48 protein-coding genes and 1 riboswitch (2 of these 49 cut by a window edge) are annotated in these 57,671 nt (G+C 64.3%); of the genes, 35 read left to right on the plus strand and 13 right to left on the minus strand.

Translation table 11 applies throughout. The features are described from left to right. Positions 1 to 813: the 5' portion of a symmetrical bis(5'-nucleosyl)-tetraphosphatase gene (locus J2W49_RS16945; protein ID WP_310318819.1), read on the minus strand. 60 nt of this gene lie to the left of the window's left edge; only the first 813 of its 873 coding nucleotides appear in the window; the start codon lies at positions 811 to 813; its stop codon lies beyond the left edge, outside the window. Positions 814 to 821: 8 nt separating this feature from the next. Between J2W49_RS16945 and J2W49_RS16950 the strand changes: the two genes are divergently transcribed. The 4 genes from J2W49_RS16950 (at position 822) to cbbX (ending at position 5,590) form a co-directional block, all read left to right on the plus strand. Further along, positions 822 to 2,132, plus strand: a complete 1,311-nt coding sequence (locus J2W49_RS16950; RefSeq protein WP_310319176.1) for a hemolysin family protein — start codon at positions 822 to 824, stop codon at positions 2,130 to 2,132. Positions 2,133 to 2,466: 334 nt separating this feature from the next. Then, a complete protein-coding gene (locus tag J2W49_RS16955; RefSeq protein WP_310318822.1) occupies positions 2,467 to 3,933 on the plus strand; it encodes a form I ribulose bisphosphate carboxylase large subunit in 1,467 nt (488 codons plus the stop codon). A 156-nt stretch (positions 3,934 to 4,089) separates the two neighbouring features. Continuing rightward, positions 4,090 to 4,527, plus strand: coding sequence for a ribulose bisphosphate carboxylase small subunit (locus J2W49_RS16960; protein WP_310318825.1), 438 nt, complete (start codon positions 4,090 to 4,092; stop codon positions 4,525 to 4,527). A gap of 112 nt (positions 4,528 to 4,639) precedes the next feature. Then, positions 4,640 to 5,590, plus strand: coding sequence for a CbbX protein (cbbX, locus tag J2W49_RS16965; RefSeq protein WP_310318827.1), 951 nt, complete (start codon positions 4,640 to 4,642; stop codon positions 5,588 to 5,590). Here the strand turns inward: cbbX and J2W49_RS16970 are convergent. Then, on the minus strand, positions 5,538 to 7,964 hold the full coding sequence (locus J2W49_RS16970) for an ATP-dependent DNA helicase (protein ID WP_310318829.1): 2,427 nt from the start codon (positions 7,962 to 7,964) through the stop codon (positions 5,538 to 5,540). The two genes, cbbX and J2W49_RS16970, sit on opposite strands and share 53 nt — an antisense overlap. Before the next feature lie 34 nt (positions 7,965 to 7,998). Between J2W49_RS16970 and J2W49_RS16975 the strand changes: the two genes are divergently transcribed. Beyond that, positions 7,999 to 8,841: a hypothetical protein gene (locus J2W49_RS16975; RefSeq protein WP_310318832.1), complete on the plus strand. Its 843-nt coding sequence runs from the start codon at positions 7,999 to 8,001 to the stop codon at positions 8,839 to 8,841. A gap of 148 nt (positions 8,842 to 8,989) precedes the next feature. Beyond that, complete coding sequence (locus J2W49_RS16980) at positions 8,990 to 9,538, plus strand: phosphatase PAP2 family protein (RefSeq protein WP_310318836.1); 549 nt, start codon at positions 8,990 to 8,992, stop codon at positions 9,536 to 9,538. Positions 9,539 to 9,713: 175 nt separating this feature from the next. On the opposite strand, the gene msrB is transcribed toward J2W49_RS16980, so the two are convergent. The 3 genes from msrB to J2W49_RS16995 all read right to left on the minus strand — a co-directional run bounded on the left by msrB (position 9,714) and on the right by J2W49_RS16995 (position 12,846). Next, the gene (gene msrB, locus J2W49_RS16985) at positions 9,714 to 10,115 is read right to left on the minus strand and encodes a peptide-methionine (R)-S-oxide reductase MsrB (protein WP_310318838.1); all 402 of its coding nucleotides are present in this window, start codon (positions 10,113 to 10,115) and stop codon (positions 9,714 to 9,716) included. 167 nt (positions 10,116 to 10,282) lie between these two features. Beyond that, positions 10,283 to 11,770: a protein adenylyltransferase SelO gene (locus J2W49_RS16990; RefSeq protein ID WP_310318841.1), complete on the minus strand. Its 1,488-nt coding sequence runs from the start codon at positions 11,768 to 11,770 to the stop codon at positions 10,283 to 10,285. A gap of 44 nt (positions 11,771 to 11,814) precedes the next feature. Continuing rightward, positions 11,815 to 12,846: an AraC family transcriptional regulator gene (locus J2W49_RS16995; RefSeq protein ID WP_310318844.1), complete on the minus strand. Its 1,032-nt coding sequence runs from the start codon at positions 12,844 to 12,846 to the stop codon at positions 11,815 to 11,817. A 168-nt stretch (positions 12,847 to 13,014) separates the two neighbouring features. Between J2W49_RS16995 and J2W49_RS17000 the strand changes: the two genes are divergently transcribed. The 25 genes from J2W49_RS17000 (at position 13,015) to J2W49_RS17120 (ending at position 42,541) form a co-directional block, all read left to right on the plus strand. Then, on the plus strand, positions 13,015 to 14,745 hold the full coding sequence (locus J2W49_RS17000; RefSeq protein ID WP_310318847.1) for a carboxylesterase/lipase family protein: 1,731 nt from the start codon (positions 13,015 to 13,017) through the stop codon (positions 14,743 to 14,745). A 140-nt stretch (positions 14,746 to 14,885) separates the two neighbouring features. Next, positions 14,886 to 16,529 (plus strand): 3-(methylthio)propionyl-CoA ligase, encoded by a 1,644-nt coding sequence (locus tag J2W49_RS17005; protein WP_310318849.1) that lies wholly within the window; start codon positions 14,886 to 14,888, stop codon positions 16,527 to 16,529. After that, positions 16,526 to 17,830: a branched-chain amino acid ABC transporter substrate-binding protein gene (locus tag J2W49_RS17010; RefSeq protein WP_310318852.1), complete on the plus strand. Its 1,305-nt coding sequence runs from the start codon at positions 16,526 to 16,528 to the stop codon at positions 17,828 to 17,830. Before J2W49_RS17005 ends, J2W49_RS17010 begins: the two co-directional genes overlap by 4 nt. A gap of 190 nt (positions 17,831 to 18,020) precedes the next feature. Next, positions 18,021 to 19,253, plus strand: a complete 1,233-nt coding sequence (locus tag J2W49_RS17015; RefSeq protein WP_310318856.1) for a branched-chain amino acid ABC transporter substrate-binding protein — start codon at positions 18,021 to 18,023, stop codon at positions 19,251 to 19,253. A gap of 272 nt (positions 19,254 to 19,525) precedes the next feature. Then, on the plus strand, positions 19,526 to 20,551 hold the full coding sequence (locus tag J2W49_RS17020; protein WP_310318859.1) for a branched-chain amino acid ABC transporter permease: 1,026 nt from the start codon (positions 19,526 to 19,528) through the stop codon (positions 20,549 to 20,551). A 185-nt stretch (positions 20,552 to 20,736) separates the two neighbouring features. Further along, the gene (locus tag J2W49_RS17025; RefSeq protein WP_310318863.1) at positions 20,737 to 22,050 is read left to right on the plus strand and encodes a branched-chain amino acid ABC transporter permease; all 1,314 of its coding nucleotides are present in this window, start codon (positions 20,737 to 20,739) and stop codon (positions 22,048 to 22,050) included. Then, on the plus strand, positions 22,047 to 22,862 hold the full coding sequence (locus J2W49_RS17030; RefSeq protein ID WP_310318866.1) for an ABC transporter ATP-binding protein: 816 nt from the start codon (positions 22,047 to 22,049) through the stop codon (positions 22,860 to 22,862). Before J2W49_RS17025 ends, J2W49_RS17030 begins: the two co-directional genes overlap by 4 nt. A 13-nt stretch (positions 22,863 to 22,875) precedes the next feature. Further along, entirely contained in the window at positions 22,876 to 23,571 is a 696-nt protein-coding gene (locus J2W49_RS17035; protein ID WP_310318869.1) for an ABC transporter ATP-binding protein, read from the plus strand. A 297-nt stretch (positions 23,572 to 23,868) separates the two neighbouring features. Next, positions 23,869 to 25,977 carry a 3-hydroxyacyl-CoA dehydrogenase NAD-binding domain-containing protein gene (locus tag J2W49_RS17040; RefSeq protein WP_310318872.1) on the plus strand — a complete coding sequence of 703 codons (2,109 nt, stop codon included), beginning with the start codon at positions 23,869 to 23,871 and terminating at the stop codon, positions 25,975 to 25,977. Between the two features lie 34 nt (positions 25,978 to 26,011). After that, the gene (locus tag J2W49_RS17045) at positions 26,012 to 27,187 is read left to right on the plus strand and encodes an acetyl-CoA C-acyltransferase (protein ID WP_310318873.1); all 1,176 of its coding nucleotides are present in this window, start codon (positions 26,012 to 26,014) and stop codon (positions 27,185 to 27,187) included. 145 nt (positions 27,188 to 27,332) lie between these two features. Further along, positions 27,333 to 28,517, plus strand: a complete 1,185-nt coding sequence (locus tag J2W49_RS17050) for a DUF7832 domain-containing protein (protein ID WP_310318875.1) — start codon at positions 27,333 to 27,335, stop codon at positions 28,515 to 28,517. Positions 28,518 to 28,631: 114 nt separating this feature from the next. Further along, complete coding sequence (locus J2W49_RS17055) at positions 28,632 to 30,458, plus strand: acyl-CoA dehydrogenase (RefSeq protein ID WP_310318878.1); 1,827 nt, start codon at positions 28,632 to 28,634, stop codon at positions 30,456 to 30,458. After that, positions 30,458 to 30,760, plus strand: a complete 303-nt coding sequence (locus J2W49_RS17060) for a Dabb family protein (protein ID WP_310318881.1) — start codon at positions 30,458 to 30,460, stop codon at positions 30,758 to 30,760. Before J2W49_RS17055 ends, J2W49_RS17060 begins: the two co-directional genes overlap by 1 nt. 241 nt (positions 30,761 to 31,001) lie before the next feature. After that, positions 31,002 to 31,793 (plus strand): SDR family oxidoreductase, encoded by a 792-nt coding sequence (locus tag J2W49_RS17065; RefSeq protein ID WP_310318884.1) that lies wholly within the window; start codon positions 31,002 to 31,004, stop codon positions 31,791 to 31,793. A gap of 175 nt (positions 31,794 to 31,968) precedes the next feature. Continuing rightward, positions 31,969 to 32,394: a PaaI family thioesterase gene (locus J2W49_RS17070; protein ID WP_310318887.1), complete on the plus strand. Its 426-nt coding sequence runs from the start codon at positions 31,969 to 31,971 to the stop codon at positions 32,392 to 32,394. Beyond that, positions 32,394 to 33,191, plus strand: a complete 798-nt coding sequence (locus tag J2W49_RS17075) for an SDR family NAD(P)-dependent oxidoreductase (RefSeq protein ID WP_310318889.1) — start codon at positions 32,394 to 32,396, stop codon at positions 33,189 to 33,191. The genes J2W49_RS17070 and J2W49_RS17075 overlap by 1 nt, the downstream gene beginning before the upstream one ends. Before the next feature lie 36 nt (positions 33,192 to 33,227). Further along, a complete protein-coding gene (locus J2W49_RS17080; protein ID WP_310318892.1) occupies positions 33,228 to 34,247 on the plus strand; it encodes an NADP-dependent oxidoreductase in 1,020 nt (339 codons plus the stop codon). A gap of 11 nt (positions 34,248 to 34,258) precedes the next feature. Then, complete coding sequence (locus J2W49_RS17085) at positions 34,259 to 35,026, plus strand: carbon-nitrogen hydrolase family protein (RefSeq protein ID WP_310318896.1); 768 nt, start codon at positions 34,259 to 34,261, stop codon at positions 35,024 to 35,026. Between the two features lie 54 nt (positions 35,027 to 35,080). Further along, positions 35,081 to 36,718 carry an isovaleryl-CoA dehydrogenase gene (locus J2W49_RS17090; RefSeq protein WP_405001044.1) on the plus strand — a complete coding sequence of 546 codons (1,638 nt, stop codon included), beginning with the start codon at positions 35,081 to 35,083 and terminating at the stop codon, positions 36,716 to 36,718. Between the two features lie 68 nt (positions 36,719 to 36,786). Further along, entirely contained in the window at positions 36,787 to 37,722 is a 936-nt protein-coding gene (locus J2W49_RS17095; RefSeq protein ID WP_310318899.1) for a glutathione S-transferase family protein, read from the plus strand. Then, positions 37,719 to 38,210, plus strand: a complete 492-nt coding sequence (locus J2W49_RS17100) for a GNAT family N-acetyltransferase (protein WP_310318901.1) — start codon at positions 37,719 to 37,721, stop codon at positions 38,208 to 38,210. Before J2W49_RS17095 ends, J2W49_RS17100 begins: the two co-directional genes overlap by 4 nt. A 145-nt stretch (positions 38,211 to 38,355) precedes the next feature. Then, on the plus strand, positions 38,356 to 39,261 hold the full coding sequence (locus J2W49_RS17105; RefSeq protein ID WP_310318904.1) for an SDR family oxidoreductase: 906 nt from the start codon (positions 38,356 to 38,358) through the stop codon (positions 39,259 to 39,261). Between the two features lie 16 nt (positions 39,262 to 39,277). Then, positions 39,278 to 39,814 (plus strand): methylated-DNA--[protein]-cysteine S-methyltransferase, encoded by a 537-nt coding sequence (locus J2W49_RS17110; RefSeq protein ID WP_310318907.1) that lies wholly within the window; start codon positions 39,278 to 39,280, stop codon positions 39,812 to 39,814. 133 nt (positions 39,815 to 39,947) lie between these two features. Further along, positions 39,948 to 41,159, plus strand: a complete 1,212-nt coding sequence (locus tag J2W49_RS17115) for a multidrug effflux MFS transporter (RefSeq protein ID WP_310318910.1) — start codon at positions 39,948 to 39,950, stop codon at positions 41,157 to 41,159. After that, complete coding sequence (locus J2W49_RS17120) at positions 41,156 to 42,541, plus strand: MFS transporter (RefSeq protein WP_310318913.1); 1,386 nt, start codon at positions 41,156 to 41,158, stop codon at positions 42,539 to 42,541. The genes J2W49_RS17115 and J2W49_RS17120 overlap by 4 nt, the downstream gene beginning before the upstream one ends. A 38-nt stretch (positions 42,542 to 42,579) precedes the next feature. Here the strand turns inward: J2W49_RS17120 and J2W49_RS17125 are convergent, their stop codons facing one another. From J2W49_RS17125 to J2W49_RS17155, 7 genes are all read right to left on the minus strand, one after another. After that, a complete protein-coding gene (locus J2W49_RS17125; protein WP_310318916.1) occupies positions 42,580 to 46,296 on the minus strand; it encodes a PAS domain S-box protein in 3,717 nt (1,238 codons plus the stop codon). After that, the gene (locus J2W49_RS17130; RefSeq protein WP_310318919.1) at positions 46,293 to 46,607 is read right to left on the minus strand and encodes a circadian clock KaiB family protein; all 315 of its coding nucleotides are present in this window, start codon (positions 46,605 to 46,607) and stop codon (positions 46,293 to 46,295) included. Before J2W49_RS17130 ends, J2W49_RS17125 begins: the two co-directional genes overlap by 4 nt. 309 nt (positions 46,608 to 46,916) lie before the next feature. Next, positions 46,917 to 47,363: a spore coat protein U domain-containing protein gene (locus tag J2W49_RS17135; protein WP_310318921.1), complete on the minus strand. Its 447-nt coding sequence runs from the start codon at positions 47,361 to 47,363 to the stop codon at positions 46,917 to 46,919. Next, complete coding sequence (locus J2W49_RS17140) at positions 47,360 to 49,774, minus strand: fimbria/pilus outer membrane usher protein (protein WP_310318924.1); 2,415 nt, start codon at positions 49,772 to 49,774, stop codon at positions 47,360 to 47,362. The genes J2W49_RS17135 and J2W49_RS17140 overlap by 4 nt, the downstream gene beginning before the upstream one ends. Further along, complete coding sequence (locus J2W49_RS17145) at positions 49,753 to 50,502, minus strand: fimbrial biogenesis chaperone (protein WP_310318927.1); 750 nt, start codon at positions 50,500 to 50,502, stop codon at positions 49,753 to 49,755. The genes J2W49_RS17140 and J2W49_RS17145 overlap by 22 nt, the downstream gene beginning before the upstream one ends. Positions 50,503 to 50,509: 7 nt before the next feature. Further along, positions 50,510 to 51,007, minus strand: coding sequence for a spore coat protein U domain-containing protein (locus J2W49_RS17150; RefSeq protein ID WP_310318930.1), 498 nt, complete (start codon positions 51,005 to 51,007; stop codon positions 50,510 to 50,512). A 147-nt stretch (positions 51,008 to 51,154) separates the two neighbouring features. Next, a riboswitch (cyclic di-GMP riboswitch) is annotated at positions 51,155 to 51,242 on the minus strand. Between the two features lie 150 nt (positions 51,243 to 51,392). Next, positions 51,393 to 52,316 carry a response regulator transcription factor gene (locus tag J2W49_RS17155; protein WP_310318933.1) on the minus strand — a complete coding sequence of 308 codons (924 nt, stop codon included), beginning with the start codon at positions 52,314 to 52,316 and terminating at the stop codon, positions 51,393 to 51,395. 873 nt (positions 52,317 to 53,189) lie between these two features. Here J2W49_RS17155 and J2W49_RS17160 point away from each other — a divergent pair. Then, on the plus strand, positions 53,190 to 55,634 hold the full coding sequence (locus J2W49_RS17160; RefSeq protein WP_310318936.1) for an AMP-binding protein: 2,445 nt from the start codon (positions 53,190 to 53,192) through the stop codon (positions 55,632 to 55,634). 149 nt (positions 55,635 to 55,783) lie between these two features. Here the strand turns inward: J2W49_RS17160 and J2W49_RS17165 are convergent, their stop codons facing one another. Next, the gene (locus J2W49_RS17165) at positions 55,784 to 56,581 is read right to left on the minus strand and encodes a sigma-70 family RNA polymerase sigma factor (protein ID WP_310318938.1); all 798 of its coding nucleotides are present in this window, start codon (positions 56,579 to 56,581) and stop codon (positions 55,784 to 55,786) included. Between the two features lie 96 nt (positions 56,582 to 56,677). Here J2W49_RS17165 and J2W49_RS17170 point away from each other — a divergent pair, with 96 nt between their 5' ends. The 3 genes from J2W49_RS17170 to J2W49_RS17180 all read left to right on the plus strand — a co-directional run. Continuing rightward, entirely contained in the window at positions 56,678 to 57,274 is a 597-nt protein-coding gene (locus tag J2W49_RS17170) for an ATP-dependent Clp protease proteolytic subunit (protein WP_310318941.1), read from the plus strand. A gap of 241 nt (positions 57,275 to 57,515) precedes the next feature. Beyond that, the gene (locus J2W49_RS17175; RefSeq protein ID WP_310318944.1) at positions 57,516 to 57,644 is read left to right on the plus strand and encodes a hypothetical protein; all 129 of its coding nucleotides are present in this window, start codon (positions 57,516 to 57,518) and stop codon (positions 57,642 to 57,644) included. Then, positions 57,644 to 57,671, plus strand: partial view of a mercuric reductase gene (locus tag J2W49_RS17180; protein WP_310318947.1) — the start only. The gene runs 1,373 nt beyond the window's last position; the window shows 28 of its 1,401 coding nt (coding positions 1–28); it begins with the start codon at positions 57,644 to 57,646; its stop codon lies off the right edge, out of view. The genes J2W49_RS17175 and J2W49_RS17180 overlap by 1 nt, the downstream gene beginning before the upstream one ends.

Genomic DNA, 57,671 nt, shown 5'->3' on the forward strand with positions numbered 1-57,671 from the left:
CTGTGCACAGGGAACGGCAATGCGTTCGCTGATCTGGCCAGGCGCCGAGATGCGCGCCGCGGTCAGACAGCCTCCCCACACACAGCCGGTGTCCAATGGAAGCACCCCTTCGGGCCCTGCACCCTGCAGCGTGGACCAGTGTCCAAAGGCCACCGACACCGCTTCGGTGCGGCGTCCCGGCACATTGAACCAGGGCATGAATCCCGGCGGCGCGGAACCTGCGTCGTCCTTGGTTTCAAACTCCATCACACCCTCTGCCGAGCAGAAGCGCAGGCGCGTCAGGGCGTTGACCACCACACGAAGACGATCGGTTCCGGCCAGCCCGTCCTGCCATTGCGCGGGCTCATTGCCGTACATGTGGTGCAGAAAGTCGGCCCAGTCCGGGTGGCGCAGCACGGTTTCCAGCTCGCCGGCCAGCTGCAAGGTCAGCGCGGCGTCCCATTGCGGCAGGACGCCCGCGTGCACCATCAGCCAGCCGTGCTCGTACAGCGCCATGGGGCGAGCCCGCAGCCAGTCGAGCAGTGCGAGGCGGTCGGGTGCGGCGAGGATGTCGCCCATGGTGTCACTGCGGTGCGGTTTGCGCACGCCCATGGCGGTGGCGAGCAGGTGCAGGTCGTGGTTGCCCAGCAGGCAATGCGCCGACCCTTCCAGTGCCATCATCCGCCGCAGCACAGCCAGCGATTGCGGCCCCCGGTTGACCAGATCACCCAGCAGGTACAGCGTGTCCCTGCTGCGCGAGAACCCGATCTTTTCCAACAGTTGCCCCAGAGCGCCGTCGCAGCCCTGCACGTCGCCGATCATGTAAAGTGCCATCCACAATTATGGACATCCTGCTCATTGCCTTTCTGACGTTTCTCAGCGGCGTTTTTTCAATGAGCGAAATCGCGCTGGTTTCCAGCCGCCGTGTGCGCCTTGGTGCCCTGGCGGATGCCGGGGACAAGGGGTCTGCTGCCGCACTGCGCCTGCTGGACAACCCCACCCATCTGTTCTCCACCATCCAGATGGGCAACACCACCATTGCCCTGCTCAACGGCATCGTGGGCGAGGGTGCTTTCGGCGCAGGTCTGGGCGACACCTTTGAAAGGTGGGGGCTCAGCGAAGGCGTGGCGAATGCGCTGGGTACGGTGGTGGTAGTGGTGGTGGTGACCTACATCACCATCGTGTTCGGTGAACTCGTGGCCAAGCGCATCGGCCAGAGCGCACCCGAAACGATCGCCCGCTGGGTGTCGCGCCCGCTGGTGCTGCTGGCGCTGGTGGCAAGGCCCTTCGTGGCGTTGCTGGCCATCTCCACCAACCTGGTGCTCAAGTTGCTGCGTGTTCCCATGGACGTGCGTCACGAGGTGACCGAAGCCGAGCTCGAGGCGCACCTGGAGCAGGGGGTGGACGCCGGCATCATCGAAGAACACGAGCACCAGATGGTGCGCAACGTGTTCCTGCTCGACGACCGGCAGCTCACCTCCATCATGATCCACCGATCCGAGATCGAGTGGCTGGACGCACAGGACTCGATCGACGTGGCGGTGCAGAAGGCGTGGACCACCGGTCATTCCTGGTACCCGGTGTGCCGCGATGGCTTGGACGATGTGGTGGGCGTGATCCATCTGCCACAGTTGCTGGCCTTGCAGGCCGATGGCGTGAACGAGCCGATCCGCCAGCATGCCCAGCCGGCGGTGTTCGTGCCCGAGACGCTCAGCGGCATGGAGCTTCTGGAACAGTTCCGCGAACGAGCCACGCGCATGGTGTTCGTGGTGGACGAGTACGGTGTGGTGCAGGGCTTGCTCACGCCACTGGACATGCTGGAGGCCATCACTGGCGAGCTTTCTCCGCACGCCGCGGTGGACGCCTGGGCCACTCAGCGCGAAGACGGTGCCTGGCTGGTGGACGGCGCCATGCCCGTGGCCGAACTCAAGTCGCGGCTGGGCATCGATGACCTGCCTGATGAAGACAAGGGACGGTACAACACCGTGGCCGGGTTGATGCAAACCGTGGCTGGCGACCTGCTGGACCAGAACCAGCATGTCGACTGTGCCGGCTGGCGCTTCACCGTGCTGGTGCTCGACGGGCGTCGCATCGACCAGGTGCTGATCGAGCCGAATCTGCAGGAAGCAGTGCCCGAAGACGTCGTCGCCTGAGGCGACGCTGGCATGGGCGCCCCTCGCCGCCAGGGGCAGGGGCCGCGAAGCGTTCGCCGTTCCGGCGCCAGCCGATGCAGGCCACCAGCGGCGACTGGCCCGCTGGCCATTGGCGGGCACATCCGCGCCAGTCTCGCGCCCTGCAGGTTGCGCCTGCATCAAACCCCGTCAACTGGGCCCAGCGCACGCCGCCAAGGCGCGCCGCAGCGTGACCAAGGCCCATCAATTCAGAGTTTCTTAACTGATATGGCATTAGTTTTGAATTTACCTTATCTGAATGCGTTTCTATAGTCCGCTCACACCCTGCTTCACACCCCAGCCCAGAGGAGACGACGTGACCGAAACCTGCAACGAAGGCATCATCACCGACGCCAAAAAGCGCTACAGCGCAGGCGTTCTCAAATACCGGCAGATGGGCTACTGGCAGCCCGACTACGAGATCAAGGAGACCGACACCCTGTGCCTCTTCCGCATCACTCCGCAAGACGGCGTGGACCCGGTGGAAGCGGCAGCGGCGGTGGCCGGTGAATCCAGCACGGCCACCTGGACGGTGGTGTGGACAGACCGCCTGACCGCCTGCGACAGCTACCGCGCCAAGGCGTACAAGGTTGAGCCGGTGCCGGGCCGTCCGGGCGAGTATTTCGCCTGGGTCGCCTACGACCTGATCCTCTTCGAGGAAGGCTCGATCGCCAACATGACGGCCAGCCTGATTGGCAACGTGTTCAGCTTCAAGCCGCTGAAGGCGGCGCGGCTGGAAGACATCCGCATTCCGGTGGCCTACGTGAAAACCTTCAAGGGCCCGCCGACCGGCCTGGTGGTCGAGCGCGAGCGCCTGGACAAGTTCGGCCGCCCGTTGCTGGGCGCCACCACCAAGCCCAAACTGGGGCTCAGTGGCCGCAACTACGGGCGCGTGGTGTACGAAGGCCTCAAGGGCGGTCTGGACTTCATGAAGGACGACGAGAACATCAACTCTCAGCCGTTCATGCACTGGCGCGATCGCTTTCTTTATGTGATGGACGCGGTGAACAAGGCGAGTGCGGCCACCGGTGAAGTGAAAGGCAGCTACCTCAACATCACCGCCGGCACGATGGAGGAGATGTACCGTCGCGCCGACTTCGCCAAGGAACTTGGCAGCGTGGTCGTGATGGTGGATCTGGTGATCGGCTGGACCGCGATCCAGAGCATGGCGGAATGGTGCCGTGCCAACGACGTGATCATGCACATGCACCGCGCCGGCCACGGCACCTACACACGGCAGAAGAACCACGGCGTGAGTTTTCGCGTGATCGCCAAGTGGCTGCGCCTGGCGGGCTGCGACCATTTGCACACCGGCACCGCGGTCGGCAAGCTCGAAGGCGATCCGATGACGGTGCAGGGCTACTACAACGTCTGCCGCGACAGCTACACCAGGACGGATCTGCAGCGCGGCCTGTTCTTTGACCAGGACTGGGCCGACCTGAAGAAGGTGATGCCGGTGGCGTCTGGTGGCATTCACGCTGGCCAGATGCACCAGCTGATCGATCTCTTCGGCGATGACGTGGTGCTGCAGTTTGGCGGAGGCACCATCGGCCACCCACAAGGCATCCAGGCCGGTGCCGTGGCCAACCGCGTGGCGCTGGAGAGCATGGTGAAGGCGCGCAACGAAGGCAGGAACATTCTTGAGGAAGGCCCGAGCATCCTGAAGAAAGCCGCCGAAGGCTGCAGCCCACTCAAGGCTGCGCTCGATACCTGGGGCGAGATCAGCTTTAACTACGCGCCAACTGACACGTCGGACTATGCCGTGTCCCCAACCGTTGCTTGAAGGGAAGCACCCCCTGCGCCGCTTCGCGACTTCCCCCTCTCTCGCCTTCGGCGGGAGGGGGACGGCACCTGGGACCGGCAAAGCCGGATCCGTGGTGCCCCTGGATGAGCGCTACCTCACGCCAACACCATTGCCCCATTTCTGGAGTTCCTCACCATGATGACCAACCCCACGGGCCGGCTGACGCAAGGCCAGTTCAGTTTTTTGCCCGACCTCACTGATGCCGAGATCGCCATGCAGATCGAATACGGCCTGAAAAAGGGCTACGCCTGGAGCGTGGAATACACCGACGACCCGCACCCGCGCAACACCTACTGGGAGATGTTCGGCCATCCGATGTTCGACCTGAAGGACGCCGCTGGCGTGATGCTCGAATTGAACACCTGCCGCAAGACGTTTCCCAACCACTACATCCGCATGATGGCCTTCGACTCGACTCGCAACACCGAGTCGATCGCGATGAGCTTCATCGTCAACCGACCCGCCAGGGAGCCGGGCTTCGCCCTGTCGCGCCAGGAGTCTGGTGGACGCACGATGCGCTACACGGTGCACAGCTACGCCACCGACATGCCTGAGTCTGAAAGGTATTCTTGAGGTCACCCCCGCGCGCCTGCGGCGCTCCCCCTCCAGGGGGCGATGCCAGCGGCCCGGCAAAGCCGGTTCCGCGGCATCTCTGGATGAAGACAACTCGCTCCGGAGACTTGCCATGAATGCACCGAGTTACCACATCCCAGGCGCAGTGCTTGACTTGGTCGCATCGGCTCCAGCGGCCGTGCCCGACACCGCCGCACGCACCATCAACGAGGTGCTGTCGCAGAGCCAGGTCGAGGCGGTCATGGACGAGCTGGATCGGGACCTCATTGGTCTGGCGCCGGTGAAGGCGCGCATCCGAGACATCGCGGCGCTGCTGGTGGTCGACAAGTTGCGACTCTACCTGGGCCTGCAGGCTCAAACGCCGTCGCTGCACATGAGCTTCACCGGCAATCCCGGCACCGGCAAGACCACGGTGGCCATGCGCATGGCGGAGATCCTGCATCGGCTGGGCTATGTGCGAAAGGGCCATGTGGTCAGCGTCACCCGCGATGATCTGGTGGGTCAGTACATCGGCCACACGGCGCCCAAGACGAAAGAGGTGCTCAAGAAGGCCATGGGTGGCGTGCTCTTCATCGACGAGGCCTACTACCTGTACCGGCCCGAGAACGAGCGCGACTATGGTCAGGAGGCGATCGAGATTCTGCTGCAGGTGATGGAGAACCAGCGCGACGATCTGGTGGTTATCGTGGCGGGCTACAAGGACCGCATGGATACCTTCTTCAAATCCAATCCCGGCCTGTCCTCGCGCATTGCGCACCACCTCGACTTTCCCGACTACAGCGAAGATGAGTTGCTGGCGATTGCCGATCGCATGCTGGGCACGATGAACTATCGCTTTGGCGAGGGCGCGCGCGAGGCGTTCGAGCGCTACCTGCAGCGCCGCATACCACTGCCGCACTTTGCGAATGCGCGCAGCGTGCGCAACGCGCTTGACCGCGCGCGGCTGCGACAGGCCAGCCGGCTGTTTGTCGACCGCGACCGCGAACTCACCCGGGAAGACCTCACCACCCTCATGCCTGCGGACATTCTGGCGAGCCGCTTGTTCGCTGAGGGTTCGGCCTGACGTCATCGCCAGACCGCGCGGCGATCGTCGCTGACTGGGGATCTGGATTTGGTTCAACATGCCACCACGCTGGCAGCAAGCGGCGCACCTCTGAGCGCGCGAAGCGATCGTCCAGCAACCACACCACACCGCGGTCTTCTTCGCTGCGGATCACGCGGCCGGCGGCCTGCACCACTTTTTGCAGCCCGGGGAACTGGTAGGCGTAGTCGTAGCCACGTCCGAACCGGTGCTGCAGGCGTTGGCGCAAATGTTCGTTGAACGGGTTTACCTGTGGCAGACCCAGTGTGGCGATGAAGGCGCCCACCAGCCGCCGACCAGGCAGATCGATGCCTTCACCAAAGGCCCCACCCAGCACCGCAAAGCCGATGCCTTGCCCGGCTTCGGTGAAGCGCGCGATGAAGGCATCCCGCTCCGGCTCGCCCATGGCGCGCGACTGCACCCAGACCGGCAGTGACGGAAAGAGCGACTGCAGCCGGGCCAGCACCTGTTGCAGGTAGTCGAAGCTGCTGAAGAAGGCGAGGTAATTCCCGGGCGCCTGCCGGTACTGAGTGGCGATGGCCGCCACCAGATCGTCGAGCGAGCCTGCGCGGTCGCGCCAGCGGGTGGAAATGTGTGGCGCCACGCGCACCGCGAGCTGCTCGGTGGCAAAAGGCGATGGCACGTCCAGCCGGGTGGTTTCCGTGGGCAGGCCGAGCAAGTCCACCACATAGTCCATGGGCGTGAGCGTGGCCGAGAACAGGGTCACCCCTTGTGCGGCGGCCCAGCGTGCGGCCAGCAGCGGGCCGGGCACCAGGTTGCGTATGGCGATCATGGGGCGGGGTTTGCGTGCCCGACCGGTGGGTGGCATGCGTGTGAGTTCCACCAGTGAGTGATCGGCAAACAGTTCGGCCACGCGCAGAAACCCCAGCACCTCGAACAGCCAGGCTTGCACCCGTGGATCCACCGGGTGGGCGGCTTCGTCGGCCTGGGCCAGGTGCTCGGTGAGGTCTGCGCTGTGCTGTTGCAGGGCGGTGACCCAGCCGTCGGGCAGCTCATCGAGCAGGGCGTGTTCAGCGCCAGAAGCGATGGCCACACTGCCCCAGGCACGGTGCAGCCGGTCAAGGGACGCACCCATCCCGGGCGGTGGGCTCTGGCGCAGGGCGGCCAGCGAGGCCGGGTGCAGTTCGGCCGAATACATCTGGCGTGCGCGCTCGATCAGGTTGTGCGCTTCGTCCACCAGCAGGCCGACCCTGCGGTTTTCGTCCACAGCCAGCGCCCAGGCGTGGGCATGGAGGTCGAAGAAGTGGTTGTAGTCGCCTACCACCACGTCGCTCCAGCGCAGCATTTCCTGGCCCAGGTAATAAGGGCACACCTGGTGCCGCAGGGCCACCTCGCGCAGGCTGGCCTGGTCGAGCCAGCCGGTGCGCGCTGCTTCTTGCCGGGCGGCGGGCAGGCGGTCATGGTAGCCACGAGCGAGCGGGCAGGACTCGCCATGGCAGGCCTTGTCGGGGTGCTCGCAGGCCTTGTCTCGCGCCACACGTTCGAGCACGCGCACCGTTGAGTCGGGGGTTGCCAGGCCCAGGCGGCGCAGGCTGTCAAGTGCCAGGCCTCGGCCCGTGGTTTTGGCGGTGAGGTACAGCAGCTGGTCGGTGTGTGCGGCCGGGGCTGCCTTGAGCGCGCCAAACAGCGTGGCCATGGTTTTACCGATACCGGTGGGTGCCTGCGCCAGCAGCGTGCGCGCCGCACCGTGGTGGCGGTACACCGCTGCCGCCAGCGGGCGCTGACCCTTCCTGAACGATGGGAAAGGGAAGGCCAGGGCGCGCAGGGCCGCGTCGCGCCGGCTGCGGTGCAGCGCCTCGCTGCGTGCCCAGGCGATGTAGCGTTCACACAGACCTTCGAAGTGAGCGCGCAGTTCGTCGGCCCGGTGGCGCTGCAGCAGGGGCGTCTCCACGCCGGTGTCAATGTGGAAATAGACCAGTGCGATGTCGAGTTCGGCCAGGCCAAGCTGGTTGCAGAGCATCCAGCCGTAGACGCGCGCCTGTGCCCAGTGCAGGGCCTGATGCGAGTGTTTGATGCGCGCCGGGTCGCCGCGATGGGTCTTGATCTCTTCGAGCCGCCCGGCCTCGCTGTCGAAGCCGTCGGCACGGCCCTGCACGCGCAAGCCCTGCCAGGTCGCCGACAAAGGCAGTTCACGCTGGTAGGCCGGGCCGCGCCGGGCAGCCACCGTGCTGTGGCCGGCCACGCCTTCCTGGCCGCTGGGCGACGCGGAGAAGCGCAGGTCCAGATCACCGGCGCGCGCGGCGAATTCGCACAGGGTGCGCACCGCCACTTCGCCCAGGGGCGCGTCAGAACCCTCGGGCATGGGCAGCAGTTCGTTGGTCGTTGCCACAGGCATGGTGCGTGGATGGTACTGGATATATAGTCAGCTCATGGACCCGACCGAGCCCACCCTGAACCGGCGCCACCACCAACGCCTGCGTGAGATTTATCGCTCCGCTGGGTGGCCTTGCCAGGACTCGCTGGAAGTGGAGCTGATTGCCGCCGGGCAGGTGGAGCGCCTGCGCTCTGCCGAAGGTCACGAGACCTTGCGCCTGACCGACGCCGGTATCCAGACGCTGGCGCAGGCCTTCGCCCGCAACCAGGCGGCGCGAAGCCCGCACGAAGCGCTGGTGGAACAGGTGGCGGTGGCCATGACACGGGCCGGGCGCCTGGCCTGGCGCGGGCTCGCCTTGCGCGTGCCGCTGCCCAGGTCGTTGTTGCAGGGCCTGCCGGCAGACGTCGCCATGGCCGCGGAGCCGCCCATCGCGTCCATGCAACTGCGTGCGTTCGACGACGAGACCGAGGCCCTCCAGGCACTGCCCGACCACGCATGGTGCATGGCCTGTCCCGACGTGTTCTCGATCCGGCGCAGTTCGGTCGAGGTCTACCTGGAGCCGGTGGTGCACGAGATCAAGGTCAGCCGAGCTGACCTGCTGGGCGATCTGAAAAAACCGGCCAAGCGTGCCGCCTACCTCGGCATGGCCGGGGCCTGCTGGTATGTGCTGGGGCTGGATGCGAAAGGGCGCCCGGTGGGTGGGCCTGACGACGTGCCGCCCGAATGCGGGGTGATGGTGGCCAGAGAGGGCCGGCTGGAAGTGCTGCGCGAGGCACCCCGCCGGGCCATGCCCCGTTTGCCACTGCACGTGTGGATGTCTTTGGCACAGGCCACCCCTGTGGTGGCCGCCCACGCTCTGCAGCAAGAGCACCTTGCCCCTTCAGCGGGCAACCCCTGAGCCGGCCATCGGCAGTCTGCGCGCGCCTGTCAACTGCCTGAAGGCGGGCCCAGGGGCATTCATGAGGTTTTCATCATCTGTCGTGTAGCATCCGCCCGGTTTCAACCTGTTTCGCTTTGTATCAACCTGCCGACGCCCGCCGCGAGCCATGCAAGCTTTGCCGACTTCGCCCGATTCAACCGAACTTCAGCCTGCCTGGCGTCGCTGGGACGTGCGCCTGTTTCGATGGATGGGGGCCGGACGCTCACCCTGCAAGCTGCTGGAGATGGCCAAGTGGCTGGCCCGCTGGAGCTGGGTGCCACTTGTGGTGGTGCTGGCCGACATGGCCATCGAGGACGTTCGGGACCGTGTGCTGGTGCTTCATGCCCTGATCACCGCCGGCATCGTCCAACTCGTCAGCAAACGGTTTGCGGCCCGCTGGGAACTGCCGCGACCCTTCGCCCTGGGCCTGTGTGCGAACCACCTCAATCACAGCCGACGCGCGGGCTTCCCCAGCACCCACGCCATGGTGATGGGCAGCCTGTTCGGCTTCATGCTGCCATTCGGTCCGCTGGATCTGGACATCGCACTCGTGGGCTCCATTGCGCTGCTGACGGGTTGGGCGCGCGTGTACGCCGGTGCACACTTTCCATCTGATGTGGCCGCAGGCCTGGGTCTGGGCGCTGTTCTTGGCCTGCTGGTGGCCTGGAGCACCTGAACGCCTTCCCCGCGTCAGCGGCGCAGGGGGTAGTACCGAAAAGTCTCCGGCGAGAAGTGCCTCGATCCAAGGCACCCATGGAACCGGCTTTGCCGGGCCATAGGGTGCGTCCCCCCTCCAAGCGGCGGAGCCGCGCCAGAGAGGGGGGAAGCCGCGTCAGCGGCGCAGGGGGGAGCTACTTTTTTTCCAGCGAAGCTGAGTTCATGCAGTAACGCAAACCGCTGGGCGCCGGGCCGTCCTCGAACACATGGCCGAGGTGCGCGCCGCACTGGCTGCACACGGTCTCCACCCGCACCATGCCATGGCTGCGGTCGGTGATCTCGGTGATGGCGCCAGGAATCGCCTTCCAGAAACTGGGCCAGCCGCAGCCGGCGTCGAACTTGGTGCCAGCATCGAACAGGTGGTTGCCGCAGCAGATGCAGTGGTAGCTGCCGTCCTCCCACACAGCCTCGTACTTGCCGGTGAACGGCCGCTCGGTATGGGCATGCCGCGTGACCTCAAAGGCCACAGGCTCGGCCCCCTTGGCAGCCAGAATCTCACGCCATTCGACATCGGTTTTCTTGACGGGGAAGTCCACGGTTTTTCCTTTCAAAAATTCATTGCATCACGACACAAGTCCGGAGCGAAATGTCTTACCAAGCAACACCAAGGATCCGGCTTTGCCGGTCCAAAGGTGTGCCCCCTTGAGGGGGTCGCGCGAAGCGCGGCGGGGGTGCTTTCCAAATACTGCGGCGGGGGTGTTTCTCAAGATGAACAACTGATCTCTATCTGACTGGCCCAGTCGGGCGGAAAAGCCGCCAGATCATCTTCGCCTTCCCGTTCGTCGAACGGGAAGGCCAAAGCTTTCACCAGCCGATCCACCTCGCTGAAGTCGCCATTCTGCGCACGCTCGATCGCCCCCTGACCCAGGTGGTTGCGCAGGACGATGCGCGGGTTCACCTGTCGCATCGCTGCGGCGGTGGCGTCTGCGTCGAAACCGGGCTGGGCATGCAGGCGTTCGCGCCAGCGCAGCGCCCAAGCGTCAAAGGCCTCGCGCTGCAGGAACAGATCACGCACCGGCTCCAGCGGGCCGCTCACGGCGCCGCACAGCCGGCGGAAGAAGATCGTGAAATCCACGGCGTCCTTGGCCATCAGTTGCATCAGCGACTCCACCAGTTCGGTGTCGCCAGCCTGCACAGAAGCCAGACCCAACTTGGCCCCCATGCGCCGTTGCTGTTCGGCCGGGAACAGGGCTTTGTAGGGCTCCAGGGCGTCCAGTGCCTGCTGCTGGTCGTCCATCAGGGGCAGCAGCGCCTGACCCAGTGCGAACAGGTTCCAGTAGGCAATGTTGGGCTGACGGATGTAGGCGTAGCGCCCGCCCGTGTCGCTGTGGTTGCAGATATGGGCCGGGTTGAAGGCATCGAGGAACTGGAAAGGGCCGTAGTCGATCGTGAGGCCCAGGATGCTCATGTTGTCGGTGTTCATCACGCCGTGGCAGAAGCCCACGGCTTGCCACTGCGCCACCATGACCGCGGTGCGCGCGCTCACGGCTTCAAGCAGCGCTGCGTAGGGGTTGCCCGGGGCTTCGCGGCAGGCCGGGTAGAAGCGGTCGATCACGAAGTCGGCGAGCTGGCGCAGTTCGCCATGCAAACCCCCATGAGAGAAATGCTCGAAATGTCCGAAGCGGATGAAGCTCGGCGCCACGCGTGTGACAACCGCAGCCGTCTCGACCGTCTCGCGGTACACCGGGGCGGGCGAACCCGTCACGCACAGCGCGCGGCTGGTGGGAATGCCCAGACCATGCATGGCCTCGCTGCAGAGGAATTCGCGGATCGAGCTGCGCAGCACGGCGCGGCCGTCGCCCATGCGGGAGTAGGGTGTGAGTCCCGCGCCCTTGAGTTGCACTTCCTGGGGACCAGAGGCGGTGTCCACCTCACCCAGCAGGATGGCGCGGCCGTCGCCCAGCTGACCCGCCCAATGGCCAAACTGGTGGCCGCTGTACACGCTGGCCAGCGGTTGTGTGCCGGCCACGGGCGCGTTGCCTGTGAATACATTGAGGGCGTCGGGCGACTCAAGCCAGGCGCGGTCCAGGCCCAGCAGGTCGGCCACCGCCGGACTGGTGCCCACCCAGTGCGGCTGCGGCAGCGGCGTGGGTGAGAGCAGGGTGTAGAAGGCTTCGCCCAAGCTGGCGAAACGGTTGCGCCAGGTCAGGCCTAGGTCCAGGCCAGTGGCCAGGTCAATGGATCGGTTCATGCCCACCATTGTCGCCATCGGCGCCGACACGGCAGGGCACAGGGTCAATCGAGCGTGGTGACGGGCTCGTTGGTCAGCAAACGTGCGCGGTACTGGCCGGGCGACATGCCAAACCAGCGCTTGTGAGCCCGAAAGAAGTTGCTCTGGTCGGCAAAGCCCAGCAGATCGGCGACCTGGGTCAGCGTGTAGCGAGCCTCGGCCAGGTACTTCTGTGCGAGGTCGCGCCGCGCATCGTCCAGCAGTTGCTGAAAACTGGTGCCTTCTTCTTGCAGCCTGCGCTGCAGCGTGCGGTCGGCCATGGCCAGGCTGTTCGCGATGGCTTCGCGACGGGGTTCGCCCAGGTGCAGCAGGCGCACGATCGCCTCGCTCACGCGGTGGGCCGCGCTGGCGTGGCCCAGGCGCACCAGTCGCGCTTCGATCACACGCTGGTGCATGTCGAACAGCATCGGGTCGCTCGAAGGCAGCGGTGTGTCCAGGTCGGCGTTGTCCAGCAGCAGGCGTGTGGCGCCCCCGTTGAAGCGCACCGGGCAGCCGAAGGCGCGCAGGTAGGGGCCGGCGTCCGCCGGCTCGGGAAAAGTGAACTCGGCTGCGCGCGGCTGCACGTCGCGCCGCGTGATCCAGCAGCACAAAGTGGACAGCGCGAGCAGGCCGTATTCCTGCCGCTGGCGCGGGACGGGACGCGAGTTGCCGATGTGGCCCAGCACCAGCCAGCAATGCTGCGACCCTTGCGGCTCGAGCTCGAAGGTGGCGGCGTCGGAGATCACCGCCAGGTAGCGCGCGAAGCACTTGAGGCCGGCTTTGAGCGTGGGGCTGGCCAGCATCACGTAGCCCACCAGATCGAAGTTCACGTGGCGGTTGGCGAGCTCGCGGTCCATGCCCAGCGAAGGATTGCCTGACCACGCCACCGCCAATTCCCATAGGCGGCTGATCGCCTCGGCGTCGAAGCGGGCGTCTGGCTGCTGCAGTTGCGCGATGTCGATGCCGGCCGCCGTGAACAGGCGCGGCAGGTCCAGGCCCTGCGACGCGAACATGTCGGCAATGCCTTTGACCCAGGTGGCCGAGCTGGTCCTTTTCATGCGGATGGGTCGTGAAGTCAGTGGATTGGCGGTGTTGCGATAGCGCCGTTTCGGGTCGGTGTTTCTAGACTCAGCGCTGCGGTTCGAGTGGCCGGCGAGCCCCGCATTCAACGGGATTTTGCTGCGCTGCGCAAGCTGTTGTTTACCCCCGAAACGAGGAGACAAGACATGAACAAGAGGACACCTGTGTGGGTAGGTTGGAGCGTGGGCGCCATCGGCTTGCTCCTGGCGGCATGCGGCGGCGGATCGGACGCGGCCCCCAACCCGCCCTTGCCCGAGGTGCGGCAGATCGCGCAGGGAACGGTCAAGGGCAGCAACGACGCGAAAACCACCGGCACTTATGCCTGGAAAGGCCTTCCCTATGCCCAGCCGCCGGTCGGCGCCCTGCGCTGGAAGGCGCCTGTGGCGCCCGCAGCCTGGAAGGGCGTGCGACAGGCCACCGCCTTCGGCCACGCCTGCCTGCAGAACGGCCGCATCTACGGACCAGGTGCGAACAACACCTACGACGACACTATCGCCGCCACGCTCAACACGCCGGTGGGCAATGAAGACTGCCTCACGCTCAACGTGTGGCGCCCGGCCAATGCCACCAAAGATCTGCCGGTGATCGTGCTTGTCTATGGCGGCAGCAACATCTCCGGCTACACGGCCGACCCGGTGTACGACGGCGCGGCGCTGGCGCGCAGTGCGAATGCGGTGGTGGTGACGCTGAACTACCGCCTGGGTGTGCTGGGGTTCTTGAACCTGCCACAGCTCAAGACCGGCACCGACAGCGCCGAAGACTCGGGCAACTTTGCGCTGCTCGACATCGTGCAGGCGTTGAAATTTTTGCAGCAGAACATCGCCGCCTTCGGCGGCGATGCCGGGAATGTGACGCTGATGGGCCAGTCCGCCGGGGCCATCAACGCCTGGGCGCTGATGGCCTCGCCCACGGCCGCAGGGCTGTTCCACAAGATCGTGCCGCTCTCTGGCGGCATTTCGCTGGCGAGCAACCTGCCACCGGGCACCATCCCCACGCTGAACCCGGCCAGCACCTACCAGGCCCAGGGCAATGCCCTGCTGACGCGGCTGGTGATCGCCGACGGCCTGGCCGCCGACCCTGCGGGGGCGCAGGCCTGGATCGCCACACAGTCTGCCACCCAGATCGCTGACTACCTGCGCGGCAAGAGCGGCGACGCCATCCTCACCACCGTGCTCGCCAACGGTCTCACCGGATCGGGGCCGATTCCCGATGGCACCGTGCTTCCCGCCGATCCGATTGGCGCGATGGCCGCCGGCCAGTACAACAAGGTGCCGGTGCTCGCCGGCAACACGGGGGAGGAGGGCAAGCTCTTTGCGCCCTTCCTCACCCTGCTGGGCGGCCCGCCGGGCTTCAAGATCAACGATTTTGACCGCTTCCACCTGATGGCCGGCTTCAACCCCGATGCGCCCACGCTGCTGACCGAAGGCGACATCCTTGATGCGGCCTATGTGCCATCGAACACTCCCGGAACAGGCTGGACCGCCCGCGCCGGATTGCTGGCCTCCGCCTTCATGGCGCCCAGCCGCGACAACGTGCTCAACACGCTCAGGGCGCAGCAGGGCGAGGTCTGGTACTACCAGTTCGACTGGGCGCAGCAGCCCGCGCCGTGGAACACGGTCTACGGCGCCGCCCATGCATTCGACCTGCCGTTCCTCTTTGGCAACTTCGGCCCATCGGTGTTCGCCAATGCGAGCAACAGCAAGGCCAACCGGCCGGGGCGGCTGGCGCTCTCCGGGCACATGATGAAGACCCTGGGCGCGTTTGCGCGCACCGGCAACCCCAACCACCCATCGCTGGGCACCACTTGGGAGCCGTGGCCCGCCCAGCTGCGATTCGATGCCTCGCTCACCGAGGCCCGGATCTCGACCGTGCCGTGAGGGGGGTGGAAGAAAGGGACATGACAACCATGTCCCGGAATCGACAGCGAGGGTTCGCCTCCCGTGGAACCCCTCGTTCATTGTGCAAGGCAAAGCGCTACGATGAAGCCGATTCCAACCTTACCAACAGGAGACATCCCATGCTGGGCCAGATGCAGAGCCAACCTCTTCTTATTTCTTCGCTGATCGTGCACGCCGAGCGGCACCATGCCAGTGGCGAGATCGTGTCCCGACGCGTGGAGGGCGACATCCACCGCACCGCCTGGGGGCAGATTGCCCTGCGCTCGCGCCAGGTCGCCCATGCGCTGGACGGCCTGGGGCTGGCCTTTGGCGACCGGGTGGCCACGCTGGCCTGGAACGGCTACCGGCATCTGGAGCTGTACTTTGGCGTGAGCGGCACCGGCCGCGTGCTGCACACGCTCAACCCGCGTCTGCACCCTGAACAGCTGGCCTGGATCGTGAACCATGCCGAAGACAGCGCGGTCTGCTTTGACATGACCTTTCTGCCCCTGGTGCAAGCGGTGGCCGCCAAATGCCCCACCGTGAAACACTGGATTGCGCTGTGTGACGCCGACAAGCTGCCGGCCGACAGTGGCATACCTGGTCTGCAAAGCTACGAGACCTGGATGGGCGACTGCCCCACCGACTACCCCTGGCCCGAGTTCGACGAGAACAGCGCTTCCAGCATGTGCTACACCAGCGGCACCACGGGCAACCCCAAGGCCGCGCTGTACTCGCACCGCTCCACCATCCTGCACGCGTTCAGCGCTGCTCTGCCCGATTCGCTCAACCTGAGCGCGCGTGACAGTGTGCTGCCGGTGGTGCCCATGTTCCATGTGAATGCCTGGGGCCTGCCTTATTCGGCGGCGGCCACGGGCTGCAAGCTGGTGTTTCCTGGCCCGGCGATGGACGGCAAGTCGATCTACGAGTTGCTGGAAAGCGAAAAGGTGACCATGGCGGCAGGCGTGCCCACCGTGTGGCAGATGCTGCTGGGCCACCTGCAGCAGAACAAGCTCAGGTTCAGCACGCTCAAGCGCACGGTGATCGGTGGCTCGGCCTGCCCGCCGGCCATGATCCACGCCTTCAACGAGACCTACGGCGTGACCGTGCTGCACGCCTGGGGCATGACCGAGATGTCGCCCCTGGGCACGGTGTGTACCTTGAAGAATCCGCAGCTCGCCCTGTCGCCCGAAGAGCAGACCAAGGTGCTGCTCAAGCAGGGCCGTGCGGTGTACGGCGTCGACATGAAGATCGTCGACGAGTCAGGCAAGGAACTGCCCTGGGATGGCAAGAGCTATGGTGACCTGCTGGTGCGCGGCCCCTGGATCATTGCCAGCTACTTCAAGGGCGAAGGCGGCGACCCGTTGCGCTACGACGAACAGGGCAAGGGCTGGTTCCCCACCGGCGACGTGGCCACCATCGACGCCGACGGCTTCATGCAGATCACCGACCGCAGCAAGGACGTGATCAAGTCCGGCGGCGAATGGATCAGCTCCATCGACGTGGAAAACATCGCCATGGCGCACCCGGCGGTGGCCATGGCGGCCTGCGTGGGCATGAAGCACCCGAAGTGGGACGAACGCCCCATTGTGGTGGTGGTGAAGAAACCGGGCGCAGAAGTCACGCGCGAAGAGCTCCTGGCCTTCTACGAAGGCAAGATTGCCAAATGGCAGATTCCGGACGACGTGGTGTTCGTTGACGCGATTCCCCTGGGTGCCACCGGCAAGATGCAGAAGATGCATTTGCGGCAGCAGCTCAAGGACTACGTGCTCCCGACAGCATGAATCAACGAACCCAGGAAATGACCGTGCGCCTGCGCCGTCGGTGGCTGGTGGGCAGGCGCCATGGGCTGAAAGTTTTGTGCATCGGGCTGGCCCTGCAGGGCGGCGCGGCGCCGGTGATGGCCGATGGTCCGCTGGCTGGAAAGACAGTGCGCATTGCCTTCATTGATCCGCTCTCCGGGCCCCTGGCGGATGTTGGTCGCAACGGGCTGCGCAGTTGGCAGTTCATGGCGGAGCGCAAGAGCGGAGCGGGCAATGCGGCAGGGGTGCGTTTTCTGGTCGCTGGTTTCGACAACAAGGGCTCGCCACAAGAAAGCCTCAACGTGCTCAAGGTGGTGATCGACCAGGGCTTTCGCTACATCGTTCAAGGCAACAGCTCGGGCGCTGCAGCGGCGCTGAGCGATGCGGTGACGCGCCACAACGCCCAGCAGCCCGACAAGGCGGTCGTGTTCATCAACTACGCGGCCATGGACCCGGCACTGACCAACGAAAAATGCAGCTTCTGGCATTTCCGCATCGATGCCGACACATCCATGAAGATGCGGGCGTTGACCCGTTTCCTGAAGCAGCAGCCCGACCTTAAAAAGGTCTACCTGCTGAACCAGAACTACGCACACGGGCAGCAGGTCGCGCTGTACTTCCGCCAGGAGATTGCACGCCAGCAAGCCGATGTGACGGTGGTGGATGATGTGCTGCATGCACCTTTTCAGGTGGAAGATTTCAGGCCTTATGTGCAGCGCATCAAGGAATCGGGCGCGCAGGCGGTGATCACCGGCAACTGGGGCGTGGACATGCGCCGCCTTGTGCAGGCGATGCAAGAGGAGGGCGTGAACCTGCCGTTGTTCGCCTACTACCCCAACCTCAAGGGCACACCGACTGCGCTGGCCCGCGCGCCATCCACCATGTCGGTTTACCAGATTGCCTACAGCCACACCAACCAGGAAGCGCCCATGGATGAATTCGCCAGCGCCTTTCGAAAGCGCTATGGCGAGGACCTGGTGGTGCTGGCGAGCTACGACGGTCTGGAGATGCTGGGCCAGGCCATGCAGCGCATTGGCAGCACCGACGCCGCCCGCGTGGCCGCGCGCCTGAGCGGCATGATTTTTCAGGGATTCAATGGTCCCGTGCAGATGCGGGCCGACGATCACCAGCTGCAGAAAGGGGTGTACATCTCGCGCTGGCAGAAGGTCGACGCCGCGTTTCCGCAAGGGGCCGAAGGGACCGACCATACCTTCGTGCCGGTGCAGTTTTTGCCCGGTTCCGAGATCACCGGCAGCAGCCGCTGCCACATGCAACGACCTTGAGCACCGATCGATGCATGACACAACCCCGTGGCCGCGCCGAAAGCCTCTGCGTCCGCCAGTCCTGCCTTCTGTCGGGCCGGGTGTCCAACACAGTCGCCTGTGCGATAGGCGCTAGGGGCAATCCCTGAGTGCTGCAGTGCATCACGCTTGTAAGCTAGACGTCAACCACCCCAACCACAGGAGACAACTGATGAAATTTGCGTTGAAAGCCCTCACCGGCGCCGCCCTGTTGACCTGCGTATTTGCGGTTCACGCCCAGAAGGGCGAGTCCGTCAAGATTGCCTGGATCGACCCGCAGACCGGCCTGATGGGTCCGGTGGGTAACAACCAGTTGCGCAGCTGGCAGTTCTTTGCAGAAAAGTTCAATGCCAACAACCCTGCGGGCGTGAAGTTCGAAGTGGTCGGGTTCGACAACAAGCTCAGTCCGGCCGAGAGCTTGACCGCGCTGCAGGCCGCCATTGACCAAGGTGTGCGCTACATCGCCCAGGGCAACGGTTCGTCGGTGGCCGGCGCGCTGATCGACGCGGTCAACCGCCACAACAGCCGCAACCCCGGCAAGGAAGTGCTTTTCCTGAACTACGCAGCGGTTGACCCCGATTTCACCAACAGCAAATGCAGCTACTGGCACTTCCGCTTCGACGCCGACACCTCCATGAAGATGGAAGCGCTCACCACCTACATGAAGGAAAAGACCGACGTCAAGAAGGTCTATCTGTTCAACCAGAACTATTCGCATGGCCACCAGGTCGCGAAGTTCGCCAAGGAGAACCTCAAGCGCAAGCGCCCCGATATCGAGATCGTGGGCGAAGAGCTGCACCCGCTGGCACAGGTGCGCGATTTCGCCCCCTACATCGCCAAGATCCGCGCCGCAGGCGCCGACACCGTGATCACTGGCAACTGGGGTTCCGACCTGGCCCTGCTGGTGAAGGCCGCCAACGAAGGCGGCTACACGGGCAAGTTCTACACCTACTACACGGGCGTGACCGGCACACCCACGGCGCTGGGCACGGGTGGAGAAGGCCGTGTGTTCCAGGTGGCGTATTCGCACTACAACATGGGTGAACCCATGAAGAGCTGGATGGCCGAGTTCAAGAAGCGCTTCAACGACGACATGTACACCTCGGCGATACCCAACGTCTACTACGCGCTCAGCGACGCCATGGCCAAGGCCAAGTCCACCGATCCGGTGAAGGTGGCTGCGGCGTTGTCCGGCCTCAAGTTCAAGGGCTTCAACGGTGAAGTCGAGATGCGCAAGACCGATCACCAGCTCCAGCAGCCGTTGTACCTGACCGTGTGGCAGAAAACCGATGCCAAGCACCCCTACAGCCCGGAGAACACCGGCATGACACTGGCACCGGTTCAGGAGTTTCCCGCCTATGTGGCCAGCACGCCCACCAGCTGCGATATGAAGCGGCCAGGCTAGAGCGCCACCCCCGCGCCGCTTCGCGTCACCCCCTTAAGGGGGCAGCGCGAGTGGCCCGGTTAGAGGAAGCACCCCCGCGCCGCTTCGCGTCACCCCCTCAAGGGGGCAGCGCGATGCGGCCCGGCAAAGCCGGTTCCGCCGCGCTCCTGGACTGGAGGGCACGCGCCGGCAAGTTGCCTGTCTGGCGCGAATTTTTGACCGCTTGAACGGGCCATGCTGAGGCCGCTTCGGCTTCCTTTCTCCAAACCTTCACGCCAACGAAAGACACCTTCATGGAGTTCTTCATCATCTCCATGCTCAACGGACTGAGCTACGGGCTCTTGTTGTTCATGTTGAGCTCGGGCCTGACGCTGATCTTCAGCATGATGGGTGTGCTCAATTTCGCGCATGCCAGCTTCTACATGGTGGGCGCCTATATCGGCTACACGCTCGCACAGGCGCTGGGTTTCTGGCCCGCACTTGTGCTGGCGCCCGTGATCGTCGGTCTGCTGGGCGCCCTGTTTGAGAAGCTGAGCCTTCGCAAGGTACACAAGTACGGGCACGTGCCGGAACTGCTGGTGACCTTCGGGCTGTCCTACATCATTCTGGAACTGGTACAGCTTGTCTGGGGCCGCACCTCGGTCGAATTCCGGCCGCCCGAGCTTTTGCAAGGCCCTGCCTTCACGCTGATGAACCACGCGACCGATGGCCTGAGTCTGGTGATGGGTCGTGCGCCAGCCGAACTGTGTGGCGCCGTTGCGCAGACCATGTGCTCGCCATTCCCCGCCACGCGCGCCTTCATGATGCTGGTGGCTGTGGTGATGCTGGCCAGCGTGTGGCTGCTGCTCACGCGAACCCGCATCGGTCTGGTGATCCAGGCCGCTCTCACCCATCCGGAAACCGTGGAAAGCCTGGGCCACAACGTGCCCCGTGTGTTCATGTTGGTATTCGGCGCTGGCACGGGCCTGGCCGGTCTGGCCGGTGTGATCGGTGGCAGCACCTTTGTGACCGAGCCCGCCATGGCCGGCACGCTGGGGTCGCTGATCTTCGTGGTGGTGGTGGTCGGTGGCCTGGGCTCACTGTCGGGTGCCTTTCTGGCATCGGTGCTCATCGGCGTGATCCAGACGTTTGCGGTGGCGCTGGACCATTCGCTGATGGGTCTGGCGCAAAGCGTCGGACTGCAGCTGTCTGACGCCTGGAGCGACAACTCCCTGCTCAGGCTGACGATCTCTCAAATCGCGCCGATCCTGCCCTATCTGTTCCTGGTGCTGGTGCTGATCTTCCGTCCACGCGGTCTGCTCGGTACGCGAGATACATGATGCACCCCCTGCGCATGCAGAGCGTTCACCCCCTGCGCCGCTTCGCGTCTTCCCCCTCTCTTGCGCCTTCGGCTTGGAGGGGGACGGCACCTGGGACCGGCGGAGCCGGATCCTCGGTGCCACTGGACTGCACCTTCTCATGCGTGAGACCTTGCGCTCCGGCATAACCAAACACTGAGATTGCCATGCTTTCTTCCTCATCCTCTGCCGCTCCCGCTCACTACAGCTTCAAGCCCTACAACGTCGGCCGCTGGATCACCTGGGGCCTGTTTGCCGTGGTGTTGCTATTCGCACCCCAGGTGTTCACCAGCAACCTGTCCATCACCATGCTGGCGCAGATGGGCATCGCGATCATCGCCTGTCTGTCGTACAACATGCTGCTGGGGCAGGGCGGGATGCTCAGCTTCGGCCATGCGGTCTACACCGGCCTGGGCTCGTACATGGCCATCCATGCGCTGCTCAAGGTGTCGGAAGGCGCCATGTCGATCCCTGTGAGCCTGATCCCGCTGGTGGGTGGTGCCGCCGGGCTGTTCTTTGCTCTGCTGTTTGGTTACGTGACCACCAAGAAGGCCGGCACGACCTTCGCCATGATCACGCTGGGCATGGCCGAACTGGTGTTCGCCATGTCGCTCATGTTCTCCGAGTTCTTCGGCGGCGAAGCCGGCATCTCGGCCGACCGCGTGGTGGGCGATTCGGTGATGGGCATCACCTATGGTCCTGGTGTGCAGGTGTATTACCTGATCGCGGTCTACACCTTTGTGAGCGTGGCGCTGATGTTCGCCTTCACCCGCACGCCACTGGGCCGCATTCTCAATGCGGTGCGCGACAACCCCGAACGCGTGGAGTTCATCGGCTACAACACGCAGATGGTGCGCTACCTGGCGTTCATCATTGCAGGCTTCTTTGCCGGCATCTCGGGTGGTCTGGCGGCCATCCAGTTCGAGATCGTGACCGCTGAAGTCGTGGGCCCGATCCGCTCGGGCGGCTATTTGCTGTTCACTTTCCTGGGTGGCGCCACTTTCTTCTTCGGCCCCATCATCGGCGGCATCCTGATGGTGCTGGCGTTTGTGCTGTTCTCGGAAATCACCAAGGCCTGGCTGCTCTACCTGGGCCTGATCTTTTTGTTCATGGTGATGTACGCGCCAGGCGGCATTGCCAGCCTGATCATGATGAACCTGCGCGTGGCGGCCTTCGGGCGCCTGCGTGAACTCTGGGTGAGCTACCTGGCCCTGACCGTGACGGCATTGGTGGTGCTGGCCGGTGCCGGCGCCATGATCGAAATGGTCTACCACCTGCAGCTGAGCACCGCCATGGGCGACACCGTGCGGTTCCTGGGCGTGACGCTGCATGCGCTGGAGCCTTCGAACTGGGTGGGCGCGCTGTTCGTGGCGCTCACCGGGCTGGGCTTGTTCGAGATCACGCGCCGCGCTTTCATGAAGCAGTGGGGCGAGATCCAGACCGACATTGAAAAAGAAATCAAGCGACGGGAAACGCAATGACCGAAACCCTCATGGAACGTTCTGCTGCTTCAACGGCTGCAGGTGGATTTGCTTTGGAGCTGCGCGACCTGCGCAAGAGCTTTGGCAAGACCGAAATCATCCGGGGCGTGAACCTTGCCGTGAGCCCGGGCGAGCGTGTGGCCATCATCGGCCCCAATGGCGCGGGCAAGTCCACGCTGTTCAACCTCATCTCCGGCCGTTTCGAGCCCACCAGCGGCGACGTGCTGCTGGCCGGCCAGCGCATCAATGGCAAGAAGCCCTTCGAGATCAACCGCATGGGGCTCTCGCGCAGCTTCCAGATCACCAACATCTTCCCCAAACTCAGCGTGTTTGAAAACCTGCGCTGCGGGGTGTTGTGGAGCCTGGGCTACAAGTACACGCTGTTCCGTTTTCTGGCCGATCTGGACGACGCCAACCAGCGCGCCGAAGAATTGATGCGCATGATCCGGTTGGACAAAAAGCACGATGTGCTGGCCATGAACCTCACCTACGCCGAACAGCGCGCGCTGGAGATCGGCATCACCATTGCCGGCGGCGCCGGTGTGGTGCTGCTGGACGAGCCCACCGCTGGCATGAGCAAGAGTGAGACCGGGCGCTTCATCGAGCTGATCCGTGAAGTGACCGTGGGCAAGACCCTGCTCACGGTGGAGCACGACATGGGCGTGGTGTTCGGCCTGGCCGACAAGATCGCCGTGGTGGTGTACGGCGAAGTGCTGGCTTTCGACACACCCGAAGCGGTTCGAGCCAATCCGAAGGTCCAGGAGGCTTACCTGGGCTCCGTGCTGGCGGACCAACAAGCCGCAGGGCATTGAGGGAGCACACACCATGTTGAAGATCGACAACCTCCACGCCTATTACGGCAAGAGCCACGTGCTGCACGGCGTGGGATTCGAGGTCGGCAAGGGCGAGATCGTCGCCCTGCTGGGCCGCAACGGCTCGGGCCGCTCCACCACCGCCAAGGCCATCATGGGCCTGGTGGAAGCCACGGGCTCCATCGAATGGCAGGGCAAGGCCATTCTGGGGAAAAAGCCCTTTGAGATCGCCCATCTGGGCATCGGCTACGTGCCCGAGAATCGCGACATCTTCCCCAAGCTCACCGTGTACCAGAACCTGTTGCTGGGGCAAAAGGGCAGTGGCAAGGACTCGCGCTGGGCGTTCGACGACATGTACACCATGTTCCCGCGTCTGAAAGAGCGCCAGCACACGGAAGCCGGTGTGCTCTCAGGGGGCGAGCAGCAGATGCTCACCCTGTGCCGAACGCTCATGGGCGACCCGGACCTGATCATCATCGACGAGCCAACCGAAGGCCTGGCACCCAAGATCGTGGAGCTGGTGGCCGAATACCTGCAGAAACTCAAGGCACGCGGAATATCGGTGCTGCTGATCGAACAGAAGCTCACCATCGCCATGAGCATTTCCGATCGCGCACTGGTGATGGGCCATGGCAGCATCGTGTTCCAGGGCACGCCGGAGAGTTTGCGGGCGGATCCTTATACGCGGAAGGAGTGGCTGGAGGTCTAGACCCCCCGCGCCGCCTTCGGCGTCACCCCCCAGGGGGCGCCAGCAGCGGCCCGGCGAAGCCGGTTCCGCGCTGGCCCTGGACAAGGCATTTCGCGCCGGACGCGCCAACTCTGTTGCTCTGGAATTTCTTTCGGTTGCATGTTGGTTGGCCGTGTGATGGCCTTGTCGACTGTTCTTTGGTTCAATGACTCTCTCGCGACATCTCGCACTTGTCGCAACGCAACAATTCCCTAAAATCGCACGATCGTTCGTTTTTCTGAACGCGATTTCCCACCCGATCCAACCAGAGGAGATTCCATGACCGCTGAGTACCAGGTCCACGGCGATGTGGCCGTCATTGCACTGAACAACCCGCCGGTCAACGGTCTGGGCTTGTCTACCCGTCAGGCCATCGTGGAAGGCCTCGAGAAGGCCGAGAACGACCCCGCGGTCAAGGCCATTGTGCTGACCGGTGCGGGCAAGGCCTTTTCGGGCGGTGCCGACATTCGCGAATTCGGCTCGCCCAAGGCGATCCAGGAGCCCAACCTGCTGAGCGTGATCACCCGGGTGGAGAACACCAGCAAGCCGGTGATCGCAGCCGTGCACAGCGTGTGCATGGGCGGTGGTCTGGAGCTGGCGCTGGGTGCGCACTACCGCATTGCGGCGCCGGGTTGCAACGTCGCGCTGCCGGAAGTGAAGCTGGGTCTGATTCCGGGTGCCGGTGGCACGCAGCGCCTGCCGCGCGTGCTGGGTGTGGAAGCCGCGTTGAACATGATCATCAGCGGCGAACCGGTCAAGAGCGAAATGTTGGCGCAGTTGCCCGGTCAGAAGCTGTTCGACAAGCTGTCGGCATCCGCCGAATCGCTGGCCGAAGAGGCCGCGGCCTTTGCCCGCGAGATGGCCGCCAAGCACGCCGATGGTTCGGCCTTCCCGCTGGTGCGCAACCTGCCTTGCAAACACAAGGACGGCGACGCCTACTTCCAGTTCGCGCGCAACATGGTCAAAGGCATGGCCAAGAATTTCCCAGCGCCCGCCAAGTGTGTGGACGCGGTGGAAGCCGCCACCAAGAAGAAGTTTGCCGACGGCATGGCTTTCGAGCGCGAGATCTTCATCAACCTGATGTGGACGCCCGAGTGCAAGTCGCTGCGCCATTTGTTCACCGCCGAGCGCGCCGCGAGCAAGATCCCTGATGTGCCGGAAGACACGCCCAAGCGAGCCATCGAATCGGTGGCGGTGATCGGGGCCGGCACCATGGGCGGTGGCATTTCCATGAACTTCCTCAACGCCGGCATCCCGGTGAAGATGCTGGAAATGAAGCAGGACGCGCTGGACCGCGGCATCGGCGTCATTCGCAAGAACTACGAAGCCCAGGTGAAGAAGGGCAAGCTCAAGCAAGACAAGTACGAACAGCGCATGAGCCTCTTGAGCACCACGCTGAGCTACGACGAGATCGGCTCGGCCGACCTGGTGATCGAGGCCGTGTTCGAAGAGATCGGCGTGAAGGAAGCGGTGTTCAAGGAACTCGACCGCGTGATGAAGCCCGGTGCCATCCTCGCGTCCAACACCTCCACGCTCGACGTCAACAAGATCGCCAACTTCACCAAGCGCCCACAAGACGTGGTGGGCATGCACTTCTTCAGCCCGGCCAACGTGATGAAGCTGCTGGAAGTGGTGCGCGGCGAGGCCACTGCGAAGGACGTGCTGGCCACGGTGATGGCGGTGTCCAAGAAGATCAAGAAGACCGCCGTGGTCTCTGGCGTGTGCGATGGCTTCATCGGCAACCGCATGATCGAGCAATACGGCCGCCAGGGCGGCTTCCTGCTGGACGAAGGCTGCACACCGCAGCAAGTCGACAAGGCGATGGAGAAGTTCGGCATGGCCATGGGCCCGTTCCGCATGGGCGACCTGGCCGGCAACGACATCGGCTGGGCGATCCGCAAGCGCCGCTACGAAGAAAAGCCGGACATGAAGTACAGCAAGACCGCCGACCTGCTGTGCGAAAAAGGCCGCTTTGGCCAGAAGGTGGGCAAGGGCTGGTACGACTACGTCGAAGGCAAGCGCGACGCCATTCCGAACGCCGAGGTCGAGCAGATGATCGCCGACCACCGCAAGGCCCTGGGCATCACGCCGCGCAAGATTTCCGACGAAGAGATTGTTCAGCGCCTGGTGTTCAGCCTGGTGAATGAAGCCGCCCACATCCTGGAAGAGGGCATTGCCAACAAGGCCAGCGACATCGACGTGGTCTACATCTTCGGCTACGGCTTCCCGGTCTACCGTGGTGGCCCGCTGAACTACGCCAACGAAGTGGGTCTGTTCAACGTGGTGCAGGCCATGAAGCGCTTCCAGAAGAACCCGCTGGACGACGCCAAGTTCTGGGAACCCGCGCCGCTTCTCACGCGCCTTGCCGCCGAAGGCAAAACGTTTTGATGACCGCACGAACACCGAACACGAGGAACCCATCATGACCAACGCCGTCATCGTCTCCACCGCCCGCACGCCCCTGACCAAAAGCTGGAAGGGCGCCTTCAACATGACCCATGGCGCCACCCTCGGCGGCCACGCGGTGCAGCATGCCGTTCAACGTGCCGGCATCGACGCCGCTGAAGTTGAAGACGTGATCATGGGCTGCGCCAACCCCGAAGGTGCCACCGGTGCCAATATCGCGCGCCAGATCGCGCTCAAGGCCGGCCTTCCCATCACCGTCTCCGGCATGACCGTCAACCGCTTCTGCTCGTCTGGCCTGCAGACCATTGCCCTGGCCGCCCAGCGCATCATCGCTGGCGAAGGCCAGGTGTATGTGGCGGGCGGTGTGGAAAGCATCTCCTGCGTGCAGCAGGAAATGAACCAGCACATGCTCAAAGACCTGGCGCTGGAAAAGCAGAAGCCCGAGATCTACTGGAACATGCTGCAGACCGCCGAACAGGTGGCCAAGCGCTACAACATCAGCCGCGAAGCCATGGACGAGTACGGTGCCGCCAGCCAGCAGCGCGCCACGGCCGCACTGGAAGCCGGCCTGTTCAAGGACGAGATCGCCCCGATCACCGTGACCGCCGGTGTGGCCGACAAGGTCATGGGCCTGATGACCAAGCAGGTCACGGTCGAGAACGATGAAGGCATTCGTGCCGGCACCACTAAAGAGGGCATATCGGGTCTGCGCTCGGCCTTGCCCGGTGGCCTGGTCACCGCCGGCAACGCCAGCCAGTTCTCAGATGGCGCAGGTGCCTGCGTGCTCATGGACGAAGCCCTGGCCGAAAGGCGCGGCCTCAAGCCTCTGGGCCGTTTCCTCGGCTTCGCGGTGGCTGGCTGCGAACCCGATGAAATGGGCATCGGCCCGGTGTTCGCCATTCCCAAGGTGCTCGCGCGCCTGGGCCTGAAGGTCAGCGACATCGACCTGTGGGAACTCAACGAAGCTTTTGCTGTGCAGGTGATCTACTGCCGCGACAAGCTGGGCATCCCGGGCGACCGGTTGAACGTCAACGGCGGCGCCATTGCGGTGGGTCACCCCTACGGCGTGTCGGGCCAACGCCTGACGGGTCATGCGTTGATCGAAGGCAAGCGTCGCGGAGCGAAGCGGGTGTGCGTGACCATGTGTATCGGCGGTGGCATGGGTGCGGCGGGCATTTTTGAAGTGTTCTGATTCCCTCGTGGATCGCTGAATGACACGCCTCCACAGCACGGAAGTCTGCGGGGGCGTTTTGTGTTTGCGCGGGCGGAAGGAGCGGCGGGGCAGAGCGAAGTTGAAGCTAAACTTTTCGGTTCCCAGCAGAACCCAAGAGGCGCCCGTGCTGTTTGACTCCGCCGACTATTACTTCCCTGACTTCCAGTCCGGGCTCGCGAAAGAAGCTGCCGCGACGCACATTGGCATGTACGTGGCGTGGCTCACGATGCGTGGTCTGGGAAGCGTTGAGCTGAATGGTTATGTGGACGACCTGCGCGCCCGGCGCATCAGGTGCGCGGATTTGTTGCTGGATGCCTGCGATGGAAAGTTCGCTCCCACGGACGTCAATGCTGAGGGGCTGGCCTTTTCGCAGCACTACTTCACGCGGCAGTATGAAATCGACTATCGCAGCGTGTTGGGTGACCAGTTCCGGCGCACGGGGCACGCGCTGGACGACTTCTGTAGCGTGCCGGGGCATTGGCACAATTTTGACCGCATGGCCATGGTGCTCAACCGCCGCTGGATGGATTGGCGGGCAGAGCGCGACAAACAAGGCGAAGCGCAGTCTCCCGCACTGTCGCCGCCCGACAGCGTCCTGGGCCTGGTGGTGCATGCGTTGATCGGATTTCTGGACGAAGAGGGGTTGGTGCACGATCGGGTCAACGAGCCGCTGATGATGGACGAGCCGACGCCCGACCGTGCGGGCCGGCTGTTTCGCGTGGACTTTGAGGGCGGCCGCCACTGGCTGCTGGTGGTTGTCAGGCGCCTCCCGCAGGGGGCCTTTGCGATCACGCTGACCGTGGCGTCTTGTCTGGACCGCGTGGCCGAGCGCATCCGCGACCATGGCCTGCCCGAGTATTTCCAAGACACGCCGGATGATCCCTTGCCCTACACCGCCTTGGTCCGTCTGTACCAGTGGTTGCGTGCCGACACCGAGCTGATCGTGGAAGCCGATGACGATTACAACAGCCGGCTGGTGTTCCGCACGCCCGAGGCTATGCGGGCGGGCCTGCCAGTGCTGGCCCAGCGCTGCCGCACAGTGCTGGGGCCGCTGCTGAAAAAGCTGGGCACCGTGCAGGGGCTCGATGAGCTGCGCTGCACCAGCCCGATTTCCGAATCCATTCTTTACACCGACCCGTTCAACCGTCTGGTGCTTTCCACGGCGGAGGTTGCGCGCAACCCACGCATTCTGTCGCTGTGCGACGAGCTGGAGGCGCTGGGCCGAGATCCGCAGGCTCCTGGCCCGCGCATGTTTGGTGCAGGCTTGATGGCGCATATCAACCTCGTACGCAGTCGCCATGGGGGTTGAACAACTGCGGCGCCAGCCGAAGCGGCCAGGCTGCATTGACGACGGGTGCCAAGGCACTCTGCACGTCGCTCAGCGGACATCGCCCAGGTACCTCTCCCAACCATAATTTGCGGCATGGCCATCCTACGCTCCACCCTCGATTTCCTGCTTTACGACTGGCTCAACGCTGCCTCGCTCAATGAGCGCGAACGTTTTGCCGACCACAGTCGCGAAACCTTTGACGCGGTGCTCGACACTTGCGAGCGCATCGCGCGCGAGAAGTACGCGCCGTTCAACCGGCTGGTGGACACGCAGGAGCCGCATTTCGACGGCGAGAAGGTGATCCTGCCGCAGGCCACGTTGGATGCGAACCGTGCCTATGCTGAATCCGGCATGCTGAGCGCCGCGCAAGACTATGAAGAGGGCGGCATGCAACTGCCCTACACCATCGAAGCGGCGGCCAATGGCTTCTTTGGTCTGGCTTCGGTGAGCATCGGCTCCAGTCTGCTGACCAAGGGCAACGCCAACCTGCTGCTGGTCCATGGCACAGAGACGCAGAAGGCGGTGTTTGCACGCAACGAATTCAATGGCCGCTTCTCCGGCACCATGTGTCTGAGCGAGCCGCAGGCCGGTTCTTCGCTGAGCGACATCACCACCCGCGCCGTGCCCGACGGTGCCGACTTCGAGGCCGACCCGCTGGGTGCGCGCTACCGGCTCAAGGGCAACAAGATGTGGATTTCGGCTGGTGAGCACGAGCTGACCGAGAACATCGTGCACCTGGTGCTGGCCAAGGTCCCCGGGCCAGACGGCAAGCTGATCCCTGGCACGCGCGGCATTTCGCTGTTCATCGTGCCCAAAAAGATGGTGGATGCCCAAGGCCAGCTGATCGGCGTGCGCAACGACGTGGCGCTGGCGGGCCTGAACCACAAACTGGGCTGGCGCGGCACCACCAACACGCTGCTGAATTTTGGCGAAGGCAAGTTTCCGGTCAACGGCGAAGCCGGTGCCGTGGGCTACCTGGTGGGCCGGCCGCACGAAGGTCTTCGCTGCATGTTCCACATGATGAACGAGGCACGCATCGGCGTGGGCACGGCCGCCGTGATGCTGGGTCTGGCGGGTTACTACGCCTCGCTGGACTATGCAAAGAACCGCCCTCAGGGCAGGCCCATGGGGCCGGCCGGCAAGGACCCCACCCAGCCGCCCGTGCGCATCATTGAACACGCCGACGTGAAGCGCATGTTGCTGGCGCAGAAGAGCTATGGCGAAGGGGCGCTGGCCCTGGAGCTGTACTGCGCGCGCCTGGTGGACGAGCAACACACCGGCACGCCTGAAGGCGCAGACGATGCCCGCCTGCTGCTGGAGGTGCTCACCCCCATTGCCAAGAGCTGGCCCAGCGAATGGTGCCTGGAGGCCAATTCGTTGGCGATCCAGATCCATGGCGGCTACGGCTACACGCGCGACTTCCCGGTGGAGCAGTACTGGCGCGACAACCGCCTGAACATGATCCACGAGGGTACACACGGCATTCAGGCCACCGACCTCCTGGGTCGCAAGGTGTTGATGGAAAATGGCAAGGGCCTGCAACTGCTGGCCGGTCGCATCAACGCCACGATCGAACGCGCGATACAGGTGCCGGAACTGGCGGCACACGCCAACGCCCTGGGCCAGGCGCTGGCGCAAGTGGGCGCAGCCACCAAGGCCGCCTGGGCCACGGGCGAGCCGACCGACGCACTGGCCAACGCCGTGCCCTACATGCAGGCCTTCGGCCACACGGTGCTGGCCTGGATCTGGCTGGACGTGGCCCTGGCCGCGCACGCTGCGGCAGACGGAGCCGCCCGCACCGGCCGCCTGGCCGCCATGCGCTTCTTCTTTCACTACGAATTGCCCAAGATCGGCGCCTGGCTGCAAGTGGTGAGCAACCGCGACCAGACCTGCGCCGCCTTGCCAGAGGAGGCTTTCTGATGCTGCACCACATCGTGATGTGGACCTTGAAAGACGAGGCCGAAGGCGAAAAGAAGTCCGCCAACCTGGCCAAGGCTGCCGACATGCTCAAGGCCTGCGCCGACATCGTCCCCGGCATCCTGCGCTTTGAAGTGGGCACCGCCCAGCCTGGTATGGAGGCCACCTGCGACCTGCTGCTGTGCAGTGCGTTTGCCGACCGTACTGCATTGGCCGCCTACCAGAACCACCCGGATCATGTGGCCATCAAGCCGTTCATGAAAGCTGTCGTCGAGTCCCGGCAATGCTTCGACTACGAGGCTTAGCACTTGAACACACCCCCCGCGCCGCGCCTTCGGCACGTCACCCCCTCTAGGGGGCGGCACTGTCCGTCCGGCAAGGCCGGCCCGGCGGTGCCACTTGGTTGGACCTTCTCACGCGTTGCCGGTCGTGCTCCGACATGGTGAATAGCAGATACCGAGGCCGCTTCGGTGACACACCCGAGATACGTGAATCACCCACAATGAGCAACCACCTGACACCCCCAATGACAACGAGGAAGACAACATGACCCGTACCGTTTCCCAACTTTTTGATCTCAAGGGCAAGACCGCCCTCATCACCGGCGGCTCGCGCGGCCTGGGCCTGCAGATGGCCCATGCACTGGGCGAAGCCGGCGCCCGCGTGCTGGTGAGTTCGCGCAAGGCCGAAGACCTGGAGGCCGCCACTGCCGAGTTGCAGGCTGCTGGCATCGACGCGCGCTGGGTCGCCGCCGACTGTTCGAAGGAGGAAGACATCCACCGCCTGGCCGACGAGAGCCTGCAGCGCCTGGGCGACATCGACATCCTGGTGAACAACGCCGGCGCCGCCTGGGGCGCACCCGCCGAAGACCACCCGGTGGAAGCCTGGGACAAGGTGATGAACCTCAACGTGCGCAGCTACTTCATCCTGAGCCAGGTGCTGGCCAAGCGCAGCATGATCGCCCGCAAGCACGGCCGCATCATCAACACCGCCTCCATCGCCGGCCTGGGCGGCAACCCCGCCGGCATGAACACCATTGCTTACAACACGTCCAAGGGTGCGGTGATCAACTTCACCCGTGCGCTGGCGGCCGAATGGGGCAAGTACGGCATCACGGTCAACGCCATCTGCCCGGGCTTTTTCCCGAGCAAGATGACGGTGGGCACGCTCAAGGCCATGGGTGAAGAAAAGCTGGCCGCGCACGCGCCGCTGGGCCGCCTGGGCGATGATGAAGATCTGAAAGGGCTGACGGTGCTGTATGCGTCGGATGCGGGCAAACACATCACTGGACAGTGGCTGGCGGTGGATGGTGGGGTGAGCGTCATCACGGGCGGCTAGAGGAGGCCCACCCCCGCGCCGCCTGCGGCGTCACCCCCTCAAGGGGGCACACCCTCGGACCGGCGTAGCCGGATCCTGGGTGTTGCTTGATGGGGGCATTTCGCTTCGGAACGGGCGTCTCTTTCGCAGCGCTCTGGCCCAAGACATCGCGCTCAGTCGGTTGTATCGTTCGTTCATGAAATTTTCTGTCCGCATTCCTTTTGTCGAACTGCTGGGTTTTGAGCTTCACCGCATGGAAGGCGGTGAGGCCGAGATCACGTTTGCGCCGGCTGAGGACCACCTCAATTCGTTTGACGTGGTGCACGGCGGCGCCAGCATGACGCTGCTGGATGTGGTGATGGCGCACGCGGCGCGTTCGGTGCAGCCCGAGATGGGTTGCGTGACCATCGAAATGAAGACCAGCTTCATGCGCGCGGCCAAAGGGCCGCTCACGGCGCGGGGCAAGCTGCTGCACCGCACGGCCACCATGGCGTTCACCGAAGGCAGCATCTTCGACGCTGCTGGCAAGCTGTGCTGCCATGCGACCGGCACCTTCAAGTTCGTGCCGCGCCTGCCGGTGGGCAAAGGCACCCACGCACTCAACACCCTCAGGACGGATTGATGGCCGCGCCAGACCTTCCTGTTGCTCTGGTCACCGGTGCCGCACGCGGCATCGGCCTGGCCACGGCGCGCTGGTTTCTGGCGAACGGCTATCGGGTGGTGTTGCTGGATGTTGATGAGGCCACGCTGGCGGCATCTGAGCAGGCCTTGCGCCATGAGGGCGTGAGCGCTGAACTCGCCATCGCCGTGCCGGCCGACGTGTCGCACCCCCAGCAAGTGGACGCGGCGGTGCAGCGCACGGTGGATCATTTCGGGCGCATCGATGCGCTGGTGAACAACGCCGGTGTGGCGGTGTTCAAGCCGATTGGCGAAACCAGTTTCCACGAATGGCGTACCGTGATGGCGACCAACCTGGACGGCGCTTTCCTCATGACCCAGGCGGTGGCGCCGGTGATGCTGGAAGAGGGCGGCGGCGCAGTGGTGAACATCGCGTCCATCTCCGGCCTGCGCGCCAGCACCTTGCGCGTGGCCTATGGCACGTCCAAGGCGGCGCTCATCCACCTCACCAAACAACAGGCGGTGGAATACGGCAACGCCGGCATTCGCGTGAACGCCATCGCCCCCGGGCCGGTCGAAACCGCCATGGCCGCTGCCGTGCACACGCCCGCCATCCGCGCCGACTACCACGACACCATTCCGCTCGCCCGCTACGGCAGCGAGGAAGAAATTGCCAACGCCATCGGCTTCCTCTGCAGTCCGCAGGCCAGTTACATCAACGGCCAGGTGCTGGCGGTTGACGGCGGCTTTGACGCCGCCGGTGTGGGCCTGCCCACCTTGCGACGCACCCCATCCGTTTGACATTCTTTTCCCCTAACACCACCAGGAGACCCACCCATGCCCACCAATCAACAAGTCCTGCTCGACAACCGCCCCCAGGGTGAAGCCACAGTCGACAACTTCAAGCTCGTCACCACTGAAACCCCGGCCCTCACCGAGAACCAGGTGCTGGTGCGCCACCACTTCCTCAGCCTGGACCCGTACATGCGCGGCCGCATGAACGACAGCAAGAGCTACGCGGCCTCGCAGCCGCTGGGCGAGGTGATGATCGGCGGCACCGTGGGCGAGGTGGTCGAATCCAAGCACCCCAAGTTCCAGGCTGGCGACAAGGTCGTGGGCATGGGCGGCTGGCAGCAGTACAGCGTGGTTGATGCCGCTCAGCCCGGCGCACTGCGCAAGGTCGACACCACGCATGTGCCGCTGTCGTACTACCTGGGCGCCGTGGGCATGCCGGGTGTGACCGCCTGGTATGGCCTGGTGAAGATCATCAACCCCAAGCCCGGCGACACCGTGGTGGTGAGCGCGGCCACCGGCGCAGTGGGCAGTGCCTTTGCCGCCCTGGCCAAAGCGCGCGGCTGCCACACCGTGGGCATTGCCGGTGGGCCGGAGAAGTGCAAATACGCGGTGGAAGAACTGGGCTTTGACGCCTGCATCGACTACAAGCTGCACAAGGACATGTACAGCCTGGCCAAGGCGCTCAAGGAAGTCTGCCCCAAGGGTATTGACGGCTACTTTGAAAACGTGGGCGGCATGGTGCTCGACGCCGTGCTGCTGCGCATGAACGCCTTCGGCCGCATCGCGGTGTGCGGCATGATCGCCGGCTACGACGGCCAGCCCCTGCCCCTGGCCAATCCCGCGCTCATTCTGGTGAACCGCCTGAAGATCGAAGGCTTCATCGTCAGCGAGCACATGGAGGTGTGGCCGGAAGCGCTGACCGAACTGGGCACGCTGGTGGCGACGGGCAAACTGCGCCCGCGTGAGACCGTGGCTGAAGGCCTGGCTGCTGCGCCTGAAGCCTTCATGGGGCTGCTGAAGGGCAAGAACTTTGGTAAACAGTTGGTGAAGCTGATCCCCTGATGTCTGCCCACATGCCTTCACGGTTCACGATTGCTGCCGCGCAGACCACGCCAGTAGCCGGGGACCGTGCGGTCAACATGGAACAACATGTCTATATGGTGGAGATGGCGGCGCGCCTTGGGGTGCAACTGCTGCTGTTTCCCGAGCTGTCGCTTTCGGGGTATGAGCCGCAGCAGCTGAAAAGCTGCCTCACGTCGGCACACGATCCGCTTCTGGCACCACTGAAGGCAGCCGCGCGGCATCACGAAATGACGCTGGTGGTAGGCGCGCCTACGGCGCCAGCGGGCGAGACCCACGCTGGGGGACTGCCGCACATTTCTGCGCTGGTCATTGGAAACGAAGGCGAAGTGCTGATCTATCACAAGCAGCACCTGCATCCCGGTGAGAACAGCCATGCGATCGCGGGGCCCAACCACCCCTTTGTGTTCGATGTGGCTGGAAGGCGCTGCGGCCTGGCTATCTGCGCAGACGTGACCCATGCCACGCACCCGAAGGCCGCCCGCGAGGCCGGTGCCACACTCTATCTGGCGGGAATGGTCGTGTCTGGGCAGGGGTATGCCGTCGATGCGGGCTTGTTGAAAGCCCACGCGATCACGCACCGGATGCCAGTTCTGTTGGCCAACATGGGCAGCCCCTCAGGAGGCTACCTCTGCGCGGGACGCAGTGCGCTCTGGGACGAAGACGGGCGCTGTGTCGCTGCACTGGCTGGTGATGGCGCCGGTTTGCTGGTCTTGCACCGGCAGGAGTCAGGCTGGTACGGTCGGGCGCTGACGCTCTGATCGCGGCGTTTCACCACCCGTTGTGCTTGTGATTAGTGGACAACAGGAGAAATCATGACAACCCACGAGGTCTTCAATCAGCCCAGGCCCCTGGTGGACGTCAATCTGTTTGCCGTCAACCAGCCCATGCAGGCTGCGCTGAAGCTCAACGCACCAGCGCTGGACACAGCACCGCTGCATGCGCTGGGCGGTCTGGTGGGCAGTGCCGACATGCAGCAGCACGCTCGACTGGCCAATGTGTTCACGCCGCAGCTCAAGACGCACAGCCGTTTTGGGCATCGCATTGATCAGGTGGAGTTCCATCCGAGTTACCACGCGCTGATGGATGCTGCTGTGGGCGCTGGCCTGCATGGTGCGGCGTGGGGTGAAGGTGCAGCGAACCCTCATCTCTCTAGAGCCGCCGGCTTCATGCTCTTCACCGAGCTCGAACCCTCCACCCTCTGCCCCATCTCCATGAGCTACGCGGTCGCCCCCGCGCTCAAGGACAACCCGGCCATCTACCAGGACTGGGCCCCCGGCCTCACCAGCCGAAGCTACGACCCCACGCTCAAGCTGTGGAGCGAGAAGCCGGGCCTGACCATGGGCATGGGCATGACCGAAAAGCAAGGCGGCTCCGACGTGCGGGCCAACACCACGCAGGCCGTGCCCGATGGCAGCGACGCCTGGGGTCAGCGCTTCCACGTCACCGGCCACAAGTGGTTCTTTTCCGCGCCCATGTGCGACGCCTTCCTGATCCTGGCGCAAACGGCGAGCGGCCTGAGTTGCCTGTTCCTGCCGCGCGTGTTGCCGGATGGATCGGTCAACGCCATCCACATCCAGCGCCTGAAAGACAAGCTGGGCAACAAGGCCAACGCCAGTTCCGAAGTGGAGTTCCACAGCGCCACCGCTTGGCTGGTGGGCGAAGAAGGTCGGGGTGTGCCGCAGATTCTGGCCATGGGCACCATGACGCGCCTGGACTGCGCCCTGGGCACCAGCGGCCTGATGCGCCAGGCGCTGTCGATCGCGCTGAACCACACCGCGCAGCGCAAGGCGTTCGGCAAGTTCCTGATCGACCAGCCGTTGATGAAAAACGTGCTGGTCGATCTGGCACTGGAGAGCGAAGCGTCCACCGCGCTGGCGCTGCGGCTGGCCCGCTGTTTCGACCGGCCCAACGATGCACACGAACAGATCATGGCCCGGTTGTTGACGCCAGTGGCCAAGTTCTGGATCTGCAAGCGTGGCAGCCACTTCGCTCAGGAAGCCATGGAATGCCTGGGTGGCAACGGTTATGTGGAAGAGGGCGGCGAAGGCGTCATGGCGCGCATCTACCGCGAGATGCCGCTGAACTCCATCTGGGAAGGCGCTGGCAACATCATGGCCATTGATCTGTTGCGTGCTCTGCGCAAGGCAGATGCCGCGGCTGCATTGGCTCACGAACTCGCGCCAGCGAAGGGCATGCACCCCGCACTGGACCGCTTGGCGGAGCAGCTCCCCATGCGCGTGGAAGAAATGGCCACCGAGATGGAAGCGCGCCGCTTGGCGCAAGACGTGGCCCTGGCCGTGCAGGGCGCGTTGCTGGCGCAGACGGCGCCGGGTGCGGTGTTTGGCGCCTTCTGCGATGCGCGCATTGATGGCCAATGGGGCCACAGCTTCGGTTCGCTGGGTGCCGGCACCGACTTCGACGCCATCCTTCAACGTGCCCAACCCGTATGAGCCAGCCAACACCCGTTCGGCTTGAGCCTGCCGAAGCGCTCACCTCGAACGCACTCATTGAAACAGCCATGTCCGACCTCATCCTGCACCACTACCCCACCTCGCCGTTTTCTGAGAAAGTGCGCCTGATCATGGGGCACAAGCAACTGGCCTGGCAGAGCGTGATCATCCCGCGCATCATGCCCAAGCCCGACGTGCTGGCCCTCACGGGCGGCTACCGGCGCACGCCTTTTCTGCAGGTGGGGGCCGACATCTTTTGCGACACCGCGCTCATCTGCGACGTGCTCGAACACCACCAGCCTGAACCCACGCTGTACCCGGATCGGCTCAAGGGCATGGCGCGTGCATTGGCGCAGTGGGCCGACAGCACGCTGTTCTGGGCCGCCATGGGCTACAACCTCAGCCCCAAGGGTGCCGCCGCCCTGTTCGCCGACCAGCCGCTGGCCCACGCGCAGGCTTTCGCCGCCGACCGCAGCGCCATGCGCACCGGCATGGTCACCCTGCGCCCGGGCGACGCCACCGCCGCTTACCGCAGCTACCTGCGCCGCCTGTCCAGCATGGTGGAAGACCAGCCCTTTCTGCTCGGCGAAATGCCTTGTGTGGCCGACTTTGCGGCCTACCACCCGCTGTGGTTCAGCCGGGTGGTGAACCCGGTCATGGCGGACATCCTCGACGCCACGCCAGCGGTCATCGAATGGATGGACCGCATGGCCGCGATCGGCTACGGCGAGATGGGCAAGCTCAGCGCCACGCAAGCCATTGAAATCGCCGCAGCCATCGAGCCCGCACCCTTGCCGGAAGACATCTTCCAGAACGACCACGGCATTGCCCTGGGCAGTCGAGTCACAGTCGCCGCCGAAACCTTTGGGCAGGAACCCACCGAAGGCATTCTGCTGGCCGCCACCCGCACCCGCTACACGCTGGAACGCACCGATGAACGTGCGGGCAAGCTGCACGTGCACTTTCCGCGCGTCGGCTACGTCTTGAGGGAAGTGCGCGCTTGAGCCTCACCGTTCCCTTGACTTCAGACCTTGCCGTCAGCTGGCGCTGCCTTCCGTTTGATGCCCTGCATGCCCGCACGCTCTACCGCCTGCTTCAGCTGCGCACCGAGGTGTTCGTGATGGAACAACAGTGCCTGTTCCAGGACATGGACGGGGCCGACGCGCAGTGCATGCACCTGCTGGGCGAACAAACCCTTGCCGGGCCATCGCCGCAACTGCTGGCCTATGCGCGGCTGGCCCCTGCGGGCTTGAAATACCCGGAGGCCAGCATTGGCCGTGTGGTCAGCGCGTCTGCGGCGCGCGGCACCGGCATCGGCCATGTGCTCATGCGCGAGGCGGTGCGGGCCTTGCACGGCCTGTGGGGCGTGCAGCCCATCCGCATTGGCGCGCAGGCGCACCTGCAGCCCTTCTACCGGCAACACGGCTTCGAGCCCGACGGCCCGATCTACGTCGAAGACGGTATCGACCACATCGAAATGAAGAGATTGTGAAACCCCCCTGCGTCGCTTCGCGCCTTCCCCCCAGGGGGACCACACCTGCGGCCCGGCAAAACCGGTTCCGTGGTGTGTGCTGGAAGTTGAGCGCACCGTCATTTGAGACAAATGAAAACCTAACCACCCATCACAGGAGACACACATGATTCAAGACTTCAAAGGCAAAACCGCCGTGCTCACCGGCGCGGGTTCGGGTTTCGGGCTCGAATGCGCACGCATCGGCGCATCGCTGGGCATGAACCTGGTGTTGGTGGACGTGCAGCAGGACGCGCTGGACACCGCCGAGGCCGAGTTGAATGCCACGGGTGTCAAGGTGATGGCGCGGCGCGTGGACGTGTCCAGCCAGACACAGATGGAGGCGCTGGCGGCCGACGTGCAGGCCAACTTCGGCGCGCCGCATTTTGTGTTCAACAACGCTGGCGTCGGCTCAGGTGGCCTGATCTGGGAGAATTCCGTCAAGGACTGGGAGTGGGTGCTGGGGGTGAACGTCTGGGGCGTGATCCATGGTGTGCGTCTGTTCACCCCGATGATGCTGGCCGCCGCCAAGGCAGACCCGGCCTACCGGGGCCACATCGTCAATACCGCCAGCATGGCTGGCCTGCTCACGCCGCCCAACATGGGCATCTACAACGTGAGCAAGCACGCGGTGGTGAGCCTCACCGAAACCCTGTACCAGGACCTGAAGCTGGTGAGCGACCAGGTCAGCGCCAGCGTGCTGTGCCCCTACTTTGTGCCCACCGGCATCAGCCAGAGCCACCGCAACAAACCGGCGGAACTGGCCGATGAGAAGGCCACGCAGAGCCAGTTGATCGGCCAGGCCATGAGCGACAAGGCCGTGAGTTCGGGCAAGGTCACGGCCGCTCAGGTGGCGCAGCTGGTGTTCGACGCCATCACTGCCGATCGTTTCTACATCTACAGCCACCCCCGGGCTTTGGGCAATGTGCGCGCCCGCATGGAAAACATCGTGAACCAGGAGAACCCGGCCGACCCGTTCCTGGAGCGGCCCGAGATCGGCGTGGCGCTGCGCGCCCAACTGCGCGGCGGCTGAAGCCCGCGGGCAGGCCATGGGGGAGAGCGGCCACGCGCTGTTCAACACCGCCATCGGTGTGTGCGGCCTTGCCTGGGGACCGAGTGGGTTGCTAGCCGTGCAACTGCCGGAGGCCGATCCGCAGCGCACCCGCGAGCGCCTGCTCAAGGGCCTGCCAGCCTTGCCCGAGCGTGAGCCACCGGCGCCCGTGCGAGCCGCTATCGAGGGCGTGCAGGCGGTGCTGGAGGGGCGCTCGCGCAGCGACCTGCGCGAGATCACGCTCGACATGAGCCGCCTCACACCGTTTCAGCGCCAGGTCTACGCCTACGTGCGCGCCATACCGCCGGGGCAGACACGCACCTACGGTGAAGTGGCCCTGGCGCTGGGCGACCCGGGTCTGGCCCGTGCGGTGGGGCAAGCCATGGGCCACAACCCGTTTGCGCCGGTGGTGCCCTGCCACCGGGTGCTGGCCGCGGGCAACAAGCCGGGTGGGTTTTCAGCGGGTGGTGGCGCGCGCACCAAGCTGCGCATGCTGATGATCGAAGGTGCGCTGGATCGCGGTCTGTTCGATTGACCTTGGATGTGGATTCGGCTTTGTACACAGATCCCGCGCTTTTGTGCAGACCAGACCCTGTGCCCCGATGCGGACTGAGCCCATCCACCGTACCCGGGTTTACACCTAGCTGATGCGGTGACAATGGCGGGCTATGCATTCGTCCTCTTTCCTCAGACTCGCGCTCATCCTGGGCCTGCTCTCGGCCATCGGCCCCTTCGCCATCGACATGTACCTGCCCGCGCTGCCCGCCATTGGCAGCAGCCTGGCGGCCGACGTGGGCGCCGTGCAATGGACGCTCACGGCCTTTTTTCTTTCGCTGGGTGCTGGCCAGTTGCTGTACGGGCCCATTTCCGACATGGTGGGGCGCAAACCGCCGCTGTACTTTGGCATGGTCCTGTTTGCCCTGGCCAGCGTGGGCTGTGCCCTGGCCACCGACGTGCAGACGCTGGTGGTGCTGCGCTTTTTGCAGGGCCTGGGTGCGGCCGCCGGCATGGCGATCCCGCGTGCCGTGGTGCGTGACCTGCACACCGGCAACGAGGCCGCGCGCATCATGTCGCTGCTGATGTTGGTGTTCAGTGTCTCGCCCATTCTGGCGCCCCTGGTGGGCAGCGGCGTGATCGCGCTCAGTGGCTGGCGCGGCGTGTTCTGGGCCGTGGCGCTGGCATCGGTGGCTGGCTTGGCGCTGGTGTACGGCGCGCTGAAAGAGACCCGCCCGCCGGCCCAGCGCCTGGAAAGCAGCCTGGGCAGCGCACTGCGCTCTTATGGCGTGTTGTTGCGCGACGGGCACTTTCTGGGCCTGGTGGGCATTGCCAGCACGGCCCTGGCCGGTTTCTTCGTGTACCTCGCCGGCTCACCGTTCGTGATGATCAACCACTACGGCCTCACGCCCACGCAGTACAGCCTGGCGTTTTCTGTGAACGCGGCCGCCTTTTTTGGCGCGGCGCAGTGCACCGCACTGCTGGGCCGCCGCTTCGGGCTGGTGAACGTGGTCAAGGGTGCGGCCAGTGCATCGGGCGTGGTCATGTGCCTGCTGCTGGCCTACTACCTGGCGGGCGGTGACCAGCTGTGGGTGCTGATTGGCCTGTACTTCGTGGCCAGCGGCTTCATGGGCCTGGTCATCCCTACCACCTCGGTGCTGGCGCTGGAAAAGCATGGCGCCATCGCGGGCACCGCTTCGGCCTTGATGGGCACACTGCAGATGTTGGGCGGTGCCCTGGCCATGGCCATCGTGAGCCTGTTTGCCAACGGCGAGCCGCTGCCCATGGTGGTGGGAATGGCCAGTGGCGCGCTGGTGGGTGTGCTGCTCACCTGGGCCACGCTGGGCGGCTACGCGCAGGGCCCGAGCGCGGCCGAAGCCCGTTGACCTCTCCTCCAGACGGTCTGCCGTCCCCCGAGCGGGGGCGTGCCGTGCTGGTGATCGTGCTGGGCATCGCCATGGCGGTGATGGACGGCAGCATCGTCAATCTGGCGCTGCCCGGCATTGCGCGCGAGCTGAACGCCGGCGCTTCGCAAGCCATCTGGGTGGTCAACGCCTATCAGATCGCCTCGCTGGTGATGCTGCTGCCGCTGGCGGCGCTGGGTGATCGCCTGGGCTACCGGCGCGTCTACCTGGTGGGCATGGCGCTGTTTGTGCTGGCATCGGCAGCCGCCATGCTGGCCAGCTCATTGACCATGCTCACAGCCGCGCGTGCGCTGCAAGGCCTGGGTGCCGCCGGCATCATGAGCGTGAACGCCGCGCTGGTGCGCCTGATCTACCCCAGCGCTAGCCTGGGGCGCGGCATCGCCATCAACTCCATGGTGGTGGCCACCTCGTCCATGGCCGGTCCGGCGGTGGCGGCCAGCATCCTGTCCGTGGCCTCGTGGCCGTGGTTGTTTGCACTCAACCTGCCGCTGGGCCTGCTCACGCTGTCGATGGGCCGCCGCGCACTGCCGTTCAACCTGTCCCGCGAGGGCGCTGCGCCGCGGTTTTCGCTGATGGATGTGCTGCTCAACGTGCTCATGTTCACGCTTGTCTTCGTGGGGGCGGACCAATTGGGCGTGCGCGGCGGCGAAACGGCCCAGGCCACGCCGGTGCTGGGGTGGAGCCTGCTGGGTGCCGGCGTGCTGGTGGGGGTGGTGTACCTGCGCCGCCAGTGGAACCTGGCCGCACCCATGTTCCCACTGGACCTTCTGCGCATGCCCGTGTTCGCACTGTCCATGGGCGCATCGCTGGGCGCCTTCTGCGCGCAGATGCTGGCCATGCTCAGCATGCCGTTCCTGCTGCTGGAAGTGCAGGGCCGCTCGCACATGGCCGCCGGCCTGATCATGATGGCCTGGCCCATGGCCACCGCGCTCACGGCACCCATCGCCGGGCGCCTGATCGGCCGCTACCCGGACGGCGGGCTGGGCGGCGTGGGCATGCTGGTGTTTGCCACCGGCCTGCTGCTGGTGGGCCTGCGGCCCGAAGACGCCACCAGCGTGGACATGGCTTGGCGTCTGGCGCTGTGCGGCGCAGGCTTCGCGCTGTTCCAGTCACCCAACAACCACACCATCGTGACCACCGCACCCCTGCACCGCAGCGGCGCGGCCAGCGGCATGCTGGGCACCGCACGGCTCACCGGCCAGACGATCGGCGCAGTGATGCTGGCCGCAATCTACGGGGTGTGGAACCTGCACGATGGCCAGGGCGAGACGGTTGCGCTGTGTGTGGCGGCGGGCTGTGCACTGCTGGCGGGGGTGAGCAGTTCGTTGCGGGTGCGGCACTGAAAGGCTGGGCTGGTAGCACGCCACACGGCGTCACGGTCCTATCGATTGTCGAGAAAACTGTGAACAGCAAGCATCTCGGCTTCAAAGTGGGCCACCAGAGGGTCGAGCGCTGTGGTGTGTGCTTTGCTGGCAGCGACCTCTTCGATGTCGGCACAGATCTGCCCGAGGCGCGCTGCGCCGATGGCCCGTGCGGTCGACTTCAGCTTGTGAGCAACATCGAACATGGTCTGCGCCACACCGTCGGAGTGGGCCTTTGCCATCGTCAGCGCAGAGCCCGCCGTGTTCGTGCGAAAGGCCGCCAGCACTTCCTGCATCACCTGGGGGTCATCGCCCAGGAGGTCAGCGAGTACGCGGAGGTCCACCGGGGATGATGCGCTGGGTACCGCTTCTTCCATCCCGGTCACGCTCGACTTCGCTGGCGCGGGCCGCAGCCAGGCGTCGATGGCCGTCTTCAGGTGTGCCAGACGCACCGGTTTGGTCAGATAGGCGTCCATGCCGGCTTGGTGACAACGGACTTCCTCGTCGCGCAAGGCATTGGCCGTCAACGCGATGATGGGCAGGCGCGATGCCTGGCCTTCCTCGGCCCGCACCGCGGTGGCCAGCATGTAGCCGTCCATGTTCGGCATGTGCAGATCGGTCAGCAGCAAAGCATGACCTCCGCAGCGCCAACGGGCCAGCGCCTCCACGCCGTCCCCGACCATTTCGGCGCGGTAGCCGAGCAGCGCGAGCTGCTTGGTGAGCACCTGTTGATTGACCTCGTTGTCTTCCGCCACCAGGATCAGGGGTTCCATGCCCGACGGTCGTTCTAGCGCTGGCGGCTGCCCGGCGGCGTCAACGTCTACCGCGACGATCGGGGCTTGCTCGGCCAGATCCCGTCTGGCCGCGAGTGCAACACTTCGCAGAAAGGCGGCGCGGTGCAGGCTGTCGCCGTCCAGGTCCACTTGGTCCGGGTGCTGCCGGCGCGGCCGGCGTCGCTGTCCGGTCTTGATGACGACAAAGGCCAGCACCATCCCTGGACGCTCAAGCGCAATGGCACGGCAGGCCTTGAGAACCGGGTCGATGCCCTCGGTTGGACCTGCGACCACAACGACGCATTGGGCCGGTGTGGCACTCCGCAGCCAGGTCAATCCCTCAACCAGGGTAGGTGCGCGCTGTACTGCGCCGCCTGCGTGGGTGAGGTAGTCGGCAAGATCATCGGCCAGATCAGCTGCACCCAGCAACACGCAAGGTAGCCCCGCCAATGGCTGTGCGACGGGCGCAGCCTCGGCTGCATCGCCCACCGGTAGCCGCACTGTGAATGTCGAGCCCTGGTCTATGGCGCTTTTGACCGTGATCTCGCCACCCATCAGCGCCACGAGGCGGTGGGAGATGCTCAAGCCCAGCCCGGTGCCGCCGAATCGCCGCGTGGTGCTCGCGTCCGCCTGCGAGAAGGGCGTGAACAGGTGGGCCAATGTCTCGGCGTCCATGCCGACACCGTTGTCTCTCACCACCAGCACCAGCGTGTCATCACCGGCACCACTGGAGATACGCTGCGCCCGCAGCGACACCAAGCCCGGGCGCGCCTGATCGCTGCTGAACTTGATCGCGTTGCCGACCAGGTTCATCAGCACCTGGCGCAACCGCCCCGCATCGCCCAGCATGAGAGAGGGCAGCCGTGGGTCAACGTACAGACGCAGCCCAACGCGCTGGTTTTCGGACAACCTGCGCAAGGCGTCGCCGACGCCTTCGACCACCGCGCCCACGTCCATCGGCGCGCGGTCGATCATGAACTGTCCCGCCTCGATCTTCGAGAAGTCGAGCACATCGTCGACGATGGACAGCAAGGCGTAGGCCGACTCTCGCACGGTTTTCACCATGTCGCGCTGGTCGGGCCTCAGGTGGCTCTCCTCAAGCACCTCGATCATGCCGATGACGCCATTCATGGGCGTGCGGATCTCGTGGCTCATCGTCGCGAGGAACGAGGACTTGGCGCGGTTGGCCTGCTCGGCGAGTTCCCGCGCCCGCTCCAGCTCCAGGGTGCGTTGGTACACCCGTTCCTCGAGGCCGGCGTTCAGTTCGTGCAACGCCTCTTCATTGTGGCGGCGTTCGCTGATGTCGCGCATAACCGAGACGAAGTGCGTAAAACCCTCACCCGCCGCTGCAATCGGCGTGATGTCGAGCTCGATCGGGTACGGCTGGCCGTGCTTCGTGTATTTCACCAGTTCGACATGCACCGGCTCGAAGCGGCCGACCGCACGACGGATGCGGGCCAGCTCGACGGCGTCCGTGGCAGGGCCGTCGAGCAGCCCGGGTGACAGCCCCATCACCTCATCGCGAGCGTAGCCGGTCTGGCGAACGAAGGCATCGTTGACGAACACGATGCGCAGGCCCTGCATCAGTTCGGGTGCCGGCTCGGTGATGACGACGATGTCGTTGAGCTGCGCCACGCTGGCCTCGAGCAGCTTCAATTGCTGACGCGCCGTGCGGGTTTCGGTGATGTCGCGAAAGTAGATCGACAGACCGTCGTCCATGGGATGGCAGTCGACGCCGAACCACCTCTGCATGGGCAGGTACTGCGCCTCGCAACTGATACCCGTTTCGCCTCCCATCGCACGCCGGTAAGGCTGCTCGAAAACCGAGCCCAGTGCCTCCGGGAAGACCTCCCACAGGACGCGCCCGAGCGTCACCTCGCGCTCACGTCCCCACAGTCGTTCAGCCTGGCGGTTGATGTAGGTGATTCGCCAATCGCGATCGACAGAGATAAAACCGTCGGTGATGCTCTCTAGCGTGCTGCTCAGACGCTGCGCCAGCTTTTGTGTCTGCAGCGCCGCCAGCTTGCGCTCGGTGATGTCTTGCAGCGCGCCCTGGATGCGCACGATGCGGCCCTCGGCGTCGCGCACCGCTTCGCCAATGGTGCGCACCCAGAAGCGGCGCCCGGTGGCCGATATCTTCTCGGCTTCCACGTCATACGGCGTGCCGGAGGCGATGCAGCGTTCGACGGCGTCGCGAACCGCAGCGCGGTGCTCGGGGACGAACGACGTGAGACCCATCTCCATCGAGGGCGAATAGCCGGCCGGTTCGTCGTGCAGACTGGCGACCATGTCGGACCATTGCAGGTGCTTCTGAGCCACTTCGAAGGTCCAGCCGCCGACCTTGGCACTCCGGCCCGCCATGTCGAGCATCGTCTTGCTGTCGCGCAGCGCCTGCTCGGCCCGCGCGCGGGCGCTGACATTGATGTGCATCACCACCGCACCGGCCCGGCGGTCGGCCGCCATCGGCGTCGCCGTGAGCATGAACCATCGTTGTTCGGTGGGCGAGTCGCAGGTGTACTCGATCGAGAAGCTGCCGCGTTCGCCCGCCAGCACGGCGCGCAGACCCACTGCAACGGCCCAGATTTCGTTCGCACCTTCGCCATGGGGCGTGCCGCATACGTCGAGGTAGTTCCGGCCCACGCCATGGTTGACGTCGCGCAGGTTGTTCTCATTAGCAAAGCGGCGCCAGGCCTCGTTCACGGCGACGATCACGCCTTCGGCGTCGAGCACGGCAATGTGCGCGGGCAGTGCATTGAGCAGCGCCATCTGCTTGGTTGCTTCCTGCTGGCGCAGCTGTTCCTCGGCGCTGCGCAGCAGGAAGATGCGGCCGGCCTGGTTGGCCACGGTGTCGACCTCACCGGCCGTCAGCTCTTCGAGCTGTTGTTCGGTCTCGTGCAGGGTCTCGATCAACGCAGCGATGCGTGCCTGGCGGATCAGTTCGCCAGAGGAATGCGCTGATTTCACGGCTGCGCCTGTGCCAGTCCGCCAGGCCCTGGCAGGTCCAGCGCTTGCATCAGCGTCGCGGTGTCGCTGAGCGTTCCGACGATCTTGCGCAGGGGCAGGGGGGCCAGTCTGAGCAGGGTGGGCGTCATGAAGATGCCGTCGGCCAGCGCACGCTCGGGCTCGCAGAACACGTCGACCACTTCAATGCTGTGGCGCCCGGTCAGCTGCCCGCGGCACAGCGCCTGCAGGTTGGCCAAGGCTTGCGCCGAGTTCATGGCCTCGCCTGCGATGTAGAGCCTGAAGCTGTAGGTGACGTGGCCGGTCGCGGGCACGTCAGTACCCGGCCGTTCCGAAGGGATTGACCGATCGGCTGATCTCAGCATCGCCGGTGATGCCAGTGGGTGCCTTTGTCAACGTTGCGACGCTCACCATCGCTGAGGAGGGAGGGGGAAGCGCTGTGGTCGAAATCGGCATGAGGGGATGTTATGGATACTGAGTGCAATCAGTGGTCCGGACACGTGGGAACCATCGTGACGGCACCGATCCTCAACCATAGAGACGCTTAGGCGAACACGCCATCCGTACGCGTACGTACCTCGGAGGCGATCTGCAAGCGCCCGATGCGCTCAGGCAGCTCATCCCTAATATTCAAGCGTCAGCGCAATCGATCTTGCATACCCGCCCGAAGGCAGCGAGCTGAAGTGGATCGAGTATAGGCGCCCATGCAATGTGACAGTCTGGTTGGTTCCGTCTCGGGTGAATCCCAGCGGCGCCCCTGGAGAGGCGGAAGGCAGTTCCGCGCCGCCGGGCGTCACGGTGCTGAGTGTGAAGGGGAGATTGTTGGCGCCCGATGTCAGCGTGCGCGGCGTCGCCGAATACAGGGAAGGCGCGGCGGTCACCTCGGGGGTGCAGTTGATCCAGAAGCTGCTCCCGCTGTTGGTGGTCACATCGCTTGAACTGGCAAGCGCGACAACGGCCCCGAACGAAAGCGTTGCGCCCGTCGCGACGGTACAGGTGGGTGCGGTCCACCCGTGGGTGCAGGCAGCAGAAACCAGCGAGGCAGAAATGCCCCGGAGCAACAACTTCACAGTGCACCTCCGCAGACCAGTGGTCCGATTCGCGGCGGCACAGCGCCGGGCACCGCGGGCGCCATCTTCAACAGCACAGAGCAGCCGCCGCCCTTCCAGCGCACTTCGATTCGGTTGTCGTCCAGAAGATCGACGAGATACACCTCGCCGCGCCGCGCCACGATGAATGCCTGATGGCCAGGGTTCGTCGTGACACGTGCGCCTGCGGGAACCGGTACACCATCTGGCCGCACCAGCACGATCAGCGCGTCGCGGGAGCGCTTGACCGGGAAGTTGACGAAGGTGCCGCTGCGTGCATATGGGACCACCACTTCTCGAACTCCGCCGATCTCCACGTCGAAGGGCAACAGGTCGGCATCGAGCGTGAGCTGATTCGTCTGATAGGGCAGGAGCCCGGTCACCAGGGCGAGCCCCTTGTGGTTGGTGACGGCCACCACCTGGTTGCTGAGCGAAATCGGCACGCCTTCGAGGTCGCCGATTTGAACGACGGCAAACGCGCCCTGGTCGACGCGGCGCGACGCGAACGACAGACCCGACATCCGCCCCATCGAGCCATTGGCGCCAAGCCGCACGGCGTGGGCGTGCGGGCTCGCGTTGGCTTCGGCGGTGAACTGCGCGTGGTTGGTGTTGAAGGTCGTTCCGGCTTGCACGTGTGTTGTTGTGCTGTCGCTCCCGGCGACGCGCCAGCCCCAACCTGGTCCGGCCGGCACCGCTTGGGTCGCCTGCATCGAATGGACAACATGCCCCGCGCTGTCGCGTGCGCTGCGCGCCGCGAGCGTTCGCCGGTCGCCGAAAGGAATGATCAGGTTGACGCCGCCGGCAAGGCGCCTGCTCGCGGCCAACTGCTGCGTCGCGAAGGCGCTGATGGCGATGTTGCCGGGCAGCGCCATGGAAACGTTGGCGCCAACCATTGAAAAACGCGCGCCTTCCCAGGTGCCGCGTTGCGTGTAGCTCAAACCTGCCGAGATGCCGCGCCCGAACGCCAGACCACCGCCAGCGACGATCTGGCCCTTGGGCCGTGTTTCGAGGGCGCCGTCGCCAAATGGCCGATAGCCCTGGTCGAAGTGCTCCACCGCAAGGCTTGCGCCCCCCTTGGGCGTGCTTCGCTGGACGCTCGCGACGTAGTGTGCGCCACGCTCGCCATCGGAGACCGCATACCCGGCTGCGAATGCCAGGACAGCCAGATCGGCGACGATGACTGCGACGCCTGCGCCAGCGGCGGCGCGGTCCCGCTCGGCTTCGGCACGCACCTCGCCGGTCACGGCGTCGGTGATGCCGAGGCGGTAGGTGCCGGCGCCAAACAGCGGGCCGTAGTCGTTGCTGCGTGTTCCATAGTGCTTGCGCAACGCGCCCGCCTCCAACGAATAGTCGGAGAGTCCCGGTGCGAGCAGCAGTGGCGCGATGTAATAGCTCTGATGGATGAGCGTTTCGCGCCCGAGCAGGTCGCGCACCACCAGCTGCATCTGACCAGCGCCCGTGACGATGGGCACGTGGGTGATCTCGAACGGTCCGGGTTGCACGGTCGACTGCGCACTGCGCTGGTTGTTGATCAGCACGTCCACCGTTGAGGGCAGCGCCGCCGAACCGGAGATCGAGGGGCTCGGATAGGTGATGAAGCCTGGGGCGAGACTGAACTCGCGCGCAAAGCGCACACCCGCGTAGCGCACCGGGCGGCTCCAGGCGCCGCCGGTGCCGACGGCGTCGCCCACCACCAGCGCTTCCATTCGACCCGGCAAATCGGTGCGCCAGTACGTGTCGAGCCGAATCGCTGAATGCGCCCGCTCATCGGCGCGAACGACGCTGCTTGCTACCAGTGCTCCCCAGCGGCTGAAACCCACGCCTTCAACGAGCGCACCATATTTTGTGGACCTGCGCTCGGCGCGCGTTGCAGACAGGTCGTAGTTGAAGTAGGCGCCGAGTGGCGGCGGCGTGGGCGTATTCAGCGAGCCGCGCAGGGAAAACGAGGTCGAATCGAAGGCCGCAGGCGGCGCTGTGATGTCCAGCGACAACCGGCTCCGGTCAAGCTTGTAGACAACGCCAGCCACCGCGTCAAGTACATGGCTGCGCGTGCCGTCCAACAGTATCTCGGGCGCTCCCGCAGGCAGCAGTCGCGCCGCTGCCCACAGCTCGGCCGGCAGGGCAAGCCGCCCATCCGCCAGTCGCTCCACGTGGAAGATGCCTGGAAGCTTCTTGTCGTTGATGCGGATGTCGAGCAGCAGTGTTTCGGCTTTTGATTGCGCATGTGAAGGCGCCGCGAAAGTGACAACTGCAACGAAAAGCAGGCAGGCGCGCGCAGCCTTTGATCTCGTTGGCCGGGGCGCCAGTGTCCTGTCATCGCAGGCACGACCCGGAAAACGAATCGCAGCAGTGGTGCCATGACCGCTTCGTTTCAGCGCGGAGGTATTGGCCACTCGAAGGTCACCGGCCCGTCCGACGTCTCGGCCCTCACGCGCAGCGATCCCGTCAACTGGGTGGGTTGTTCAAAGGTCCATTCCCGCCACGCGCCGGCAAGCACGCGCGTGGCGACGTTGAAGTCCTTACGCCAGTTGCCGCTTTCCAGCGTGAGGGATTTGACCCGCAGATAGCGACTGCCCTCGTTGTCGAGCCGCACGCAGCCGGTGGTGGCAGGCAGGGTTGTGGCATTGGCGCACGGCCCCAGCCGGGACTGCAATCGCAGCGTGCCCGCCGCTGCAAGGAAAACCGGCAGATCGTGATTGACGCGAATACTGATCGACGTCTCTCCGGTTGGCACCGAAGAAGCGAATACTTCGCTCACGTCCTCGAAAATCAGCCGGTAGGCCTGCTCATCGGCACTTGGCCGGTTGCGCGTTGTGACCCTGAAAATCTGGCTACCGCCTGCAGCGATCTCGGCGATGGGCGGTGCGACAAACAACTGGGTGGTGTCGGCATAGACGTCGGTGCCGTTCGGCTGGCTCCAGCCGCGAACCTGCGTCTGGAAGGAGAGGGGGCGATCACCAGGGTTGGTGATCGTGATCGAGGCGACCCGGCGGGCGGATGACAGCTCCACCAGCACAGGCGAGATCGTCAACCCATGCGCCGCCGCTCCCCAGAGGCCCAGCCCCGCCAGCACACTGCGGCCCAGGCAGGCGACTGCGGACTTGGTCAGTTGCAGTCGCATGGCTTGTTTAGTACGAAACCGACACCGTCACGGCGCTGCCATTGGCATAGGCACCAGCGGGCAGTGCGCCGAAGTTTGCCTTGGCCAGCCGTGCGTACAGCGGCACGATCTGCTCAGTTCCGTCTTGCACGACGGTCAGGGCCGCAGCGAGGGCCAAGGTCGCCGGAAGATCATCGGCGACAGCGCCGCTGGTCAGGCTGAGGTTGAAGGGCAGGGAATTGGCGCCGTTGATGATGGTGCGCGTGCCGGTCGCGAAGATTGCAGGCTCCATATCGGCCGAACACGCCACGGTGAACGTCGAGCCGCTGTCGGCCGTCTGGTCCACAGCGGCCAGGGTCGAAAACGAACCGAAGCTGATCGTCGCTCCCGCAGAAACCGCACATGCCGAAGTCAGCGTTGCGTCGACCGTGAGGACGCTGTCGTCTTGAGCAGCCACTGCTGTGCCGAGCACCACCATCGAAGTCAGAGCGGCCGCGGCCAAGGAAACTTTTTGCTTTGTGAACATGAATGAACTCCAGGAGAAAAAAACACCAATCCACCATGTCCGGTCGATTCAAGGAAGAAGGTGGGAGCTGGTCGCGGCGCGACAATCTCCCACTCAGGGTGCTCCTGCCGTGTCCGCTACCCGTCGCGAACGAATGACCTGGGTCGCCCTGGCTGCCCCGCTGTCGTAGGGCGTGTGCCCCTTAGACCGGTGACTTTGCGTCCCCGGGTTTCCGACGGGTATGCCCTTTTTCTAAGACGACGCTTCCTGTGGGAGGAAGCGCGGACCTCAAAACTCCCTTCCAGCGCTGCCTACCTGAAGGCCTTGCATCTCTTGCGGAGTCTCAGAGCGAACCTTAACGAACCCCCACAAAAGGTGCCATCCGTACGCATACGGAGCGTGGTACCTAGCGAGGCGCCACTGACTCGATGCTCATGCGCACGAGATCGGGCAGATGACGGGCCGTCATCTTGCGCATGACCTGGGCCCGATGGCTCTCGATCGTTCGAAAACTCCCGCCAAGCTCGCGTGCGATCAACTTGCTGCTCATGCCTGTGACGAGGAGATCGAACACCTCGCGCTCCCTTGATGTCAATGCCTCTAAACAGGCCAGAAAATGCGGGTCGGCCACTGGCTTTGGTGGTGTCGTGCGATCCGCGTGGCGGGCGACTGCGCGGCGCACGCTCTCGACCAGCAAAGCACCCTGAAACGGTTTTTCGATGAAGTCGGCAGCGCCGTTGCGCATGGCTGTGACGGCTGTTGCCAGGTCGGCTTCGCCGCTGATGAACAGCACAGGCAGGTTGACGCCGCGGCGCTGAAGCAACTGATGAAGCTCCATGCCGGACATCTCTGGCATTCTCAGGTCCAGCAGCAGGACACTGGCCGTTTTCAGGTCGCCTTCCCTGAGCAGCTCAGCCGCAGACCCGAAGCTTGCCACGCTCATGCCAGCCGCAACCAACACGCGACAGAGCAGGGAGCGCATGAACACATCGTCATCGACGATCAGGACAAGGGGAGTCTCGGGCATAAAGTCGGTGGATGTTGCAGCGGATGTTGCGGCAGGTTGGGGGTGCGCGTGTAGACGTGCACGGTTCACACACCGGGTGTCGAGGGCACCCGCTGAAATACTCGGCTGCGGATTCAAGCGGTTCAGGTCAAAAAGTCTCGCCTCGAAAGATCGGTCTGTGGCGCTACCGTTCGCGCGAGCGAACCAGTCGGTGAAGCCGTGCAGGGCGGGATGGATGGCAACAACCTCGAGCTTTCCCTGTTCGCAGAAATGGAGCCCGACTGTGACACGAGACTGTTCAAGCAAGCTTGAGGCGTGAGGCATCGAAGCGTCTGTGCGACAACGCACCCACGCAGACCTTGAGTTTCATTGGGCAACAATCGCTGCCGCTGCCTCGCGCCCCTTTGACCAACAATGCAATCGATTCAAGCCGCAACCGGGCCTGCGGGAAGCGGTTCAACCCGGGTATTTCACGCCCATAGCCAACGGCAGAACCCCGAGTCAGCACGAAACACGATGCGCACCCTAGGTTACCGCGCACACAGCCGGCGCATCAGAAGCTTCTGAACGGCCGCCGCGTGGCACACCCAACACCACGCATCGTTACCACCGCGCCCTGCGTCGCAGCGGCGCGGCCCTGCCCTGGCAGGAACGATCATCAGGTTGTACATGGCTGAGATGCTTCATCGCTGCTCTTGGCAAAAACCGGGAGTCGGCGGTTTTGGCAACCAGGGAACGGATGTCGCGGTTCAATCATCACCGCTTGCTCTTCCCTGTCAGATACCTCGCTCCAGCTGAAGCTGAGGCAAACCACTTCCAGCGACTCGCAGGTCAAGCCCCTGCGGTGGCGGTATGACTGAACAAACGCCAATGGCCTCCACGAAACCCGGGGGTGGTGTAAAGCATCTCGCATCTCGCCTCAGACGCCAGAGTGGTTGCGACCGCATATCCGATATGCAAGGATAAAAATCGGCGCGTATTGCCGCGTTTAGCGCTTTCACTTTTGATGTTGGAGTGTGTGTTTTTGAATACTCAGGCGTCAAAATTTTTTGTGGGAGTGCTCCGAAAGTGGTGTTTTCTGCGAGACTTGCGCTTCCAAACCCAAGTCATCAATTCGTAAGTTGCCGAGCCCTAAAGGGGGGACGCCGTTTGTCTATTCCAGTCAATAGCAAGGTTACTAACGAATACGTTGGCCTCGTGGCCACGAACTCGGTTGACTTCCTGAATCGTTATTTTGACTTGTCTGATTCAGGACGGGCCATTGTTCTGCTGCGTGGCCCCAACGACTCCAGCCGGATAGCGGCTTGCCTGGTGACCGAGGTGCAGGAGCCAGTTCGGGAAGGTGGTTGGCTGGCGCGCCAGATTGCGCTCTCAGACAGCGAGGACGTCGCTCAGGTCGCCTACACATCCGGGACCGAGGGCGAACCAAAAGGCGTTCTGCTTTCGTACAAGAACCTGACCAGTACGGCACACCGGATTCAGGAGGTGATGAAGCTCACCAGCGAAGTGCGTGAGTATATTGGCGTGCCGGTATTTCACTCTTTTGGCCTGGGCAGGGCGCGAGCCGTACTCGGTGCGGGAGGGGCCGTTTACGTGCCACCCAATGGTTTCGATCTGCGCGAACTCAGTGCGATGCTGGAAGGCGGCGAGATCAATGCCATCTCTGCCGTACCGAGTCTCTGGCGACTGGTACTGAAGAACCGGCATCTGTTCGAGCGACACGCATCAAGAGTGAAGTGGGTCGAGATTGGCAGCCAGCCAATGTCTGTGGCCGAAAAGTCGGAACTTCGGGATTTTTTTTCGAGCGCTTGCATCGTTCAGCATTACGGTCTGACTGAGGCCTCGCGCTCTACCTTCTTGAACTTGTCAGAAGCGACGTCAGCAGAGCTCGAATCGGTTGGGCGGCCAGCTGGAGACGTTGAAATACAGATAGCGGCGAATGGCCGAATCAGGATCCGTGGCAGCAACGTCGCCGAAGAAATGCTGGTCGAGGGTCGCAAAGTCCGTGTGGTTGATCAAGGCGGCTGGCTCATAACCAACGACCTTGGCGAGATGCGCGAGGGGCAGCTGTTTTTCCTGGGTCGCGCGGACGACGTGCTCAATATCAGCGGAATAAAGGTACCTCCTCATGCGGTTGAGGAGCGGATGGCAGAGTTGTTGCAAGTAGCCACCGGTCTTTGTGTGGCACGTGTACCGGACGAACTGCGTGGTGATGGCTTGCTCATTGCTGTGGCTGACGGACTTGATCGATCCGATCTGCAGCTCCGCGAAGCAGCAGAATGCGCACTCAGAGAGCGCGGAGTGAGCGGGGCTGGCGCGATTTCAGTTGTGCGCTGGCCCGAGTTGCCACAGACCGAATCGGGAAAACCGCGCAGGGCAGAGGTCTCGCGCAAGTTTTCTGCGCAACTTGGCGCCTGGCAGCCAACAACCTCTGCACCAATACTGCCGCACAACGGTTGGTCCAGGTTGCCCGCATTCAGCAAGCCTCGTGGCGTTCTTGGGCTGTATCAAAAGGCCTTTTCTCGAATGCCCGTGACCCGAGATGCGTCGTTTGTTTCCCTGGGAGGAGACTCCCTGAGTTTCGTCGAGGTGTCGGTGGAACTCGAAGACTATCTCGGCCACCTGCCAGAGAATTGGCAGACGCTCAGTGTTGCTGAGCTCGAGGCTTTGCCGCGACAGCGGACATTGACGCATGTGGTCGACACCACAGTGTTTTTTCGCTTTATTGGCATGTTGGCGATCGTGATGGGTCACTTTGATGTGCTGAATGTGAGTGGTTCGACGTACCTTCTGCTCGCTATCGCTGGATTCAACTTTGCGCGCTTTCAGTTGCCCCATGTACTGTCGTCCGGCTCGGTGCGCCCCGTCGTGGAGACCGCCCTGCGAGTTGCCGTCCCGACATTCCTTGCGCTCGCACTTATTGAGTTCAAGACGAAGGATTTCGAGCCGATTGCGTTGTTCCTTTTGGACAACTGGACCGACGCTCGGAATGAAAAGTTCGGTTTCTGGTTCCTTGAATTGATTGTCCAGGTGCTGATGCTTACCGCTCTGCTGATGAGTTGGGGCCGGGCGCGCGACTTTGCCATCGCTCATGACTTTCGATTCGCGCTCGCTGTGTTGGCGACTTGTGTGATGTTGTCCATCGGGGTGCCGCTCTTTTGGAACGCCGAGCACCTTTACAACCGCGTGCCGCATATGCTCATGTGGCTGTTTGCGCTTGGTTGGGTGGTCGCATCTGCCAACTCCAGAGAACAGCGGCTCCTCGCCGGGGTGCTGGTGCTGTTGTTGCCGCCTTTGATATGGAGCCACGTTTTGAATCGTTTTTGGCTGGGGCACGGCGTCATCTGGGTTGCCGTGGGCGGTATCTCACTGCTGCTGGTGTCGCGGGTGCGGCTCTTTTACCCACTGAACAGGATCGCAGCGCTTGTCGCTGGTGCGTCGATGTTCATCTACATCTCACACTACACGCTTCGAGGCTGGTGGCATCGAGTCGGGCTCTTTCAGCACCCATTGATCGACGTGCTCTTAGGCATCGTCGGCGGCATCATCCTGTGGCGGATCTGGGAAATAACAACAGATCGGTTGTTGAAGGGACTTGCGCGGTCAAAATTCAACGGGAAGTCTGAGTTCGACCCTGTGTAGCCGTCATTTTTGCGAGAGGGGATGTCGCTCGCAGGCGGTGCTCGGTGATTGTTTCTGCGCTGGTTTTCTGGCCTAAACCGCTTTCGGCGAGCTTCCGCACGACGCGTGCTATGCGTTTCAGCTGGACTGCCTATCCAGCGGTGCAGACGTCAGAACGCTGCGGTCTCGCGGTCGCGCTCGGTTCGCGCACCCAGCGGCAAGACGCACAGCGTGACGCCATCCAGCGTGAGCACCAACTGCAATTGCCCGCCCACTTGCACGACACCGCAGGTGGTCGCAGGCCGCACTGCCGCGACTTCGCTTGCCGCCCGGGGTACCTCTGCCACGGCGCTGATGGGCGGATGGCGCAGCATGGCCCACAGGGCTTGCGGGTCACGCAGATGAAGTGATTGCAGGTAGAGGCGGAAGAGGGTCTCTTCACCCGGATCGAGTTCCGGATTTGGGTGGAGCCTGGATGCGTCGCGTGCCTGCCTTACCCGCATCAGCGCCCGCCGCAATTGCTGCCGGCTGGCGGCTTCGGCCTTGCCGCTGGCCTGGGCGATTTCGGCATGGCCTGCTTCAAACACCTCGTGCAGCAAGACGGCGGCACCTTCTGCGGGGGAAAGGTGGGCCGCCAGCAGGCGCAGGGCGTGGATGGTCTCTTCGGCCAGCGCCGCTTGAATCTCTGCCGAGGGGAATGTAGGCAGCGGCTCGCTGGCGTTCGAATCGGCCGTCCATTGCAGCAGCCACTTGCGCCGTCTCAGGCGGTCGATGGCCAGGTTGCGCACCACGGTCAGTAGCCAGGCCTGGGCGGTGGTGAGCTGGAGGGCCTGGGCTTCCAGGGCGCGGACGTAGGCGTCTTGCACGGCATCCTCGGCCTCAGCCGAGCCCAGCAGGCGGGTGGCTGCGCGCACCAGTTGGCGGTGGTCGGCGTTGATCAGTATCAGCAGCTCGCGTGTCTCGTTCATCGGCAAATCTTGCCACAGGCTGATCGCAAGTCGGGTGTCACGAAAGTGCCGCCTCGTTCGTCAAGGCAGTTCCATTCACAAGGATTTCAATCAACCATGGACACACCAGACTCCCTCGCCCCACCCAGCGCCCCGGAACCGCGCACCGCCTACCTGGAGGAAAAGGCATTCAAGGCACGCACCGTGCAGATCTTCGGCACCATCACCGACGCGGTGGCGGCAGACGTGACGCGCAGGCTCATTGCCCTGGACGCCGACAGTGCCGAAGCCATCGATGTATTGGTGAGTTCGCCGGGCGGTCACCTGGAGTCGGGCGACGCGATCCATGACATCGTGCGCTTCATTGCCGCGCCGGTGAACATGATCGGCACTGGCTGGGTGGGCAGCGCCGCCACACATCTGTACCTGGCGGTACCGCGCGAGCGGCGCTATTGCTTGCCCAACACCCGCTTTCTCATTCACCAGCCCAGCGGCGGCTCGGGTGGGCCGGCCAGCGACATCGCCATCCAGGCGCGCGAGATCGTCAAAGCGCGCGAGCGCATCGCACGCACCATCGCCAGAGAGACCTGCAAGTCGCTGGAAGAGGTGTTGGCTGACATCGAACGGGACCGATGGATGTCGGCCGAGGAGGCCGTCGAGTACGGCCTGGTGTCGCGGGTCATCGAGCGCAAGGCCGAACTCAGGGGCGTCTGAGCCGGGACTAAACGGCGTAGCCTACCGAGGGCGACCAGCCAGAACCGCAGTTCATGACAACGCGGCCCCATTCCTTCGGGAACGCCTGTCGCTTCGCCGGACTCTTTAGCCTGAAGACCTGCGGCGCCCTGGGGCAGGCTGCATTTTGTGATCGCCAATGGGTTCATGATGCACGCGTGCAGCCATCGAACAGGGTCGATGGCGCCCGTCATGGTGCTTGCACCACAACCAGGAGATGTTGATGAAAACCCTCTGGATGGACCTTTTCTCAAACAGGATCAGCAACGCCGCGCACGGACCAGTGCCCGGGCAACTGACCGGCCACCGGGACCGGTTGTCCTTCTGGCCCCTTGATCAGGAGGTGGCGTGATGGCAAACGAAACATTTGACGCGATCG

The organism is Hydrogenophaga palleronii, from assembly GCF_031457455.1.
GTDB lineage: Bacteria > Pseudomonadota > Gammaproteobacteria > Burkholderiales > Burkholderiaceae_C > Hydrogenophaga > Hydrogenophaga palleronii_A.

Excerpts from the sequence above, each read along its gene's own strand:
- cbbX (WP_310318827.1), top strand. The coding sequence starts at position 4,640 with ATGAATGCACCGAGTTACCACATCCCAGGCGCAGTGCTTGACTTGGTC.
- J2W49_RS16970 (WP_310318829.1), bottom strand. The coding sequence starts at position 7,964 with ATGCCTGTGGCAACGACCAACGAACTGCTGCCCATGCCCGAGGGTTCT.
- J2W49_RS17090 (WP_405001044.1), top strand. The coding sequence starts at position 35,081 with ATGACAACCCACGAGGTCTTCAATCAGCCCAGGCCCCTGGTGGACGTC.
- J2W49_RS17095 (WP_310318899.1), top strand. The coding sequence starts at position 36,787 with ATGTCCGACCTCATCCTGCACCACTACCCCACCTCGCCGTTTTCTGAG.
- J2W49_RS17005 (WP_310318849.1), top strand. The coding sequence starts at position 14,886 with ATGCTGGGCCAGATGCAGAGCCAACCTCTTCTTATTTCTTCGCTGATC.
- J2W49_RS17170 (WP_310318941.1), top strand. The coding sequence starts at position 56,678 with ATGGACACACCAGACTCCCTCGCCCCACCCAGCGCCCCGGAACCGCGC.
- J2W49_RS17035 (WP_310318869.1), top strand. The coding sequence starts at position 22,876 with ATGTTGAAGATCGACAACCTCCACGCCTATTACGGCAAGAGCCACGTG.
- J2W49_RS16960 (WP_310318825.1), top strand. The coding sequence starts at position 4,090 with ATGATGACCAACCCCACGGGCCGGCTGACGCAAGGCCAGTTCAGTTTT.
- J2W49_RS17080 (WP_310318892.1), top strand. The coding sequence starts at position 33,228 with ATGCCCACCAATCAACAAGTCCTGCTCGACAACCGCCCCCAGGGTGAA.
- J2W49_RS17055 (WP_310318878.1), top strand. The coding sequence starts at position 28,632 with ATGGCCATCCTACGCTCCACCCTCGATTTCCTGCTTTACGACTGGCTC.
- J2W49_RS16980 (WP_310318836.1), top strand. The coding sequence starts at position 8,990 with ATGCAAGCTTTGCCGACTTCGCCCGATTCAACCGAACTTCAGCCTGCC.
- J2W49_RS17075 (WP_310318889.1), top strand. The coding sequence starts at position 32,394 with ATGGCCGCGCCAGACCTTCCTGTTGCTCTGGTCACCGGTGCCGCACGC.
- J2W49_RS17030 (WP_310318866.1), top strand. The coding sequence starts at position 22,047 with ATGACCGAAACCCTCATGGAACGTTCTGCTGCTTCAACGGCTGCAGGT.
- J2W49_RS17020 (WP_310318859.1), top strand. The coding sequence starts at position 19,526 with ATGGAGTTCTTCATCATCTCCATGCTCAACGGACTGAGCTACGGGCTC.
- J2W49_RS17065 (WP_310318884.1), top strand. The coding sequence starts at position 31,002 with ATGACCCGTACCGTTTCCCAACTTTTTGATCTCAAGGGCAAGACCGCC.
- J2W49_RS17070 (WP_310318887.1), top strand. The coding sequence starts at position 31,969 with ATGAAATTTTCTGTCCGCATTCCTTTTGTCGAACTGCTGGGTTTTGAG.
- J2W49_RS17045 (WP_310318873.1), top strand. The coding sequence starts at position 26,012 with ATGACCAACGCCGTCATCGTCTCCACCGCCCGCACGCCCCTGACCAAA.
- J2W49_RS17000 (WP_310318847.1), top strand. The coding sequence starts at position 13,015 with ATGAACAAGAGGACACCTGTGTGGGTAGGTTGGAGCGTGGGCGCCATC.
- J2W49_RS16975 (WP_310318832.1), top strand. The coding sequence starts at position 7,999 with ATGGACCCGACCGAGCCCACCCTGAACCGGCGCCACCACCAACGCCTG.
- J2W49_RS17040 (WP_310318872.1), top strand. The coding sequence starts at position 23,869 with ATGACCGCTGAGTACCAGGTCCACGGCGATGTGGCCGTCATTGCACTG.
- J2W49_RS17025 (WP_310318863.1), top strand. The coding sequence starts at position 20,737 with ATGCTTTCTTCCTCATCCTCTGCCGCTCCCGCTCACTACAGCTTCAAG.
- J2W49_RS17085 (WP_310318896.1), top strand. The coding sequence starts at position 34,259 with ATGCCTTCACGGTTCACGATTGCTGCCGCGCAGACCACGCCAGTAGCC.
- J2W49_RS17115 (WP_310318910.1), top strand. The coding sequence starts at position 39,948 with ATGCATTCGTCCTCTTTCCTCAGACTCGCGCTCATCCTGGGCCTGCTC.
- J2W49_RS17110 (WP_310318907.1), top strand. The coding sequence starts at position 39,278 with ATGGGGGAGAGCGGCCACGCGCTGTTCAACACCGCCATCGGTGTGTGC.
- J2W49_RS17165 (WP_310318938.1), bottom strand. The coding sequence starts at position 56,581 with ATGAACGAGACACGCGAGCTGCTGATACTGATCAACGCCGACCACCGC.
- J2W49_RS17150 (WP_310318930.1), bottom strand. The coding sequence starts at position 51,007 with ATGTTCACAAAGCAAAAAGTTTCCTTGGCCGCGGCCGCTCTGACTTCG.
- J2W49_RS17060 (WP_310318881.1), top strand. The coding sequence starts at position 30,458 with ATGCTGCACCACATCGTGATGTGGACCTTGAAAGACGAGGCCGAAGGC.
- J2W49_RS16990 (WP_310318841.1), bottom strand. The coding sequence starts at position 11,770 with ATGAACCGATCCATTGACCTGGCCACTGGCCTGGACCTAGGCCTGACC.
- J2W49_RS17010 (WP_310318852.1), top strand. The coding sequence starts at position 16,526 with ATGAATCAACGAACCCAGGAAATGACCGTGCGCCTGCGCCGTCGGTGG.
- J2W49_RS17145 (WP_310318927.1), bottom strand. The coding sequence starts at position 50,502 with ATGCGACTGCAACTGACCAAGTCCGCAGTCGCCTGCCTGGGCCGCAGT.
- J2W49_RS17015 (WP_310318856.1), top strand. The coding sequence starts at position 18,021 with ATGAAATTTGCGTTGAAAGCCCTCACCGGCGCCGCCCTGTTGACCTGC.
- J2W49_RS17175 (WP_310318944.1), top strand. The coding sequence starts at position 57,516 with ATGAAAACCCTCTGGATGGACCTTTTCTCAAACAGGATCAGCAACGCC.
- J2W49_RS17155 (WP_310318933.1), bottom strand. The coding sequence starts at position 52,316 with ATGCCTCACGCCTCAAGCTTGCTTGAACAGTCTCGTGTCACAGTCGGG.
- J2W49_RS17105 (WP_310318904.1), top strand. The coding sequence starts at position 38,356 with ATGATTCAAGACTTCAAAGGCAAAACCGCCGTGCTCACCGGCGCGGGT.
- J2W49_RS16995 (WP_310318844.1), bottom strand. The coding sequence starts at position 12,846 with ATGAAAAGGACCAGCTCGGCCACCTGGGTCAAAGGCATTGCCGACATG.
- J2W49_RS16950 (WP_310319176.1), top strand. The coding sequence starts at position 822 with ATGGACATCCTGCTCATTGCCTTTCTGACGTTTCTCAGCGGCGTTTTT.